Here is a 57671-nt window from a genome sequence, read left to right as displayed (position 1 = left end):
AGCGGGTACGACCTCTGGCATAGTCAGAGACGAACAGTGAAAAGGTGGAGACGCGAAAACGCCAGTGAAAACCGCGTGGCGGTAATGCAACCGGCTGGGTGGCCTGGCGTAACAGCGTGATGTGCGGATGAAACGGTTGTGGGCTTTGATAACAGCCATGCCGGGCGGCCTGGGCCCGCAGCAGGCTGGCGAGCTGTAACAGATCGCGTGGCGCGCGCTGGCAGCCGAGCCAGACCACGCCGGGGCGCGGCCAGTGCCCGGCATCATCCAGGTCGAGATCGAAACCGGGCTGGACGATACGGGAGGCCAGCGTCTGCAGGCGTTGTGAGGTTTCCGGTGCGACCTCACCCAGAAACGCCAGCGTCAGGTGCAGGTTTGCTGCGACCACTGGCTGGCCGACCTCTGCAGGAAAGGTGTCCGCCCGCCAGCGCACCAGCTGTTGCTGCATTTCGTCAGGCAGGCTGATGGCAAAAAATAAGCGTTGTGTCGCCATGGCGCTCTCCGGCAAATATCACGTGCTACAATGCGCGCCATCTTAGCACAGGCAGAAGCGGAGTTTGCTGTGAGCGATTTACCGGTCAGCGCGGTGCTGCCTGACATCCTGGCGGCGCTGCGTGACGCCTCTCAAATCCTGCTGGCCGCCCCTACCGGCGCGGGCAAATCGACCTGGCTGCCGCTGCAGTTGTTGCAGCAGGCGGCGTTGCCGGGACGCATCATTATGCTGGAGCCACGCCGGCTGGCGGCACGTAATGTGGCGCAGCGGCTGGCAGAACAGCTCGGCGAACAGCCGGGAGCCACAGTGGGATTCCGGATGCGTGGCGAAAGCTGCGTCGGGCTAGAAACCCGGCTGGAAGTGGTCACCGAAGGGATGCTCACGCGCATGCTTCAGCACGATCCGATGCTGGAGGGCGTGTCGCTGGTGATCCTCGATGAATTTCACGAGCGCAGCCTGCAGGCCGACCTGGCGCTGGCGCTGCTGCTCGATGTGCAGCAGGGGCTGCGCGACGATCTTAAAATCATGCTGATGTCGGCCACGCTGGATAATACCCGGCTGGCGGCGCTGCTGCCGGATGCGCCACTGATTATTTCAGAAGGGCGCAGCTATCCGGTTGAACGGCGTTACGCGTCGCTGAATCAGAACGTACGCTTTGAAGAGGCGGTCGCGCGTGAAGTCGCCCAGCTGCTGCGCGACGAAGACGGCTCCCTGCTGCTGTTTCTGCCGGGCGTGGCGGAAATTGAACGCGTGAAACGCGAGCTGGAATCACGCATTAGTGACGATGTGGATCTGACACCGCTCTATGGCGCACTGCCGCTGGCGGCGCAGCGACGGGCGATCCTGCCCGCCGCCGCCGGACGTCGCAAAGTGGTGCTCGCCACCAATATCGCCGAGACCAGCCTGACCATTGAAGGGATTCGTCTGGTAGTCGACAGTGCGCTGGAACGCAGCGCCCTGTTTGACGCCCGCAGCGGCGTAACGCGTCTGCAGACGCAGCGCATCAGCCAGGCATCAATGATCCAGCGCGCAGGTCGCGCCGGGCGACTGATGCCGGGGATCTGTCTGCATCTTCTGCCGCAGGAGCAGGCGTCTCGTGCGGCGGCGCAGAGCGAACCGGAAATGGTTAACAGTGACCTTTCGTCGCTGTGGCTGGACCTGTTGCAGTGGGGCTGTACCGGGCCGCAACAGCTGCAGTGGCTGGATCAGCCGCCCGCCAGAAATCTGATGGCAGCGCAACAACAGCTGACCTGTCTGGGTGCACTGGACAGCAACGGCCTGCTTAACACGCTGGGACGGCGTATGGCAAAGCTGGGTTGCGATCCGCGGCTTGCTGCTATGCTCTGTGCCGCAGGCGATGAGCCGGATGCGGTCGCCAGCGCCGCACTGCTGGTGGCGATTCTGGAAGATCCTCCGCGCAGCGGCAGTGCCGATCTGCGTGATGCGCTGCATCGGCCACAGGCCCAATGGCAGCGGCGGGCGCAGCAGTGGCAGCAGCGGCTTAAAATTCGGGGCGGACGGGTCGATGAAGATCGCTTCGCTGGCCTGCTGGCGGTAGGGTTTGGCGATCGGCTGGCGCGGCGTCGCGACCAGAGCGGTCGCTATCAGCTGGCTAACGGGCTGGGGGCCAGACTCGATGAGCAGGATGGCCTGACGCGCAACGAATGGCTGATTACACCCGCCCTGTTGCAGGGCAGTGCGACGCCGGATGCCCGGATGTTGCTGGCACTGCCGGTCGATATTGAAACGCTATGCCAGCATCAGCCAGCGCTGATTGAGCGTCGGACCGAAGTGGAGTGGGATGAAGAGAAGGGCACGCTGCGTGCGTTCAGACGTGAGCAGATTGGCGCCCTGATCCTGAAGACCCAGCCGATGGCGCGCCCGGAGCCGGACGTGCTTCACGCGGCTATGCTGCGCTGGATCGCCGAAAAAGGTCTGTCGGTATTGGGCTGGACGCCGGATGCCGGGCAGTTGCGCCTGCGCATTCAGTGTGCTGCGCAGTGGCTGCCGGAAGAGAGCTGGCCCGCCATGGATGACGAAAGCCTGCTTGAGAGCCTGCCGCAGTGGCTGTTGCCGCAGATGTCAGCAGTGCGCGATCTGCGCAGCCTGCAGGCGGTGAACCTGACCACGGCGCTCTTACATTTACTCACATGGTCACAACGTCAGCGGCTGGATACTGTGCTGCCAACTCATTACACTGTGCCGACCGGAAGCCGGCTGCCAATCCGCTACGATGCGGATAAGCCGCCCGCGCTGGCAGTCAGGATTCAGGAGATGTTTGGCGAAGCGCAGAATCCCACCGTGGCGGAAGGACGCATCCCGCTGGTGCTCGAGCTGTTATCGCCCGCCCAGCGTCCGTTGCAGATCACCCGCGATCTGGCGGCGTTCTGGCGCGGTGCCTGGCCGGAGGTCAGGAAAGAGATGAAGGGACGCTATCCGAAACACCTCTGGCCAGAGGATCCGGCCACCGCCTTGCCAACAAGGCGAACCAAAAAAATGTCCCCGCAGGGTTGAGTCCGCTGGATCGAATTCAGAGGGTTCTGCCATGCGGCACGCGAGAAAGCAGTTAGAGTAGCGGCGCTGCCGTAAGCACTGCCTGGAGAAGAAAAGTAATGTCTGGGAACGATCGCGAACCAATAGGGCGCAAAGGTAAACCGTTGCCGCCGCGCAGCAGTGCGGGCCGGGGACGACGCAGGGATATCGAACAGGATATCGATCAGGACGATTTTAATGATGACGAGGAGGAAGCGCCGGTGCCACGTAAAGGTAAAGGTGGAAAACCGCCGCGCGGCAAACGCCGTTGGCTGGGATGGTTAATTAAACTGTTCCTGGTGTTTGTGGTGGTAATGGTCGCATGGGGCATCTACCTCGACTCGGAAATTCGCAGCCGGATTGACGGTAAGGTGTGGCAACTGCCTGCCACCGTCTATGGCCGCATGGTCAGCCTGGAACCGGGCATGGCCTACAACAAAAGTGAAATGGTGGCGCTGCTGGAAGGGACTCAGTATCGCGAAGTCTCCCGTATCACCCGCCCTGGCGAGTTTTCGGTGAAGGGCAACACCATTGATCTGCTGCGTCGCCCGTTTGATTTCCCCGACAGTAAAGAGGGGCAAATCCACGCGCGCATGAGCTTTACCAAAGATGAGCTGAGCGAGATTAAAAACCTCGAAACCGGCCGTGATTTTGGCTTTTTCCGCCTCGATCCGCGTCTGATCACCATGCTGCAGTCACCCAATGGTGAACAGCGACTCTTCGTGCCGCGCACCGGTTTCCCTGATTTGCTGGTCGATACGCTGATCGCCACTGAAGATCGCCATTTCTATGAGCATGATGGCATCAGTCCGTACTCCATTGGTCGCGCCTTCCTGGCGAACATCACGGCCGGGAAAGCGGTGCAGGGTGGCAGTACGCTGACGCAGCAGCTGGTTAAGAACCTGTTCCTGACCAATGAGCGTTCGCTGTGGCGTAAAGCGCGTGAAGCCTATATGGCGGTGATCATGGATGCGCGCTACAGCAAAGATCGCATCCTGGAGCTCTACCTGAATGAGGTCTATCTCGGTCAGGCGGGCAGCGATCAGATTCGCGGCTTCCCGCTGGCGAGCCTCTACTACTTTGGCCGTCCGGTTGATGAGCTGAGTCTGGATCAGCAGGCGATGCTGGTTGGCATGGTGAAAGGGGCGTCGCTCTATAACCCGTGGCGTAACCCGAAACTGGCGCTGGAACGCCGCAACCTGGTGCTGCGCCTGTTGCAGCAGCAGAAAGTGATCGACCAGGAGCTGTACGACATGCTGTCGGCGCGTCCATTGGGCGTGCAGCCAAAGGGCGGTGTGATCACGCCACAGCCTGCCTTTATGCAGATGGTGCGTAACGAGCTTCAGGCGAAACTGGGCGACAAGATTAAAGATCTCTCCGGCGTGAAGATCTTTACCACGCTGGATCCGGTCTCGCAGGATGCGGCCGAAAAAGCGGTGGTTGACGGCATTCCGACGCTGAAAAAACAGCGTGGTCTGAAGGATCTGGAAACCGCAATGGTGGTGGTTGACCGCTTCAGCGGCGAAGTCCGTGCTATGGTCGGCGGTGCCGATCCGCAGTATGCCGGTTATAACCGTGCGTTGCAGGCGCGTCGCTCTATTGGTTCCCTGGCGAAACCGGCGACCTACCTCACCGCGCTGAGCCAGCCAAACAGCTATCGCCTGAACAGCTGGATCGCCGATGAGCCGATTGCGCTGAAGCAGCCAAATGGCACCATCTGGAAACCGATGAACGACGACCGTCGCTTCAGCGGCAAAGTGATGCTGGTGGACGCGCTGACCAACTCCATGAACGTGCCGACGGTTAACCTCGGTATGACGCTGGGGCTGGATGCGGTAGTCGATACCTGGAACAAGCTGGGCGTGCCGAAAGAGCAGCTGCATCCGGTTCCGGCGATGCTGCTGGGTGCTTTAAACCTGACGCCAGTTGAAGTGGCACAGGCGTTCCAGTCGATCGCCAGCGGCGGCAATCGCGCGTCGCTGTCAGCGGTGCGTTCGGTGATTGCAGAAGATGGCAGCGTGCTCTATCAGAGCTATCCGCAGGCGCAGCGTGTGGAACCGGCGCAGGCCGCTTATCTGACGCTCTACACCATGCAACAGGTCGCTGACCACGGTACCGCCCGTGCGCTGGGCGCGCGTTTCCCGAATGCGCATCTGGCGGGCAAAACCGGTACTACCAACGATCTGGTGGACAGCTGGTTTGCCGGTATTGATGGCAAAGAAGTGGCGATCACCTGGGTAGGACGTGATAACAACCAGCCGACCAAACTCTACGGTGCCAGCGGTGCGATGCAGCTCTATCGTCGCTACCTCGACAATCAGGCACCCATGCCACTGCAGCTGACGCCGCCGGAAGATGTATCACTGATGAATGTGGATTCGGCCGGTAACTTTGTCTGTGGCACGGGCAGCAGCACCTGGCGTTCTCTGCCGGTGTGGGCGCTGGATCCGAATGCGCTGTGTCAGCAACAGCAGCAGCAGGTTCAGCAGCAGCAACAGCTGTTTGACCAGCAACAGCAGCAACAGCCGCAACAGCAACCGGCCCAGCAACCGCAGGAGCAGGAGCAGAAAGACAGCGACGGCGTAGCAGGTTGGATAAAAGATATGTTTGGCAAATAAATCAGTCAGACAGGTTAAAAAGGGCGCTTCGGCGCCCTTTTTTTGTTTTTGATCAATACGGGGAAACGGCTCTGCAAACGGCGTCACTGCTGGGATTTCTGCTTGCAGTCGTCGCTGAAGTTCGCATATTATCTAATCCGTTATAATAATCATTATCGTTTCGATTCGCTCGCCTGAGCCTATTTTAAGAGACACCTTTTTATGAATGCGCGAACGACTTTTGCAGACAACACCAAAAAAACATTTTCCCGGCCGCTTCTGGGCGTCATGATTTCACTGAGCCTGAGCTCCTCGCTTTATGCTGCGCAGACGGAGACCATGGTGGTCTCGGCGGATGGCGGCAGCGGCGTCGAGGCGGAAAGCGCCTGGGGGCCGGCACCGACCGTGGCGGCGAAGCGCAGCGCCACGGGCACCAAAACTGACACACCGATTGAAAAAAATCCGCAGTCTGTTTCCGTGGTTACCCGCGAAGAGATGGAGATGCGCAACGTGACCAGCGTGAAAGGGGCGTTTAACTATACGCCTGGCGTGCTGACCGGTAACCGTGGCAGCTCAGATGTGATTGATGCGTTATCCATTCGCGGCTTCAGCGAAACCAATACCAATCAGTATCTGGATGGCCTGAAGCTGCAGGGAGATAATTACTCTGAGTTTGCCATCGACCCCTATTTCCTGGAGCGCGCCGAACTGCTGCGCGGTCCGGTGTCGGTGCTCTATGGCAAAAGCAATCCGGGCGGTGTGGTCTCGCTGGTGAGCAAGCGTCCAACCCAGGAAACGCTGCGCGAAGTACAGTTCCAGATGGGCAACGACAACCTTTTTTCGACCGGCTTTGATTTTGGCGGCGCGCTGGATGATAACGGCGTCTACAGCTATCGCCTGACCGGTCAGGCGCGCAGTCAGGATGCGCAGCAGTCGATGAACAAAGAGAAGCGCTACACTATCGCTCCGTCATTCAGCTGGCGTCCCGACGATCGCACCCGCATTGATCTGCTGACCTATTTCCAGAACGAGCCAGAAACTGGTTATTACGGCTGGCTGCCGCGTCAGGGCACTGTGGTGCCGATCACCCGTGCCGATGGCAGCCAGTACAAACTGCCGACCGACTTCGACGAAGGCGAGCAGAGCAATAAGATTTCACGCACTACCAAAATGGTGGGCTATAACGCCGAGCACAGCCTTAACGACACCTGGACGCTGCGCCAGAACCTGCGTTACGCCGACCTGCGCACCGATTACCGCAGTATCTATGGCAATGGTTTCCTGCCGGAGACTCAGCAAATCACGCGCGGTTCGGCAGTTTCAGAAGAGACGCTCAACCAGTTGGCGGTCGATACCCAGGCGCAGGCGAAATTCGCCACCGGCCAGGTTGATCATACGCTGCTGTTGGGCGTGGACTTCCAGCGTACCCGCAATGATATCGACGCACAGTTTGGCACTGCTTCCAGCCTGAATGCAGTTAATCCGCAATATGGCGATAACGGCGTAACGCCATTTGCCGATCCTTATCAGCATCTGAATAAGCAGCGTCAGACCGGCCTCTATGCACAGGATCAGATGGAATGGAATCGCTGGGTGCTGACACTGGGTGGCCGCTACGACTACGCCATGACCTCGGTTTACGATCGGGTGGCGAATAGCGTTGATCGCCAGAACGATCAGGCCTTTACCTGGCGTGGGGGTCTGAACTATGTGTTTGATAACGGAATCGCGCCTTACTTCAGCTACAGTGAAGCCTTTATTCCGAATGCGGGTTCAACCTATGAGGGTCAGGCATTTGATCCGTCACGCGCTAAGCAGTATGAAGCGGGCGTGAAATATGTACCGAAAGATCGTCCGGTGGTGCTCACCGCAGCGCTTTACCAGCTGACCAAAACCAAAAATCTGACTGCCGATCCCGATCCAGACAGAGCTTTTTTCAGCGTTCAGAGCGGTGAAATCCGGTCACGGGGCGTAGAGCTGGAAGCTAAAGCGGCGCTCAATGCCAACGTTAACCTGACGGCCTCCTACACCTACACCGATGCGGAATATACTGAAGACACGTCGCTTAAAGGCAAAACGCCGGTGCAGGTGCCGAAACATATGGCCTCACTGTGGAGCGACTACACCTTCCACGAGACAGCTTTGTCAGGGGTGACGATCGGCGCTGGGGTCCGTTACGTGGGTGAAAGCCAGGGGCTGTATGCTGAAACCCCAACTAATACCTCTGCTGGACTCTCGAACCAGAACTTTAAGGTAGCCGGTTACACCACGGTGGATGCGGCGCTGAAGTATGATCTGGGTCGTTTCGGTCTGCCAGGCTCGACAGTGGGTGTTAACGTTAACAATCTGTTCAACCGCGAGTATGTCGCCAGCTGCTACCGTGAATACGCCTGCTACTGGGGTGCGGAACGCCAGATTGTCGGCACCGCGACCTTCAGATTCTGATTTAACCGGGCGCTTAGGCGCCCGTTCACAGGGATAACCATGCCGCATCCGCACGCAGAAGAGGCAACCTTCAGGCTGGAGAATGCCAGTTTCGAAGTGCCCGGCCGCACTCTCCTCCAGCCCCTGTCGCTGACTTTTCCACCGGGTAAAATGACCGCGCTGATTGGCCACAATGGCTCGGGCAAATCGACGCTGTTGAAAATGCTGGGTCGCCATCATGCGGCCAGCAGTGGAGAGGTTTTGCTGAATCAGCAGCCCGTCGGGCGCTGGAACAGTAAAGCCTTTGCCCGCGAGGTGGCCTATCTGCCGCAGCAGTTACCGGCCGCCGAAGGGATGACGGTGCGTGAGCTGGTAGCGATTGGCCGCTATCCCTGGCACGGGGCGCTGGGGCGCTTTGTTCAGGAGGATCGCGATAGGGTAGAGGATGCGATTGCGCAGGTCGGGCTAAAGCCCTTTGCCGGTCGGCTGGTGGACAGTCTGTCAGGCGGTGAGCGTCAGCGCGCCTGGCTGGCGATGATGGTGGCGCAGAACAGCCGCTGTCTGCTGCTGGATGAACCGACCTCGGCGCTGGATATTGCCCATCAGGTGGAGGTGCTGGCGCTGATAAAAGACCTGAGCCAGCAGCGCGGCCTGACCGTGATTGCGGTGCTGCACGATATCAACATGGCGGCACGCTACTGCGATCATCTGGTGGCGCTGCGTCAGGGTGCGATGATTGCCGGAGGTGACGCCGGAGCAATTATGCAGCCTGAGGTACTGGGTGCAATTTATGGCATTCCAATGGGCATTTTACCGCACCCGCAGGGCGGCGCGCCGGTCAGTTTTGTCTGTTAAGGAAAGGATGATGCCCGATCTTTATCGCCGCCGACTGTTGCTGGCGCTGGCGGCCTCGCCACTGTTCTGTGCGCTTCCTCTGCGTGCTGCCACGCCGGATCCGGGTCGGATTATTGCACTGGAGTGGTTACCCACCGAACTGCTGATTGCGTTGGGCGTTACGCCCTGGGGCGTGGCCGATCTGCACAACTACAACATCTGGGTAGGTGAGCCGAAGCTGTCTGCGGACGTGATCGACGTCGGCCTGCGCACCGAACCCAATCTTGAGCTGATGGCGCAAATGCAGCCGTCGCTGATCCTCTGCTCTAATGGCTACGGCCCGCCCAAAGAGAAACTGACGCGCATCGCACCCATCATGGGCTTTGATCTTCACAGCGGCGACGGAAAACCCTTCACCGCCGCGCGCGCATCGTTGCGTCAGCTGGCAGCGCGCCTGGGATTAAGCGAGCGGGCGGAGCAGCATCTGCGCGAGGTCGATGATCAGCTGGCGGCGGCGCGTGAGCGGCTGGCACCCTATGCCGGACGCACGCTTCTGCTGATGTCGCTGCTCGACAGTCGTCACGCCATTACCTTCGGTAAAAACAGTCTGTTCCTGGAAGTGATGACCCTGCTGGGCCTGAAAAATGGCTGGCAGGGCGAAACCAATTTCTGGGGCAGCGCAGTGATCGGCATCGAACAGCTGGCGCAGGCCGGGGAGGTAGATGTTATCTGTTTCGATCATGACAATGACGTGGAGATGCAGCAGCTGATGCGCAGTCCGCTGTGGCAGGCCATGCCGTTTCTCCGCACTGGACGCTTTCAGCGCGTCCCGGCGGTCTGGTATTACGGTGCAACGCTCTCGGCGCTGCACTTTGTTCGCGTGCTGGAACGCGCGCTGGAGACGCACTGATGCGCCATGCTCTGTTTCCCGCAGGCCTCCTCAGCCTGCTGTTTCTGCTCTCACTCAGCCTGACGCTGGTTAATCTGCACCAGGCACTGCCACAGGCTGAATGGTGGCAGGCATTCTGGTCACCAGCCGTCGATAGTCTGCCGCAGATGGTGTTTCACTACAGCCTGCTGCCGCGCACGGCGCTGGCGCTGCTGGTGGGTGCCGGACTGGGTCTTGCCGGTATGCTGTTTCAGCAGATCCTGCGCAACCCACTGGCGGAGCCGACCACGCTGGGTGTCTCTTCCGGCGCGCAGCTGGGGATTACCGTGGCAACGCTGTGGCATCTGCCCGGCGGGGCCATGACCCAGCAGTTTGCCGCGCTTAGCGGTGCGCTGCTGGTGGGCGCGCTGGTGTTTGGTGTGGCCTGGGGCAAACGTCTGTCGCCGGTGACGCTGATTCTGGCCGGGCTGGTGCTGAGCCTGTACAGCGGCGCGGTGAATCAAATCTTCGCTATCTTCAATCACGATCAGCTGCAGAACATGTTTCTGTGGAGCACCGGCGCGCTGAATCAGATGAGCTGGGAAAACGTACAGCAACTCTGGCCGCGTCTGCTGCTGGCGTTTGTGCTGACACTGGCGCTGCTGCGTCCGCTGACGCTGATGGGGCTGGATGATGGTGTCGCGAAAAACCTGGGTCTGGCGCTCTCTGTGGCGCGTATTGGTGGCCTTGGACTGGCGATTCTGCTCAGCGCACAGCTGGTGAATATCGCCGGTATCATCGGCTTTATCGGGCTGTTTGCGCCGCTGCTGGCAAAGCTGCTGGGTGGACGACGACTCCTCAGCAGGATGCTGCTGGCACCGTTTACCGGCGCGCTGCTGCTGTGGCTGGCGGACAGTTGCGTCTTATGGCTCAGCACGCACTGGCGCGATATTCCGACCGGCACAGCCACGGCCCTGCTTGGCGTACCGATTCTGCTGTGGCTGCTGCCGCGACTGCGCACCGGTTCGGTGCCGCCCGCGCTGAATCAGGGTGACCATGTGCCCGCCGAACGACAGAACCTGCTGCGCTGGGCGCTGATCGGTCTCGCTGTTCTGGCGCTGCTGGGGTGGGGAGCTCTCGCGTTTGGACGTGATGCGCAGGGTTGGATCTGGTCAGCGGGCGAGATGCTGCAATCACTGCTGCCGTGGCGCGCGCCGCGCGTGCTGGCGGCGCTGGTAACCGGTCTGATGCTGGGCGTGGCGGGGAGTCTGATTCAGCGGCTGACCGGCAATCCCATGGCCAGCCCGGAAGTGCTGGGCATCAGTTCCGGAGCTGCCTGCGGCATAGTGGTCATGATGTTCTTTATGCCAGGCGATGCGATGGCCTGGCTGCTGCCCGCCGGTGCTGTGGGTGCCGCACTGACGCTGCTGGTGATTATAACGGTAGCCAGCCGTGGCGGCTTCTCGCCGGAGCGGATGCTGCTGGCGGGTATGGCGCTTAACAGCGCCTTTGTCACCCTGCTGATGCTGCTGCTGGCCAGCGGCGATCCGCGTATGGGCGGGCTGCTGAGCTGGATCTCCGGCTCGACCTATAACATCAGCGGCAGTCAGGCGATTCTGAGTGCCCTCTGTGCGCTGGTGCTGGTCTCACTGGCCCCGCTGGCCAGTCGCTGGCTGACGCTGCTGCCGCTGGGAAGTGCGACTGCACGCTCGGCGGGCATGGCGTTGACGCCCGCGCGGCTGAGTCTGCTGCTGCTGGCCGCCGCGCTGACCGCCAGCGCGACGCTGACTATCGGTCCGCTGAGTTTTGTCGGACTGATGGCACCGCATATGGCGCGGATGCTGGGGTTCCGGCGGGCCTTGCCGCAACTGCTGCTGTCGGGATTGCTGGGCGGGGGATTGATGATACTGGCTGACTGGTGCGGGCGAATGCTGGCATTCCCGGATCAAATCCCAGCCGGGCTGATGGCGACCTTTTTAGGTGCGCCTTACTTTATCTGGCTGCTGCGGCGTTCAGGTTAAAAAAAGACCAGCGCAAACCGGTCTGAGATTACTAACAAAGTCTGGCCCGATTGGCTGTGAGACTGAGCCTGCGAAGGGAACACGGTCAGATCGTAAAGACGCAAAAGCCGTCATCCCTGACACGCTCGGCCCGCGCGATTACGCACCTCATCCCTGAGGTGCGCCCGTAAACCGGCCAACGCGTTGCGTTGTTCAAAAACGCCTGGCGTTTTTGTCCCAGGCGCGGGACGCTTTCCTCCTCTGCCCGTGTTCCCTGCGCGCTGAGTTTTATGTTGCTGTGAGATCCTGGACCGGGTGCTGCTGCCGGTCTTTGCCTCTAACGCTGCCGCAATTACAGCTTCGCGAAACAACGACGCGCGGCGTCGACAGTGCGCTGAATATCCTCTTCGCTGTGCGCCAGCGACATAAAGCCTGCCTCATAAGCTGATGGCGCAAAGTAAACACCTTCCTCCAGCATCAGATGGAAGAAGGTTTTAAAGCGCTCTACATCGCAGCGGGTCACATCGGCATAACAGGTCACGCTATCAGCCTCGGTGAAGAACAGGCCGAACATCCCGCCCACATGATTAATCACCAGCGGGATATTTTGCTGTTGGGCTGCTTCGCGCAGACCCTCAGCCAGCTGGCGGGTCAGGGCATCCAGTTTGTCGTGCGTGCCAGGCTGCGCGATCTGTGTCAGGCAGGCAAAACCGGCGGCCATGGCAATGGGGTTACCGGAAAGCGTACCCGCCTGATAAACCGGACCGGTCGGGGCCAGCGCAGCCATCACGTCGCGACGGCCACCAAATGCGCCAACCGGCATCCCGCCACCGATAATCTTTCCGAGACAGGTCAGGTCAGGACGCACATTGTAGTGAGCCTGCGCGCCGCCCAGCGCCACGCGGAAACCGGTCATCACTTCATCAATAATCAGCAGTGCGCCGAACTCATCGCAGAGCGCACGCAGGCCTGGCAGGAACGCCGGCTGCGGCGGAATGCAGTTCATGTTGCCGGCGACCGGCTCAACGATGATGGCCGCGATGGCGTCAGGATATTGCTCAAAGGCGCTGCGCACCGAGTCGAGGTCGTTAAAGGTGCAGGTCAGGGTGTGTTTAGCGAAATCAGCCGGTACGCCCGGCGAGTTTGGCTGACCCAGCGTTAAGGCACCGGAACCCGCTTTCACCAGCAGATGATCGGCGTGACCGTGATAGCAGCCTTCAAACTTGATAATTTTATCGCGGCCCGTAAAGCCACGCGCCAGACGAATCGCGCTCATGGTTGCTTCGGTGCCGGAGTTGACCATCCGCACCATCTCCATAGACGTCACCAGCTCACACACCAGTTGCGCCATGGTCACTTCCATTTCGGTCGGTGCGCCAAAGCTCAGGCCGCGCTGGGCCGCTTCGATCACGGCATTACGGATCGCCGCGTTGTTATGACCCAGCACCATCGGACCCCATGAGCCAACATAGTCGATATAGACTTTTCCATCGGCGTCATAGAGATACGCGCCATCAGCATGTTCAATAAACAGCGGAACGCCGCCCACGCCGGTAAATGCGCGTACTGGCGAGTTTACCCCGCCCGGGATCAGGCGTTGTGCCTCGGCAAACAGTTGTTCGGACTTACTCATTTTCGGCTCCAGCGGTTCATAAAAATATTGCACCATTCTACGGAAGAGGGGCAGCAGACGAAAGGCGGATTCACCCGCGGCGCCCTTAACAGAGGTGAAAGCGGCACAGAGTGCGAAGGGCAGAGCTTGATTGCGCTGAGGTGCTGGCTGATAATAGCGTTATTAAGGTCGTTTTCTGACCTGGGCGTTTACCGGAGTAAAACATGAGTGATGAAGTAGTAGCACTGCCGTTGCAGTTTACCGACGCCGCAGCCACCAAGGTGAAGAACCTGATTGCCGACGAAGAGAACCCGGCGCTGAAACTTCGCGTCTATATCACCGGTGGCGGTTGCAGTGGTTTCCAGTACGGCTTCACCTTTGATGATCAACTGAATGATGGCGACATGACGATCGAAAAGCAGGGCGTCTCGCTGGTGGTTGACCCGATGAGCCTGCAATATCTGGTGGGCGGTTCGGTGGATTACACCGAAGGTCTGGAAGGCTCACGCTTTATCGTGACCAATCCAAATGCCAAAACCACCTGTGGCTGTGGCTCTTCCTTTAGTATCTGATGATGAAGGCCGTCATCGCGACGGCCTCGTTTACCACTCGATTGTGACCAGCCGGTTACTCTGTTTCACACTTCCCTGCGACTGAATCTGACTATGGGTTACGCGTGGCTGCGCGCTTGCCTGTCTGCCGCAGTTGATCTGTGGCGCGGGCTGACCGTTAGCCGTGTTGATTTCACAGCGTGAATAGATGACAAGTCTGGCGCCAATAGAGCCATTTATCGATCCTGCAAAGGCAGAACCGGCGATCGACAGCCCTATGGCCAGCAGCAGTGCTCTGGTCATATAAGGTTCCTGGTGTTTTAAAAAAGCGCCGGGGCGCTAAAAGGACGGCGAGCATACGTGGCGCGTTCGTCTCTGGTATTGATCAACGGCAAAAATCGCAGTGACTTTAATTAATTCGCCGATTTATTCATCGGGATGCAGAGCCGCACAGAGTTGCTGCGCGGCCAGCAGCAGTCGCGGGCCTGGCCGGCTAAGCCAGTCCTCATTGATGGCAATCACCGGTACATCCAGCTGCGGTCGCCAGAACACACGGATGTTTTCCGCCTGCTGCGCACTGCCACCCGTCACAACGGCCTGAGGATGGCGCATCAGTACCTGCTCACGGCTGACCTGTGGCCAGCTGACACGACTGTCGGCAAAAATATTCCTGCCACCACATAATGTAATTATCTCATTCTGCAGCGTGGCTCTGGCGGCGGTAAAGAGTGGCTGCTGTCCAAACTGCAAAAAGAGCGGAACCGCAGTCAGGTGAGTATAGCGCTGACGCAATGCGGCTTCCTGCTGCCGTAACGCCTGGGCAGCTCTGCTTGCCTGTTCCGGGCTGGGGCTCCAGCGGCCCAGATCGGCCAGCGCTGTGAACATGTCATCCAGCGTCTGCGGATCAATCCATTTAACCGGTACGCCGAGCTGCTGCAACTGGTCAATCTGTCGCTGCGGATTACCGCCTCGCCAGGCTAAGACCAGATCCGGTTTGAGCTGCAGAATGCGTTCGGCCTTGATGCCCTGCCAGTTGGCAACCTGCTCAATCTGTTTCGCCTGCGGCGGATAGTCAGACCATGCACTGACCGCAATCGGCGTAATCCCGGCAGCAAAGGCGAGTTCGGTAAGGTGGGGAGCGAGGGTGATAACACGGGGCGGGGAGGCAAGCAGGCTGCCGCTCAACAGCAGCAGCCAGCAGAAAAGCAGCGTTTTAGCCACGCGCCAGATGCGCCAGCAGGTTCTCCACCAACAGCGAAGATTGCTTTGCCGCTACGCTTAAGAACTCATCAAAGCTGAGGTGAGATTCCTTATCGGCCACGTCGGAAATCGCACGGACCACCACAAACGGTACCTGGAACTGATGACAGACGTGACCGATAGCGGTTGCTTCCATCTCAACGGCAATCGCCTGCGGGAACAGGTTGCGAATGCGTGCCAGCGGTTCGGCACCATTGATAAAGGCATCACCGCTCACCACCAGACCGCGTACGGCATTCAGGTCCAGTTGCTTAATGCAGGCTTCCGCCGCAGCAATCAGCTTGCTGTCTGCCACAAATGCGGCCGGACAACCCGCCATCTGACCCGGCTCGTAACCAAATGCGGTGACATCCGCATCGTGATAACGCACTTCGTCTGACACCACGATATCGCCGACGCTGAGCGACGGCGATAAACCGCCCGCTGAACCGGTGTTGATCACCACATCGGGTTTGCAGAGCTGCAGCAGCAGCGTGGTGCCCAGCGCCGCAGAGGTTTTACCAATGCCCGATTTCAGCAGTGCCACCTCAACGCCCTGCAGGGTGCCGGTATAGATTTCACAACCCGCCAGCGACAGCGTTTGACGGTTTTCAATTTTGTCGCGCAGCAGTGTGACTTCCTGCTCCATCGCGCCAATAATGCCTGCTTTCATAGTGAGTTCCGCTAATGTAAAGAATCAAAATTTAGGGCATAGTCTACCATGGCATTCAGGGGATTAATTCACGAAAAAGTCAGGGGTAATTCATGTCGGCGATCAATTTCAGGAAGAAGATCAGCTTCTCGCGCCCTTATACCAGTCGAAAAGATCCGGAAGGCGAATATTATATTACCCGCCATTTTGAGAGTGACCGTGGACGGATTATCAACTCCGCCGCCATCCGGCGACTGCAACAGAAAACGCAGGTTTTTCCGCTGGAGCGCAATGCCGCTGTCCGTTCCCGACTGACACACTCGCTGGAGGTGCAGCAGACCGGACGCTACATCACCAAAGAGATCCTGCAAACCCTGAAGATGCAGGGCGGGCTGGCGCAGTATGGTCTGGATGAGCTTGAAGGCGCATTTGAAAGCCTGATCGAAATGGCGTGTCTGCTGCATGACGTGGGCAATCCGCCGTTTGGTCATTTTGGCGAGGCAGCTATTAACGACTGGTTTGAAGAGAACCTCGCTGCCGAGCTGGTCGATCCGCTGGTGGCGGGCGTTGAAGGGGATGCGCAGCGTAAAGCCTTTGATGAGCTGAACGCCATGATACGCCAGGATCTCTGCCATTTTGAGGGCAACGCGCAGGCTATCCGTATGGTGCATACGCTGCTGCAACTCAATCTCAGTTATTCTCAGGTCGCCTGTATCCTCAAATATACTGCTCCTGCCTGGTGGCAGGGTGAAAAGCCCGCCGAATTTAGCGTGTTAATGAAGAAACCCGGTTTTTATCTCTCTGAGCAGGATTATATTGCCGACCTGCGTGCTGCCACCAATATGGAAGAACACCACCGATTTCCGCTCACCTATATAATGGAAGCCGCAGATGATATCTCCTATTGTATTGCCGATTTGGACGACGCTGTAGAAAAAGATATTTTTAATGTTGAGAGTTTGTTTGAATTTCTCAGTAAAGCCTGGGGGCCGGTGAAAAATAATGACGCCTTTAGCCGGACTATTGGCGAAGCCTGGCGGGAAGCCTGCAGTAAAAAACGCCGCAGCCGCAGCGATCAATTTTTTATGTCATTACGCGTAAATGTTCAGAGCGTGCTGGTCAGTTACGCGGTGAAACGTTTTGTTGATAATCTGCCTGCAATATTCGAGGGAAGTTTTAACCATGCACTGCTGGAGGATGAGGGTGAAGAAGGGCGTTTACTGCAACTGTTTAAGACCGTTGCGCGCCAGCAGGTGTTTAATCACTCCGAAGTTGAGCAGCTGGAACTGCAGGGTTACCGCGTGATTAAAGGGCTGCTGGAGATCTATCAGCCGCTGATGCGCCTTAATTATGAAGCCTTTACCACGCTGATGAATGAAGACTTCCTGCGCCAGCACCCGATTGAAACGCGGCTTTTCCATAAGCTCTCCGGGAAACACCGTAAAGCCTATTTGCACAAGATGCGTAATCTGGTTGTGGAGCATAAATATCAGCGGCTGTTGTGGGAGCGTTATTATCGCTTCCGGCTTATTCAGGATTATATTAGCGGTATGACCGATCTCTATGCCTGGGATGAGTACCGGCGGCTGATGGCAGTAGAATAAGCCGCCGATTGTAAAGAGCGCGAATAAATTTTTACCTTTGGCTTAAACTTTTAAAGGAACTTCGCGCTAAAACATTTATCTCACCTTTCGACCACAGCAATGGTCTGAACAGTAATCTTATTGAGAAACGAAAAATGAAAAAAAAGACTTTAGTGTTAAGTGCGCTGGCATTGAGCCTGAGCATGGCGCTCGCCCCTGTTACTGTTTCTGCTGCGCAAACGGCCTCTTCCGAAAGCCAGCAACTGCCAAGCCTGGCTCCCATGCTGGAAAAAGTGATGCCGTCTGTGGTCAGTATCAGCGTTGAGGGCACTACCACAGTAAAAACGCCACGCATGCCACAGCAGTTTCAGCAATTTTTTGGCGACAATTCGCCGTTCTGTCAGGACGGTTCACCGTTCCAGGGTTCACCCCTGTGCCAGAACGGTGACGGTGCAGGCGGTAACGGTAGCGGACTTGCCCCTGATACCCAGCAGGAAAAATTCCGTGCGCTGGGATCGGGCGTGATCATCAATGCCGAAAAAGGCTATGTGGTGACCAATAACCACGTCGTAAATAATGCCACCAAAATTCAGGTGCAGCTCAGCGACGGCCGTCGCTATGATGCAAAAGTCATCGGTAAAGATCCCAGCTCTGACATTGCACTGGTTCAGCTACAGGAAGCCAAAAATCTGACCGCCGTGAAAATTGCTGACTCCGACAATCTGCGCGTCGGTGACTACACCGTGGCAATCGGTAACCCGTATGGACTGGGTGAAACCGTGACCTCCGGTATCGTTTCGGCACTGGGACGCAGCGGCCTGAATGTAGAAAATTACGAAAACTTTATCCAGACGGATGCGGCGATTAATCGGGGCAACTCCGGTGGTGCGCTGGTTAACCTCAACGGTGAACTGATTGGGATTAACACCGCTATTCTGGCACCGGATGGCGGCAATATCGGTATCGGCTTTGCAATTCCGAGCAACATGGTGAAAAACCTGACGGCGCAGATGGTTGAGTTTGGACAGGTGAAACGCGGCGAGCTGGGTGTGCAGGGCACGGAACTGAACTCCGAACTGGCAAAAGCGATGAAAGTCGACGCACAGCGTGGTGCGTTTGTCAGCCAGGTACTGCCAGACTCTGCAGCTGCGAAAGCGGGCATCAAAGCGGGTGACGTGATTGTCTCCATGAATGGCAAACCGCTGAGCAGCTTTGCTTCACTGCGTGCAGAAGTCGGTTCACTGCCGGTTGGCACCACCCTGAAACTGGGCCTGCTGCGTGACGGCAAACCGGTCGATGTTTCTGTTCAGTTGCAGCAGAGCAGCCAGGCGAAAGTGCAGTCTGCCACCATCTACAACGGCATTGAAGGGGCTGACCTCAGCAATGTTGAAACCGGCGATAAAGGCGTTCGCGTTGATAATGTGAAAGCCGGCAGTGCCGCAGCGCGTATCGGCCTGAAGAAGGGTGATGTGATTCAGGGCGTTAACCAGCAGCCGGTAACCAACCTCGGCGAGCTGCGCAAAGTTCTCGATACCAAACCAGCTGTTCTGGCACTGAATGTGAAGCGCGGCGACAGCAGTATCTACCTGCTGATGCAGTAACGGAACGACCACTGATGAAGAGGCGGACCAGGGTCCGCCTTTTTTATGCCCGGCATTTGCCCTGGCAGAGTGTGATGCTCACCGCAAATTCGGCAAATGACCGCCTGGCTCTGTGCAAATGCACAATGTTCTGCCTGCTTTCCATGCGTATTCTGTTTCTCCCCCTCTTTTTCAGGAGTAATGGATGGCTACCTATCACCTTGATGCCCGGCTGGCACAGGATATCGTGGCGCGCACCATGAAAATTATTGACAGCAATGTCAATGTGATGGATGCGCGGGGCCGCATTATCGGCAGCGGTGACCGGGAACGCATTGGGGAGTTGCACGAAGGTGCGCTACTGGTGCTTTCGCAGGGCCGCGTAGTCGACATCGATGAAGCCGTGGCTAAACACCTTCATGGCGTACGGCCCGGCATTAACCTGCCGCTGCGCATTGATGGTGACATTGTCGGGGTGATTGGCCTGACCGGCGAGCCGCTGGCATTGCGGCATTATGGCGAGCTGGTCTGCATGACCGCAGAGATGATGCTGGAGCAGGCACGGCTTCTGCATATGCTGGCACAGGACAGCCGTCTGCGTGAAGAGCTGGTGCTGAATCTCATCCGCAGCGATACCCTGTCGCCACAGCTGACCGAATGGGCTCAGCGGCTTGGCATCGATCTCAATCAACCGCGTGTGGTGGCCGTTCTGGAGGTGGATAGCGGTCAGCTTGGCGTCGACAGCGCGATGTCAGAGCTACAGCAGTTGCAAACGCTGCTGACCACACCGGAGCGCGATAATCTGATCGCTATTGTGTCACTGACCGAAATGGTGGTGCTGAAACCGGCCCTGAACGGGCATGGACGTTACGATCAGGATGATCATCGCCGCCGCGTCGAGCAGCTGCTGCAGCGGATGAAAGAGAGTGGCCATCTTCGGATGCGTATCGCGCTGGGTAACTTCTTTACCGGGCCGGGCAGCATTGCACGTTCTTATCGGACGGCGCGCACCACCATGATGGTGGGCAAGCAGCGTATGCCTGAAGTACGCAGCTATTTTTATCAGGATCTGGTGCTGCCGGTGCTGCTCGACAGCCTGCGCGGCGGCTGGCAGGCCAATGAGCTGGCCCGGCCGCTGGCGAAGCTCAAGAGCATGGATAACAACGGTTTGCTGCGCCGCACGTTAATCGCCTGGTTCACCCATAACGTCCAGCCGAGCGCTACCGCACGTGCGCTGTTCATTCATCGTAATACGCTGGAGTACCGCCTGAACCGGATTTCTGAGCTGACCGGACTGAATCTGGGTCATTTTGACGACAGGCTACTGCTCTATGTGGCTTTGCAACTGGATGAGCAGGGGTAGGGAGAAGATTTGCGGCATAAAAAAGGCCAGCAAAGCTGGCCTCTCTTGTCAGACAGGACATTAACGGCTGTTACGGGTTAATTTTTCGAGGTCCGATTCAATTTCTGAGATCTTGTGGGCGACCACGCTTTCCAGATGACGCAGGTCATCCAGAATTTTGCGTTTCAGATCCACTTCAACCTGATCGCGCTGGCAAATCTGGTCCAGTTCATCGATGACATAACGCAGATTCGGGCTGATTTCCTGAACTTCTTTGTAGCCCTGAGTCGCGTGATCGGCAACGACAGTTTTGCGCTGGCGCGGATATTTGAATTTAACGCTCTTCGCGAAAAACTCGCCTTTATCTTTACGGAAGTAGATCTTCAGAATGTCGTTATTGGCTTCCTGACGCAGGCTGTAGCGGTCAATGTCGTCCGGGTTACTGATACCTAAGCTTTTCAGATTGTCATACATAGCGTTGTTTCCATCAAAAGTGAGAAGCGCGCAGACTTGTTCATGACGTCCGTCAACTGTAGACATAAATAAGCGGGATGAACATTGCGCGACAGGATTTAACTGGCGCGGATTATGACCTGGATAAAAACTAAACGCACCAGTTAATTCGCGGCGCGAAGCATGTTATTGGGTAATGAGTGTAAAGAAAAGATGACGGGCTGGTTTCCAGCCCGTCAGTTCAATCAGTCGATGGTGCGCAGCAGTTCGTTGATACCGGTTTTTCCCAGCGTTTTCGCATCCACTTTCTTCACGATCACAGCACAGTAGAGGCTGTAGCTGCCATCTTTGGACGGCAGGTTACCTGAAACTACGACGGAACCAGCAGGCACACGACCATAATGTACTTTGCCTGTTTCGCGGTCATAAATTTTAGTACTCTGACCGATGTAAACGCCCATTGAGATCACTGAGCCTTCTTCAACAATCACGCCTTCAACGATTTCAGAGCGTGCGCCAATGAAGCAGTTGTCTTCGATAATGGTCGGGTTGGCCTGCAGCGGTTCCAGCACGCCACCGATACCCACGCCGCCAGAAAGGTGAACGTTTTTACCAATTTGTGCACAGGAGCCAACAGTCGCCCAGGTGTCTACCATGGTGCCTTCATCCACGAAGGCGCCAATGTTGACGTAAGAAGGCATCAGCACCGTGTTGCGGGCGATATAGGCACCCTGACGCACAGCCGCAGGCGGCACGACGCGGAAGCCTGCGGCTTTGAAACGCGTTTCATCCCAGCCGGCAAACTTCATCGGCACTTTGTCGTAAAAGCGGGTTTCTGCACCTTCCATTACCTGATTGTCAATGATGCGGAAAGAGAGCAGCACTGCTTTCTTCAGCCACTGATGCGTTACCCACTCGCCGTCGATCTTCTCAGCAACGCGCAGCTCACCGCTGTCCAGCAGAGAGATCACCTGGTTGATGGCATCACGGGTTTCGCTGTCAACGCTGGCAGGTGTGATGTCAGCGCGACGTTCGAAGGCGGATTCAATAACGCTCTGTAACTGTTGCATATTTTTTTCCTGATCTGTCATGTGCGATGCCGGGCAATAACCCGACACAAGTAAAGAGATTAATGTTTACAAATCGAGTCTGGTCACACTTTATCGTTTGGATTAAGGGCCTCTGTCAACCGTTGTTGCAACGCTTTACGCATTTCTTCATCCAGCGCCTGACGTTCACTGTTGGCCAGAATAAACAAATCTTCGACCCGCTCGCCGATGGTGCTGATGCGTGCGCCGTGCAGCGACACACCGAGATCGGCAAAGACTTCACCGACCCGCGCCAGCAGACCAGGCTGATCCAGCGCCACCAGCTCCAGGTAGCTGCGACGATCGGTATGCGTCGGCAGGAAATTGACCTCTGTATCCACGCTGAAATGCCGGAGTTTGGCTGACGGACGGCGGGTACGCGGCGGCACCCAGTCAGACTGGGTGATCGCCTGCTCCAGCGCCTGAATGATCATCGGATGGCGATCCGGCGACAGTGGGCTGCCATCCGGTTCCAGCACAATAAAGGTGTCCATGGCCATGCCGTCGCGGCTGGTAAAGATCTGCGCGTCGTGGACGCTGAGGTTGCGGCGGTCGAGTTCTCCAGCTACGGCGGCAAACAGGTGCGGACGATCGGGGCTCCAGATGAAAATTTCGGTTCCGCCGCGCGTGGCCTGCGGGCTGACCAGCACCAGCGGTTTCTTCAGATCGTGAACCAGTAAGTGGCGGGCATGCCATGCAATCTGATTAGGCGTGTGGCGCAGGAAATAATCTGCGCGGCAGCGATTCCAGATCTGGTGCAGGCGCTCTTCATCGATATTGTCCATCCGTAGCAGCGCCAGTGCCTGCAGACGATGGTGACGCACCCGCTCACGCAGGTCCGGACTGTTTTCCATGCCGCGTCGCAACTGCTTCTCGGTGGCGAAAAACAGCTCGCGCAGCAGGCTCTGCTTCCAGCTGTTCCACAGGCTTTCGTTGGTGGCGCAGATATCGGCGACGGTCAGGCAAACCAGATAGCGCAGCCGGTTCTCATTCTGCATCATCTCAGCGAACTGCTGGATCACCGTCGGGTCCTGAATATCGCGCCGTTGCGCCGTCACCGACATCAGCAGATGATGGCGAACCAGCCAGGCCACCAACTGCGTTTCACGCGAGTTCAGGCCATGCATTTCAGCGAAATCGAGCGCATCCTGTGCGCCGAGAATAGAGTGATCGCCGCCGCGCCCTTTGGCAATGTCGTGCAGCAGTGCTGCCATCAGCAACAGCTCCTGCTGCGGCAGACGCGGCCATAACTCTACGCACAGCGGATGCTGCGGACGCGTGGTTTCATTGGCAAAGCTTTCCAGCTTCTGCAGCACGCGGATAGTGTGCTCATCCACGGTGTAGGCGTGGAACAGATCGAACTGCATCTGCCCGACGATATGGCCCCACAGCGGCGTGTAAGCCCATAACACGCTGTGACGGTGCATCGGCACCAGCGCCCGGCTGACCGCGCCGGGATGGCGCAGAATCGACATAAAGGTGCGTCGCGCTTCCGGAATCTGACACAGCGGTTGTTTAAGATGACGACGCGCATGGCGCAGATGACGCAGGGTAGTGGAGTAGATCCCTTTGATGCTGTCGTTACGCACCATGACATAGAACATGCGCAGAATTGCCTGCGGTTCGCGGGTGAACAGCGTTTCGTCACGCAGGTCGATCAAATCGCCACGCAGCTGGAAATCGTCATCGACAGGCCTCGGTTTTTCGCTGGTAGAGAGCGCCAGAATCGCCTCATCAAACAGCTGCAGCAGCATCTGATTCAGTTCGCCGATGCGCCGCGTGACGCGATAGAAATCTTTCATCATCCGCTCGACCGGCTCATTGCCTTCACCCTGGTAATTCAGGCGCTGCGCCACGCTGAGCTGGCGATCAAACAGCAGGCGGTTATCATAGCGTGGCAGGGAGAGGTGCAGGGCAAAGCGGATGCGCCAGAGAAATTCCTGGCATTCGTTGAGTTCGCTGCGCTCCGCGTCGGTGAGGAAACCAAAGCCAACCATCTCATCCAGCGTTGTGGCACCAAAATGGCGTCGGGCGACCCACTGCAGCGTATGGATATCGCGCAGACCACCCGGACTACTCTTGATGTCCGGCTCTAGGTTATAGCTGGTACCGTGGTAACGCGTGTGGCGTTCCTGCTGTTCTTCAATTTTGGCGGCAAAGAAGGTGGATGAGGGCCAGAAGCCGTCACTGAAGATGTTTTTCTGCAGCTCCAGAAACAGCGCCACGTCTCCGGTCAGCATCCGCGACTCAATCAGGTTAGTGGCAACGGTAAGGTCTGACAGTCCTTCCAGCAGACACTCTTCCAGCGTGCGGACGCTATGGCCTACTTCCAGCCTGAGGTCCCACATCAGCGTCAGCAGATCGCTGGTGCGCTGTGCGGCCTGTTCGTCCAGCGGCTGTCGACTAAGGATTAGCACATCAATATCAGAGAGCGGATGCAGTTCGGCACGGCCATAGCCGCCCACGGCGACCAGCGCGATAGAGGGCATCGCATCAAAGCCAAAGAAGCGCCACAGGCGACGTAGTAGCCGGTCAATAAACAGGGTACGCGCATCAATCAGCGGCTCAACGGCTTCACCGGTATCAAATGCGGCAGCCAGATGCTGCTGAAACTGCTCCAGCCGCGGCTTCAGAATGTCGCGGGTCAGCTGGTCGTCACCCCATTCGGCCGGCGAATCGACCAGACCGTTTTTTACCTCTTCTGACAGACTCACACTCATGCAGCTCTTCTCTTTTTTAGCCAAAAAAAAGCCGGCTCATCGCCGGCTTGATCTGTGTGAGGAAAATTACCCTTCAGCAACGAGCACGGCAGGGATCGTGTCATCTTTACGCAGGGTTAAAATCTCACAGCCGTTTTCCGTCACCACAATAGTATGCTCATACTGTGCGGACAAGCTGCGATCTTTGGTTTTTACCGTCCAGCCATCTTTCATTGTGCGGATGCGGTAATCACCGGCATTGACCATCGGTTCTACCGTAAAGGTCATGCCCGCCTGCAGTACCACGCCGCTATCATCGGCATCGTAATGCAGCACCTGCGGCTCTTCGTGGAAGCCTTTGCCGATGCCATGACCGCAATATTCACGCACGACAGAGAAGTCGTTCGCTTCCACATACTTCTGGATAGCCCGGCCCAGCTCGCGCAGACGAATGCCAGGCTTAATCAGACGCAGGGAAAGATAGAGGCTCTCCTGCGTGACGCGGCACAGGCGTTCACCCTGAATGGTCGGCTTGCCGACGATAAACATCTTTGAGGTGTCGCCGTGGTACTCATCTTTAATCACGGTGACATCAATATTGACGATATCGCCATCTTTTAACGGGCGATCATCGCTGGGAATGCCGTGGCACACCACTTCGTTAACGGAGATGCAGACCGACTTTGGAAAGCCGTGATAGCCGAGGCAGGCAGAGATTGCCTGTTGCTTTTGGGTAATATGCTCGTGGCAGATGCGGTCCAGCTCACCGGTGGTCACACCCGGTTTCACGTAAGGTTCGATCATCTCCAGCACTTCAGCGGCCATTCGGCCCGCGACGCGCATTTTTTCGATTTCTTCAGGGGTTTTAATTGAAATTGCCATTAAATTAATCCGCAGTTGTCGAAGTTTTCGACAATAATAAGTTCTGTGCTGCCATGTTAGCAGCCAGCAAATGGGCTGCCAAATAGAGAACGCGCTGGCCTCTGTCAGCGATCATTTATTGGCGTCACTGGGCTGGTTGTGGTATAAAGCGCGCCGACGATTCTCTGTATGGCCGTTTCGGTCAGCAGGAAACGCATAACTCTCATTATGTGTACTAAAACACACATGTATCGACACATACGCCGGGGTGCCTTGAAAGAGGTCGGTCGTATGGGATACATGGAGGCCCAACCCCAATCAAACTTTAGAGGTTTTATCATGGCAACTGTTTCCATGCGCGACATGCTCCAGGCTGGTGTTCACTTCGGTCACCAGACCCGTTACTGGAACCCAAAAATGAAGCCATTCATCTTTGGTGCTCGTAACAAGGTTCACATCATCAACCTGGAAAAAACGGTTCCTATGTTCAACGAAGCTCTGGCTGAACTGAACAAGATCGCTTCCCGTAAAGGTAAGATCCTAATCGTAGGTACTAAGCGCGCTGCTGCTGAAGCGGTAAAAGAGTCTGCACTGAGCTGCGACCAGTTCTTCGTAAACCACCGCTGGTTAGGTGGCATGCTGACTAACTGGAAAACCGTGCGTCAGTCAATCAAACGTCTGAAAGATCTGGAGACTCAGTCTCAGGATGGTACTTTCGACAAACTGACCAAAAAAGAAGCGCTGATGCGTGCGCGTGAGCTGGCCAAGCTGGAAAACAGCCTGGGCGGTATCAAAGACATGGGCGGTCTGCCAGACGCGCTGTTTGTTGTTGATGCTGACCACGAACATATCGCAATCAAAGAAGCAAACAACCTGGGTATCCCGGTATTTGCTATCGTTGATACCAACTCAGATCCAGATGGCGTTGATTTCGTTATCCCAGGTAACGACGATGCGATCCGTGCTGTAAACCTGTACCTGACTGCCGTTGCGACCACCGTTCGCGAAGGCCGCTCTCAGGACCTGGCTGAGCAAGCTGAAGAAGCGTCTTTAGAAAACGCTTAATTAAGGTTTGCTCTGCATAAGAGCCCTTAGCATTCAGATGTGATCTGTAAGGGGCCTATAGTGGCCCCTTTATTTATCTCAGTCTGTTACGCCCCCAACCGGACGGCGGGACAGAGTAAATTTTCCGCAAATAAGTGTCTGCAGGTACCTATGTACACAGGCACGAACCGAGGATTCTGGAATGGCTGACATTACCGCTGCATTGGTAAAAGAACTGCGCGAGCGTACTGGCGCTGGCATGATGGATTGCAAAAAAGCGCTGACTGAAGCGAACGGCGACATTGAGCTGGCGATTGAGAACATGCGTAAGTCTGGCGCAATCAAAGCAGCGAAAAAAGCAGGCAACGTTGCTGCTGATGGCGTAATCAAAACCAAAATCGTTGGAGACTATGGCGTGATTCTGGAAGTGAACTGCCAGACTGACTTCGTAGCAAAAGATGGCGGTTTCCAGGCGTTCGCAGACAAAGTTCTGGATGCGGCTGCCGCTGATCGCGTCACTGACGTTGAAGTCCTGAAAGCGCAGTTCGAAGAAGAGCGCGTTGCACTGGTTGCGAAAATCGGTGAGAACATCAACATCCGTCGCGTTGCAATCCTGGAAGGCGCAGAACTGGGCAGCTACCTGCACGGCGCGCGTATCGGCGTTCTGGTTTCAGCGAAAGGCGCTAACGAAGATCTGATCAAACAGATCGCGATGCACGTTGCAGCGAGCAAGCCTGAATTCGTTAAGCCAGAAGACGTTTCTGCTGACGTGGTTGATAAAGAGTACCAGGTTCAGCTGGACATCGCGATGCAGTCTGGCAAGCCAAAAGAGATCGCAGAGAAGATGGTTGAAGGCCGTATGAAGAAATTCACCGGTGAAGTCTCTCTGACGGGTCAGGCTTTCGTTATCGACCCAAGCAAAACCGTTGGCCAGGCTCTGAAAGAGCAGGGCGCTGACGTCATCAACTTCATCCGCTTCGAAGTGGGCGAAGGCATCGAGAAAGTTGAGTCTGACTTCGCTGCAGAAGTTGCAGCAATGTCCAAACAGTCTTAATGCTCTGAAAGAACCGCCAGATGGCGGTTCTTTTTTGTCTGTGAATCGCAACAGACACGTTTTCAGTTTCATCCCAATAGCATTTTCTTTGCGGTAAGCGGATGATCGATCAGAATTTACTTCTCCTTTACACCCAATCTTCCAGGAAGAACTGACCATGGCGACCAACGCAAAACCTGTTTATCAACGTATCCTGCTTAAACTCAGCGGCGAAGCTCTGCAAGGCGCTGAAGGTTTTGGTATCGACGCGAGTGTGCTTGACCGCATGGCACAAGAGGTAAAAGAGCTGGTTGAGCTGGGCATCCAGGTTGGCGTGGTAATTGGCGGAGGGAACCTGTTCCGCGGCGCGAGCCTGCAGCAGGCAGGGATGAACCGTGTCGTAGGTGACCACATGGGTATGCTGGCGACCGTGATGAACGGCCTGGCGATGCGTGATGCACTGCACCGCGCCTATGTGAATGCACGCCTGATGTCAGCGATTCCACTGAATGGCGTCTGTGACAACTACAGCTGGGCAGAAGCGATCAGCCTGCTGCGTAACAACCGCGTAGTCATCTTCTCCGCCGGTACCGGCAACCCGTTCTTTACCACCGACTCTGCGGCGTGTCTGCGCGGCATTGAGATTGAAGCGGACGTGGTACTGAAGGCGACCAAAGTTGACGGCGTCTACTCTGCCGATCCGGTGAAAAGCCCGGATGCGACACTGTATGATCAACTGACCTATGCCGAAGTCCTGGATAAAGAGCTGAAAGTGATGGATCTGGCGGCCTTTACCCTGGCGCGTGACCACAAATTACCTATCCGTGTTTTCAACATGAATAAACCTGGCGCACTGCGTCGCGTAGTGATGGGTGAAAAAGAAGGTACCCTGATTACGCATTAATACCCGAGGCGAGATAAAATAAGGTATATTCTGTCAGCGCGATGAGAATGCATCGCGCACCAGTCAGGATTATCGATGATTATCGATCCCGCTTCCGGTTATGCCGGAACTGGCCAGGTCAAACCGAATCCAAGGGTTTCAACGTGATTAACGACATCAAAAAAGATGCTGACACGCGCATGGAAAAATGCGTTGAAGCATTCAAAACGACCATCAGCAAAGTGCGCACCGGTCGTGCGTCACCTACGCTGCTCGACGGCATCGTCGTCGAATATTACGGCACGCCGACGCCACTGCGTCAGCTGGCTTCTGTCACTGTGGAAGATTCACGCACGCTGAAAATCAACGTGTTCGATCGTTCACTGAGTCCGGCAGTCGAAAAAGCGATCATGAAGTCTGATCTCGGTCTGAACCCAAGTTCAGCCGGTACTGACATCCGTGTTCCGCTGCCAGCGCTGACAGAAGAGCGTCGTAAAGATCTGATTAAAATCGTGCGCGGCGAAGCCGAGCAGGGCCGTGTGTCGGTACGTAACGTCCGTCGCGATGCCAACGATAAAATCAAAGCGCTGCTGAAAGATAAAGAAATCAGTGAAGACGACGAACGTCGTGCGCAGGACGAAGTGCAAAAAATGACCGATGCGTATATCAAGAAAGTTGATGCTGCACTGTCAGAAAAAGAGACGGAGTTGATGGATTTCTGATTCCATCACTGCCGGACAAAACGCCGTACAGAGAGGTATTCATATGAATGCGACATCTGGCGGCGTTTTACATTGTGCCTGCGGGCACGCTGACTTCACACGGATAGCCTCATGAAGCGATTAACTCTGCTGGGATCCACCGGCTCGATCGGCACCAGTACGCTGGCGGTGGTTCGCGCCAACCCAGAGCTTTATCAGATTACGGCGCTGGTTGCCGGCCATAACGTGGCGCTGATGGCCGAACAGTGTGCGGCCTTTACGCCACGCTACGCCTGCATGGCAGACGAGGCTTCTGCCGCTGCGCTACGTGAGCGACTGAGAGCAATCAGGGTCAATACTGAAGTGCTCTCCGGCGTTCAGGCAGCCTGTGAGCTGGCTGCGCTGGATGAGGTGGATCAGGTGATGGCGGCCATTGTCGGTGCATCAGGTTTACTGCCAACGCTGGCCGCCATTCGCGCCGGTAAAACGGTGCTGCTGGCCAACAAAGAATCGCTTGTCACCTGCGGCCGTTTGTTTATGGAGGCGGTGCGTCATCATAACGCGCAGTTACTACCGGTCGACAGCGAGCATAACGCCATTTTTCAGAGTTTACCGGCTACCATCCAGCATCAGTTAGGTTACGCTGACCTGCGGGATAATGGCATTGAGTCAATTATCCTTACGGGATCGGGTGGTCCTTTTCGTGACACAGATTTAGCAGATCTCAGCGCCATGTCGCCAGATCAGGCCTGTGCACATCCGAACTGGTCGATGGGGAGAAAAATCTCCGTCGATTCGGCCACCATGATGAATAAAGGTCTTGAGTACATTGAAGCCCGTTGGTTGTTTAATGCCAGCGCAGCGCAGATGGAAGTAATCCTTCACCCACAGTCGGTGATTCACTCCATGGTGCGATACTGCGATGGCAGCGTGCTGGCTCAGTTAGGTTCTCCCGATATGCGTACGCCCATTGCCCATAGCATGGCGTGGCCTTCGCGCATCAAAGCAGGCGTGACGCCGCTGGATTTTACCCGCATGTCGGCGCTGAGCTTTGCAGAACCTGATTTTAGTCGCTATCCCTGCCTGAAGCTGGCCATTGATGCCTGTGAGGCAGGGCAGGCGGCGACCACCACGCTGAATGCAGCCAACGAGGTTGCCGTCGCGGCTTTCCTGAATCACCAGATCCGCTTCACCGACATCGCGGCGCTTAATAGCGCGGTGATGGCGGCACAAGTGTGTCCGGAGCCGGATTCGGTGGACGCTGTCCTTGAAATTGATCGCTCCTCGCGCGCGCTGGCGGCAGAAATGTTGCCGCGCTTCACGTCGTGAAGCCGATCGTTATGAGGCCATTTGTTCGCTTCAGGTGAAAATGGTATAGTCGCTGGCTCGCGTTTCACGGTCTGTCACCGAATTCGGTGTGGCCCGGCACCAAAAGCGTGTCGGGATTTGAACCGGGCGCAATGTATTCAGAAACCACAGCATTTCTGATGAAAGGAATTGGTTAAGCGTTATGTCGTCTAACAATCACAACAACACTGATGACCAGCAGGGAAACGGTCCGCGCCATGTCGCTATCATCATGGATGGCAACGGTCGCTGGGCCAAAAATCAGGGAAAATTGCGCATTTCAGGCCACAAAGCGGGCGTTAAATCGGTGCGCCGTGCCGTCAGCTTTGCGGTCAGCAACAATCTTGAAGCCCTGACGCTTTACGCCTTCAGCAGTGAAAACTGGAGCCGTCCGGCACAGGAAGTCACCGCGTTAATGGAACTGTTTGTCTGGGCGCTCGACAGCGAAGTTAAAAGCCTGCACAAACACAATGTTCGCTTACGCGTCATTGGCGATACCAGCCGTTTCAGCCCGCGTATTCAGGAACGTATTCGCCGTTCTGAGACGCTGACCGCAAATAATAGTGGCCTGACGCTCAACATTGCTGCCAACTATGGCGGCCGTTGGGATATTATCGAAGGCGTGAAAAAACTGGCTGAGCAGGTGCAGGAAGGATTACTGCGTCCTGACCAGATTACCGAAGAGAGCCTGACGTCGCAGCTCTGTATGCAGGAGCTGGCGCCAGTGGATTTAGTGATAAGGACCGGGGGAGAGCATCGGATTAGCAACTTCCTGCTGTGGCAGATTGCCTATGCTGAATTCTATTTTACCGATGTGCTCTGGCCGGATTTCGATGAACACGTTTTTGAAGGTGCACTGAATGCATTCTCTCTGCGGGAGCGTCGTTTTGGCGGCGCTGCACCAGGCGGCGCCTGAGCAATCTGGGGGTAACCTTTGCTGAAGTCTCGTCTGATTACCGCGTTGATATTAATTCCGCTGGTAATCGCTGCACTGTTCTGGTTACCACCTGTGGGCTTTGCTCTCACTACCATCGTTATCTGTATGCTGGCCGCCTGGGAATGGGGTCAGTTTGCAGGCATGGCATCACGGCAACAGCGCGTCTGGCTGGCTGTACTTTGTGGTCTGCTGCTGGCGCTGATGCAGTTTACGCTGCCACCTTATCAACATACGGTGCATCTGCCACAGATCGCGACATCGCTTTGGGCGTCGCTGGTGTGGTGGGGCGCTGCACTGCTGCTGGTGCTCTCCTATCCCGCTTCTGCGGCCTTCTGGCGCCATTCGCGTCCCCTTCGCTTACTGTTTGGCGTATTAACGCTGGTCCCGTTTTTCTGGGGCATGGTGGCGCTGCGCCAGTATCACTATGACACCGACCACTTCGCCGGTGCCTGGTGGCTGCTGTTTGTGTTGCTGCTGGTGTGGGGAGCGGATTCAGGTGCCTATATGTTTGGCAAGATGTTCGGCAAGCACAAGCTGGCGCCAAAGGTCTCACCAGGCAAAACCTGGGAAGGCTTCCTGGGCGGTCTGGTCACCTCGGCGCTGATTGCAGTGCTGTTTGCGACGCTGGCGCCACTGACGGTTTCCACCGGTACGCTGGTGATTTGCGCGATTATCGCGACGCTGGCTTCCGTGCTGGGCGACCTCACTGAGAGCATGTTTAAACGTGAAGCGGGCATCAAAGACAGTGGTAATCTGATTCCTGGTCACGGCGGCATTCTTGATCGTATTGATAGTCTGACTGCGGCGGTGCCGGTGTTTGCCTGTTTATTGCTGCTGGTGTTCCGCACCCTTTAAGGACAGGCAAAGATGTTGAGCATAATCTGGAGTTTCTTCGCCTTTATCGTTGCGCTGGGCGTGTTGATTACCGTTCATGAGTTTGGCCATTTCTGGGTCGCTCGTCGCTGTGGCGTCAAAGTTGAGCGCTTTTCCATTGGGTTTGGTAAGTCGCTCTGGCAGCGCCGTGATCGCCACGGCACGGAATTTGTCATCGCGCTGATTCCCCTTGGTGGCTACGTTAAAATGCTCGACGAACGTGTCGAAAGCGTACCAGCCGAGCTGCGTCATCAGGCTTTTAATAATAAAGCTGTCTGGCAACGCGCCTCCATCATCGCGGCAGGTCCTGTCGCTAACTTCCTCTTTGCCATCTTTGCTTACTGGGTTGTGTTTATTCACGGCGTGCCGGGTGTGCGCCCGGTGATCGGTGAAATTTTAAACGGTTCGGTGGCTGCGGAAGCGCAAATTGCGCCCGGCATGGAACTTAAGGCCGTTGACGGTATCGAAACGCCTGACTGGGATGCTGTGCGTATGGCGCTGGTGGGTAAAATCGGCGACAGCAGCACCACGTTAACGGTGGCACGATTTGGCGAGGATGCGACTCAGCAGAAGCAGCTGGATTTGCGTAACTGGCAGTTTGAGCCTGATAAGCAGGATCCGGTCGTCGCATTAGGCATTCAGCCTCGCGGTCCGCAAATTGAGACCACACTGGCAGAAGTACAGGCGAATTCGCCAGCCAGTGAAGCCGGTTTGCAAGCAGGCGACAGGATCGTTAAAGTCGATGGTCAGCCATTATCGCAGTGGCAGACATTTGTGACCCAGGTCCGGGACAATCCCGGCAAAAGCATGACGCTTGAGGTGGATCGCGGCGGTGAGTCAATTGCGCTGACGATGACGCCAGAAGCGAAAGCTGGCACGACAGCGGGCTTTGCGGGTGTGATTCCGCGCATTGTTCCGCTGCCCGAAGAGTACAAGACGGTAAGGCAGTATGGCGCGTTTGCGGCTATCGGTGAGGCCAGTGTAAAAACCTGGCAGCTGATGAAGCTCACCGTTTCCATGCTGGGCAAGTTAATAACCGGTGATGTGAAGCTGAACAATCTGAGCGGGCCAATCTCGATTGCGCAGGGTGCAGGGTTGTCAGCAGAATATGGGTTGATTTATTACCTGATGTTCCTGGCGTTGATTAGCGTCAACCTGGGCATTATCAACCTGTTCCCTTTGCCGGTTTTAGATGGTGGGCACCTGCTGTTCCTGGCGATCGAAAAGATCAAAGGTGGACCGGTGTCCGAGCGAGTTCAGGACTTTAGTTATCGCATCGGCTCAATTTTGCTGGTGCTGTTAATGGGGCTTGCACTTTTCAATGATTTCTCACGTTTGTAACCGCTGGAACGCGAACATTCGAGGGATGTGTTAGGAAAACGCATAACAACGATGGCGATGAAAAAGTTGCTCATAGCGTCGCTGCTGTTTAGCAGCGCCACCGTTTACGGTGCAGACGATTTCGTGGTGAAGGATATTCATTTCGAAGGGCTGCAGCGAGTCGCCGTCGGCGCGGCTCTGCTGAGCATGCCAGTACGGGTTGGCGATACGGTGAATGACGATGATGTCAGAAATACCATTCGCTCGCTGTTCGCTACTGGCAACTTTGAGGATGTTCAGGTCCTGCGAGACGGTACAACGCTGATTGTCCAGGTCAAAGAACGTCCTACCATTGCCAGCATTACCTTCACCGGTAACAAAGCGGTGAAAGAGGATCAGCTCAAACAAAATCTGGAAGCTTCAGGCGTCCGTGTCGGCGAAGCGCTGGACCGTACTACTATCTCTTCTATCGAGAAGGGACTTGAAGACTTCTATTACAGCGTCGGTAAATATACCGCTAACGTGAAAGCCGTGGTCACGCCACTGCCGCGTAACCGCGTTGATCTGAAGCTGGTCTTTACGGAAGGTGTCTCTGCGAAAATTCAGCAGATCAACATCGTCGGTAATAAAGCCTTCAGCTCAGATGAACTGATCTCCCGCTTCCAGCTGCGCGATGAAGTGCCATGGTGGAACGTGGTGGGCGATCGTAAATACCAGAAGCAGAAACTGGCGGGCGACCTCGAAACCCTGCGCAGCTTCTATCTGGATCGCGGTTATGCACGTTTCAACATCGATTCGACCCAGGTCAGCCTGACGCCAGATAAAAAAGGCATCTACATCACGGTGAATATCACCGAGGGCGATCAGTACAAAATCGCTGGTGTAATCGTCAATGGCAGCATGGCGGGCCATTCAGCAGAAATTGAACATCTGACCAAAATTCCGGCAGGCGAGCTTTATAACGGTGCCAAAGTCACGAAAATGGAAGATGACATCAAGAAACTGCTGGGCCGCTATGGCTATGCCTATCCGCGCGTAGCCACACAGCCTGAAATCAATGACACCGATAAAACCGTCAAACTGCATATCAATGTGGATGCGGGCAATCGTTACTACGTGCGTAACGTCCGTTTCGAAGGCAATGACACGTCAAAAGACTCGGTGTTACGTCGCGAAATGCGTCAGATGGAAGGTGCATGGCTGGGCAGCGATCTGGTTGAACAGGGTAAAGAGCGTTTGAACCGTACCGGTTACTTTGAAACCGTGGATGTGGATACGCAGCGTGTACCAGGTGCGCCGGACCAGGTTGATGTGGTCTACAAGGTTAAAGAGCGCAACACCGGCACCTTCAACTTCGGCGTCGGTTATGGCACTGAAAGTGGTGTGAGCTTCCAGGTCGGGGTAACGCAGGATAACTGGCTGGGCACCGGTAATACCGTGGGCATCAGCGGGACCAAAAATGATTATCAGACCTATGCTGAATTCTCGCTTACTGACCCTTACTTCACCGTTGATGGTGTGAGTCTGGGTGGTCGTCTGTTCTACAACGACTTCAAAGCGGACAATGCGGACCTTTCTGACTATACCAACAAAAGTTATGGTCTGGATGGCACGCTTGGCTTCCCGGTTAACGAAAACAACACCTTGCGTGTCGGTCTTGGCTATGTCCACAACGACCTGTCAAACATGCAGCCGCAGGTTGCGATGTGGCGTTATCTGGATTCAGTCGACAAGCCGCAACAGCTTAATGATAAAGGCGAATTCTCAGCCGATGACTTCACCTTTAACTACGGCTGGACTTACAACACGCTGGACCGCGGCTTCTTCCCGACATCCGGTAACCGTACCAACCTGAATGGTAAGGTAACGATTCCAGGCTCAGATAACAGCTTCTATAAGGCCACGCTGGACACTCAGCAGTATGTGCCGATTAACCAGGATCGTACCTGGGTGCTGCTGGGCCGTGGTCGTGTCGGTTATGGCGATGGACTCGACGGCAAAGAGATGCCGTTCTATGAGAACTTCTACGCCGGTGGTTCGAGCACCGTGCGTGGCTTCCAGTCCAACACCATTGGACCGAAAGCGGCTTACTACAATAACAACTCGTCGAACTGCCGAATTGCCGATCCGAATGGCGTCTGTAAGTCTGACGATGCGGTGGGCGGTAACGCCATGGCGATTGCCAGTCTTGAGCTGATTACGCCAACGCCGTTCCTGAGCGAAAAGTATGCTAACTCGGTGCGTACCTCGGTGTTTGTCGATGCCGGTACCGCGTGGGATACCCATTGGGAAAATACGGATCAAACGCGCGCAGCGGACATTCCCGACTACAGCGATCCTAACAATATCCGCGTATCAAGCGGTGTGGCGCTGCAGTGGATGTCACCGCTCGGTCCGCTGGTGTTCTCGTACGCCCAGCCGATTAAGAAAGTCGATGGAGACAAGTCAGAGCAGTTCCAGTTTAACATTGGTAAAACCTGGTAATGTTCTGAGCATGGATGCATAGCTGAAGTCTTGCTGCCGGGCAGCACCTGTTGCTGTTCCGGAGCAAACACTGTGTCGCTGACACAAACGTTGATGGTAAGGAGTTTATAGTGAAAAAGTTGTTGTGTGCCGCAGGTCTGGGTCTTGCTTTAGCGGTCTCCGCTGGTGTTCAGGCTGCCGACAAAATTGCAGTGGTAAACGTGTCCAGCATTTTCCAACAGTTACCGCAACGTGCGACTGTTGCTAAACAGCTGGAAAACGAGTTCAAAGGCCGTGCAACTGAGTTGCAGAGCCAGGAGCGCGATCTGCAGACCAAAATGCAGCGTCTGCAGCGTGACGGTTCTACCATGAAGGCCAGCGAACGCAGCCGTATGGAAAAAGATGTCATGTCTCAGCGTGAAGCCTTCTCTTCAAAAGCGCAGGCTTTTGAGCAGGATAATCGCCGTCGTCAGATGGAAGAGCGTAACAAGCTGCTGAGCCGTATTCAGGATGCCGTTAAGAAAGTCGCTGACAGCGATGGTTATGACGTCGTGATCGACGCTAACGCGGTGGCTTATGCATCAAACGCAAAAGACATCACTGCTGACGTGCTGAAACAGGTTAAATAATTCATGTCATCTATTCGACTGGCTGATTTAGCCCAGCAGTTGGATGCAGAATTGCACGGAGATGGCGATATCGTCATCTCCGGCATTGCTTCTATGCAATCCGCCACAACTGGCCAAATCACTTTTCTTGCAAACAGCCGTTACCGCGAGCAACTCGCCCTGATAAAGGCCTCAGCCGTGGTGCTGACGGAAGCGGATCTGGAGTGGTGCAAAACCGCAGCCCTGGTAGTCAAAAACCCCTACCTGACCTATGCGCGTATGGCACAGATACTCGATACCACCCCACAGCCAGCGCAGAATATCGCCCCAAGCGCGGTAATCGATCCCTCAGCCCGACTTGGCAATAACGTTGCCATTGGTGCCAATGCGGTGATCGAAGCGGACGTTGAGCTGGGTGATAACGTGGTCATTGGTGCGGGATGCTTTGTTGGCAAAAAAACCCGTATCGGCAGCGGAACCCGCCTCTGGGCCAACGTCTCGGTTTATCACGAGATCGAAATCGGCCAGGATTGTCTGATTCAGTCAGGTACCGTCATCGGTTCTGATGGTTTTGGCTACGCCAATGATCGCGGTAACTGGGTGAAAATCCCGCAGTTAGGCGCGGTAATTATCGGTGATCGCGTCGAAATAGGTGCCTGCACTACCATCGATCGCGGTGCGCTTGATAACACTCTGATCGGCAATGGTGTTATCATAGACAACCAGTGCCAGATCGCTCACAACGTAGTTATTGGCGACAATACTGCGGTTGCAGGCGGTGTGATCATGGCGGGTAGTCTGAAGATTGGACGTTACTGTATGATTGGCGGTGCCAGCGTCATTAACGGCCATATGGAAATCTGTGACAAAGTAACGGTGACCGGTATGGGTATGGTCATGCGTCCTATCACAGAGCCTGGTGTCTATTCGTCAGGCATTCCGCTGCAACCCAACAAAACCTGGCGCAAAACTGCAGCGCTGGTGATGAACATCGATGATATGAGCAAACGCTTAAAAGCCATCGAGCGCAAGGTCGGCAAAGACGACTAACCGCCATCCCAAAACTGACCGGCTTTCATAATAAAAATGTTAAGCAGGGAAGCCCGGCGCCACAGAACCTATTTGCGGCCTGCGGAAGATCATTTTGATCTGTGCAGGCCGTGTTATTGACGTCATCAGATTTTTAGGACAGGAAGAGTATTTTGACTACTGAAACTCATACTCTGAAAATTGAAGAGATTTTAGAGCTGCTGCCGCACCGCTATCCGTTTCTATTGGTAGACCGCGTGCTGGAATTTGAAGAGCACAAATACCTGCGTGCAGTGAAGAACGTTTCTGTTAATGAACCGTTTTTCCAGGGGCACTTCCCTGGTAAACCGATTTTTCCTGGCGTTCTGATACTGGAAGCGATGGCGCAGGCCACCGGTATTCTGGCGTTTAAAAGCGTAGGTAAACTGGAACCAGGTGAACTCTATTACTTTGCCGGTATCGACAGTGCCCGTTTCAAGCGCCCTGTGGTACCAGGCGATCAGATGATCATGGAAGTCACTTTCGAGAAAACCCGCCGTGGTCTGACCCGCTTTAAAGGCGTGGCGACTGTCGATGGTAAAATCGTTTGTGAAGCGACCATGATGTGTGCCCGTAGCCGGGAGGCATAATTCGTGATTGATCCAACCGCCACTATCCATCCCAGTTCAGTCATCGAAGAGGGCGCTGTTATTGGCGCCCGCGTTCACATTGGCCCTTTTTGCTTTATTGGCGCGAATGTGGAGATCGGTGAAGGAACGGTACTGAAGTCACACGTTGTGGTTAATGGCCACACGCGCATCGGTAAAGATAATCAGATCTATCAGTTCGCCTCGATTGGTGAAGTGAATCAGGATCTGAAATATGCCGGTGAGCCAACGCGGGTTGAGATCGGCGATCGCAACCGCATCCGTGAAAGCGTGACGATTCATCGCGGCACCACGCAGGGGGGCCATGTCACCACCGTGGGCAGCGATAATCTGCTGATGGTAAATGTCCATATTGCGCATGACTGCGTGATTGGCAACCGCTGTATCTTCGCTAACAACGCCACCCTGGGTGGTCACGTGACGGTCGATGATTTCGCCATTATTGGCGGCATGACAGCGGTACATCAGTGGTGCATCATCGGTGCTCACGTGATGGTAGGTGGCTGTTCCGGCGTGGCGCAGGATGTGCCGCCTTACGTTATTGCGCAGGGCAACCACGCGACGCCGTTCGGAATCAATATTGAAGGTCTTAAGCGCCGTGGCTTCAGCAAAGAGTCGTTGCACGCCATTCGCAACGCCTACAAGCTGCTCTACCGCAGCGGCAGAACGCTGGAAGAAGTGAAGCCGGAGATTGAAGCCATCGCGCAGCAGCACAGCGAAGTGCAGCCTTTCTACGACTTCTTCACCCGTTCAACCCGTGGATTAATTCGTTAATCCATGTCAGCGCGTCCTTTAACGATTGCCCTGGTCGCCGGAGAAACCTCCGGCGATATTCTTGGTGCGGGTCTCATTCGTGCCCTGAAAGCCCGTCATCCTGATGCACGCTTTGTCGGCGTGGCGGGCCCACTGATGCAGGCTGAAGGGTGCGAAGCCTGGTATGAGATGGAAGAGCTGGCGGTGATGGGCATTGTCGAGGTGCTGGGTCGCCTGCGACGTCTGCTGACAATCCGCCGCGATCTCACCCGGCGCTTTACCGGACTCAGACCCGATGTCTTTGTCGGCATTGATGCGCCCGATTTCAATATCACGCTGGAAGGCAATCTCAAACGCACGGGCATTCGCACGATCCACTATGTCAGCCCTTCGGTGTGGGCATGGCGGCAAAAGCGCGTGTTTAAGATTGGTCGTAATACCGATCTGGTACTGGCCTTCCTGCCGTTTGAAAAAGCTTTCTACGATCGCTATAACGTTCCCTGTCGCTTTATCGGCCACACCATGGCGGATGCCATGCCGCTGCAACCCGACAAACTGGCTGCGCGCCGTCATCTCGGTATTGCCGATGATGCACTGTGTCTGGCCCTGCTGCCCGGCAGCCGTGGTGCGGAAGTGGAAATGCTCAGCGCTGATTTCCTGAAAACAGCTCAACTGTTGCGTCGTCACTATCCGGCGCTGGAAATCGTGGTGCCGCTGGTTAATGCCCGTCGTCGCGAACAGTTTGAGAAAATCAAAGCCGACGTCGCTCCCGAACTGCCGATGCATCTGCTGGATGGTCAGGGACGTGAAGCGATGATTGCGAGTGATGCCGCACTCCTGGCGTCAGGTACTGCCGCACTGGAGTGCATGCTGGCAAAATGCCCTATGGTCGTCGGTTATCGAATGAAGCCGGCCACGTTCTGGCTGGCGAAACGGCTGGTAAAAACGCCTTACGTCTCGCTGCCAAATTTGCTGGCCGGGCGTGAGCTGGTCAAAGAGTTACTGCAGGATGAGTGTCAGCCAGAAGCCCTGGCCGCGGCATTAGATCCGCTGCTGCATGCCGGGCCTGAGCGCGAAACCCTGCTGCAGACGTTCCATGAATTACATCAACAGATCCGCTGGCACGCCGATGAGCAGGCAGCGGATGCGGTACTGGAGCTGGTGAATGCCTGATTTTATCTATCCTGTCGCCAGGCTGATTGCCGGTGTGGACGAAGTGGGGCGCGGTCCGCTGGTCGGCGCGGTCGTCACTGCTGCAGTCATCCTCGACCCGGCTAATCCGATTACCGGCCTGGCTGATTCCAAAAAACTGTCGGAAAAGCGCCGCCTGTCGTTGTATGACGAAATCAAAGAGAAGGCGCTGGCATGGAGTCTGGGACGTGCAGAACCTGAAGAGATCGACCAGCTCAACATCCTGCATGCCACCATGCTGGCGATGCAGCGCGCGGTCGCTGGCCTGAGTATCCAGCCCGACTATGTACTGATTGATGGTAATCGTTGCCCGGCGCTGCCCATGCCTTCACAGGCTGTCGTCAAAGGGGATAGCCTGGTGGCCGAAATCAGTGCAGCCTCCATCATCGCCAAAGTATCGCGCGATCGCGAGATGGCCGAGCTGGATCTGCTTTTCCCGCAGTATGGCTTTGCGCAGCACAAAGGTTATCCGACGGCGCTGCATATGGAAAAACTGACGCAGTATGGCGCCACGCCGCACCACCGTCGCAGTTTTGCGCCTGTACGCAACGCGCTGCTCGACGCTGAAGTACTGGCTGCCCGCCAGACCCTTACGCTTTAATAGCCTGACGCTGTTTTAACCGGAAACTGATATGGCTGAACCCCGTTTTATACATCTGCGTGTCCACAGTGACTATTCGATGGTTGATGGCCTGGCGAAAACCGGGCCATTGATCAAGAAGGCAGCTGCCCTTGGCATGCCTGCTATCGCAATTACCGACTTCACTAACCTTTGTGGTCTGGTGAAATTTTACGGTGGCGCACACAGCGCAGGGATAAAGCCGGTCATTGGTGCCGATTTCAACGTTGCCAGCGAGTTGATGGGGGATGAGCTGACCCAACTTACCGTGCTGGCTTCAAGTAATACCGGCTATCAGAATCTGACGCTGCTGATCTCCCGCGCCTATCAGCGTGGTTATGGCGTGGATGGACCGATCATCGATCGCGACTGGCTGATTGAGTTGCAGGAAGGGTTAATCCTGCTGTCGGGCGGACGGCGTGGCGATGTGGGCCGCAGCCTGCTGCGTGGCAATAACGCCCTGGTGTCGCAGTGTCTGTCGTTTTACCAGCAGCATTTCCCCGATCGCTACTATCTGGAGCTGATCCGCACCGGTCGTCAGGACGAAGAGAGCTATCTGCATGCCGCCGTTGAGCTGGCCATTGCCGAGGGCATCCCGGTCGTCGCCACCAATGAAGTCTGCTTTATCAACGCAGAAGATTTCGACGCGCACGAAATTCGCGTTGCGATTCACGACGGCTATACGCTGGATGATCCCAAGCGTCCGCGCAACTACAGTCCTCAGCAATATATGCGCAGCGAAGAAGAGATGTGCGAGCTGTTCTCGGACATCCCGGAAGCGCTGGAAAACAGCGTAGAGATTGCTAAGCGTTGTAACGTCACGGTCCGGCTCGGCGAGTACTTCCTGCCGCAGTTCCCGACCGGCGACATGACCACTGAAGATTATCTGGTGGTGAAATCCCGTGAGGGACTGGAAGAGCGTCTGGTGTTCCTGTTCCCGGACGAGGCTGAGCGCGCGGAAAAACGCCCGGAATATGATGAGCGTCTGGAAATTGAACTCAACGTTATCAACCAGATGGGATTCCCGGGCTACTTCCTGATCGTAATGGAGTTCATCCAGTGGTCCAAGGATAACGGTGTGCCGGTCGGACCGGGGCGTGGTTCGGGTGCGGGTTCGCTGGTGGCCTATGCGTTGAAAATCACCGATATCGATCCGCTGGAATTTGACCTGCTGTTCGAACGCTTCCTGAACCCTGAACGTGTCTCAATGCCCGACTTCGACGTCGACTTCTGCATGGAGAAGCGCGATCAGGTGATCGAACATGTCGCCGATATGTACGGACGTGAAGCGGTTTCACAGATCATTACCTTCGGCACCATGGCAGCGAAAGCGGTTATCCGCGATGTGGGCCGCGTGCTGGGTCATCCTTACGGCTTCGTTGACCGTATTTCAAAACTGATCCCGCCCGATCCCGGCATGACGCTGGAAAAAGCGTTTATTGCTGAACCACAACTTCCTGCGATGTATGACGCAGATGAAGAGGTGAAAGCGCTCATCGACATGGCGCGCAAGCTGGAAGGGGTGACGCGTAACGCCGGTAAGCATGCGGGTGGCGTGGTCATTGCGCCAACGAAGATCACCGATTTTGCGCCGCTCTATTGCGATGAGCACGGCCAGTTCCCGGTCACCCAGTTCGATAAAAATGATGTGGAATATGCCGGACTGGTGAAGTTCGACTTCCTGGGGCTGCGTACGCTGACCATCATCGACTGGGCGCTGAAGATGATCAATCCGCGCCGGGAAAAAGAGGGACTGGAGCCGATCGATATCGCCGCGATCCCACTGGATGATAAGAAAAGCTTCGATATGCTGCAGCGCTCGGAAACCACCGCAGTGTTCCAGCTTGAATCGCGCGGCATGAAAGATCTGATTAAGCGTCTTAAGCCCGACTGCTTCGAAGATATGATCGCACTGGTGGCGCTGTTCCGTCCTGGTCCTCTGCAGTCCGGCATGGTAGACAACTTCATTGACCGTAAGCATGGCCGGGAAGCGATCTCCTATCCCGACATCCAGTGGCAGCATGAAAGCCTGAAGCCAGTACTGGAGCCAACGTACGGCATCATCCTCTATCAGGAACAGGTGATGCAGATCGCCCAGGTCCTGTCCGGTTACACACTGGGCGGTGCAGATATGCTGCGTCGCGCCATGGGTAAAAAGAAACCTGAGGAGATGGCCAAACAGCGTTCAGTCTTCCGCGACGGTGCCGAAAGCATGGGCATCGACGGCGAACTGTCGATGAAGATCTTCGATCTGGTGGAAAAATTTGCAGGGTATGGCTTTAACAAGTCACACTCTGCGGCCTACGCACTGGTCTCCTATCAGACGCTGTGGCTGAAAGCGCACTATCCGGCTGAGTTTATGGCGGCGGTTATGACCGCCGATATGGATAACACCGAGAAAGTAGTCGGCCTGGTCGATGAGTGCTGGCGGATGGGGTTGAAAGTCCTGCCGCCCGATATTAACTCCGGTCTCTATCCGTTCCATGTTAACGAAGCGGGCGAGATCGTGTACGGCATAGGCGCGATCAAAGGCGTGGGCGAAGGTCCGATCGAAGCGATCATCGACGCCCGTAACGAAGGCGGCTATTTCCGCGAGCTGTTTGATCTCTGCGCCCGTACCGATACCAAAAAGATCAACCGTCGGGTGATGGAGAAACTGATTATGTCCGGGGCCTTTGATCGCCTCGGACCGCATCGCGCGGCGCTGATGAGTGCACTCAGCGACGCGCTGAAAGCGGCCGATCAACACGCGAAAGCGGAAGCGATTGGTCAGGCAGATATGTTTGGCGTACTGGCAGAAGAGCCGGAGCAGGTTGAGAAATCGTACGCCAGCGTCACACCCTGGCCTGAGCAGGTGCAGCTGGATGGTGAACGGGAAACGCTGGGCTTGTACCTGACCGGCCACCCGATTAATCAGTATCTGAAAGAAATTGAGCGTTACGTTGGCGGGGTGCGGCTGAAAGATATGCATCCTACCGATCGGGGTAAAATTACCGTGGCGGCCGGTCTGGTGATCGCCGCGCGGGTAATGGTGACCAAACGCGGCAACCGAATTGGTATCTGTACTCTGGACGATCGCTCCGGTCGTCTTGAGGTGATGTTATTTACCGATGCGTTAGATAAATACCAGCAGTTGCTGGAGAAAGACCGAATCCTGATCGTCAGCGGACAGGTCAGCTTTGATGACTTCAGTGGTGGGCTTAAAATGACCGCGCGTGAAGTCATGGACATCGACGAAGCTCGCGAAAAATACGCGCGCGGACTTGCTATCTCGCTGACGGACAGGCAAATTGATGACCAGCTATTAAACCGACTCCGTCAGTCCCTGGAACCCCATCGATCAGGGACTATTCCGGTGCATCTCTACTATCAGAGAGCCGACGCGCGAGCGAAGCTGCGCTTTGGTGCAGCGTGGCGAATTTCGCCCAGCGATCGTTTACTTAACGATCTGCGCTCGTTGATTGGATCGGAGCAGGTGGAACTGGAGTTTGACTAGAACAGGAACATTATGAGTCTTAATTACCTGGATTTTGAACAGCCAATTGCAGAACTGGAAGCGAAGATTGATTCGCTGACCTCGATTGGTCGTCAGGATGATAAACACGTTAATCTGGATGAAGAAGTTCAGCGTCTGCGTGAGAAAAGCGTTGAGCTGACCCGTAAAATCTTCGCCGATTTGGGCGCATGGCAAATTGCCCAACTGGCACGCCATCCTTTACGTCCTTACACCTTTGACTACGTTCGCAACGCCTTCGACGATTTCGATGAGCTGGCGGGCGACCGTGCTTATGCGGACGACAAAGCGATTGTCGGCGGGATTGCGCGTCTTGATGGACGTCCGGTGATGATCATCGGGCACCAGAAAGGCCGTGAAACCAAAGAGAAGATTCGCCGTAACTTCGGCATGCCCGCACCGGAAGGCTACCGCAAAGCGCTGCGCCTGATGGAGATGGCTGAACGTTTCAAAATGCCAATCATCACCTTCATCGACACACCGGGTGCTTATCCGGGCGTGGGCGCGGAAGAGCGTGGGCAGTCTGAAGCGATTGCCCGCAACCTGCGTGAAATGTCTGGTCTGAAAGTACCCGTGATCTGTACGGTCATCGGTGAAGGCGGTTCAGGTGGCGCGCTGGCAATTGGCGTGGGCGATAAAGTGAATATGCTGCAGTACAGCACTTATTCAGTGATCTCGCCGGAAGGCTGTGCTTCCATTCTGTGGAAAAGCGCTGACAAAGCACCGCTTGCCGCCGAAGCGATGGGCATTACTGCGCACCGTCTGAAAGAGCTGAGGCTGATTGACTCCGTCATCCCTGAACCGCTGGGTGGCGCGCATCGTCGTCCGGTGGATATGGCGCAGTCACTCAAGCAGCAGCTGCTGGCTGACCTGGCCGACCTCGATGGATTAACCACCGAGGAGCTGCTGGATCGTCGTTATCAGCGTCTGATGAGCTATGGCTACGCCTGATTTTAGCCCATCAATAAAAGCGGACTTCGGTCCGCTTTTTTTATGCCGCCAGTTCAGCCCCCGCACGCGGTCTGACGCCTTTCAGCCTCATCTGATCGTCCCCTTGCTACACCTTCCCAGAGTTAGCGGTTATGCTTGTCCGGTTCCACAACAATCAGGGAGAGGGGCATTGAATATTCTGGCGATCATGGGCGCGCACGGCGTGTTTTATAAAGATGAACCGTTACGCGAACTCGACGCGGCGTTAAATCTGCAAGGCTTCCAGCTGCTTTACCCGAAAAACAGTGATGATCTGCTGAAGCTGATTGAACACAATCCGCGTATCAGCGGCGTCATCTTCGACTGGGATGCACACAACAGTCCTGAACTGTGTGGTGAGATTAATCAGCTCAACGAATACCTGCCGCTGTACGCCTTTATTAATACCCACTCACAGATGGACATCAGCATCAATGAGATGCGCATGCCGCTGCACTTTTTTGAATATGCGCTGAATGCCGCCGACGATATCGCGCTGCATATCCGGCAGTATACCGATGACTATCTCGACCACATTACGCCGCCGCTGACCAAAGCATTGTTCACCTATGTGAAAGAGGGCAAGTACACCTTCTGCACACCGGGCCATATGGCGGGCACCGCATTTCAGAAGAGCCCGGTAGGCTGCCTGTTCTACGATTTCTTCGGGGCCAATACGCTGAAGTCGGACATCTCCATTTCAGTGACCGAGCTGGGTTCGCTGCTGGATCACACCGGCCCGCACCTTGAAGCGGAAGAGTACATCGCACGCACGTTTGGCGCCGAGCAGAGTTATATGGTGACCAATGGCACCTCAACGTCGAACAAAATTGTCGGCATGTATGCGGCCCCGGCGGGCAGCACCGTATTGATCGATCGCAACTGCCACAAGTCTCTGACTCATCTGCTGATGATGAGCGATCTGGTCCCGATCTGGCTGAAGCCGACCCGCAATGCGCTGGGGATTCTCGGCGGTATCCCGAAGCACGAGTTCACCCGTGAGAGCATTACGCAGAAGGTCGCGACCACCGATCGCGCTACCTGGCCGGTGCATGCGGTGATCACCAACTCCACTTACGATGGGCTGCTCTACAATACCCAGTTCATTAAAGAGACGCTGGATGTGCCGTCAATTCATTTCGATTCAGCCTGGGTGCCTTACACCAATTTCCATCCGATTTATGCCGGTAAAAGCGGCATGAGTGGCGATCGTATTCCGGGCAAGGTGATATACGAGACGCAATCGACCCACAAACTGCTGGCGGCGTTCTCGCAGGCCTCCATGATTCACATTAAAGGCGACTACGACGAACAGACGTTTAACGAAGCCTACATGATGCACACCACCACCTCGCCCAATTACGCTATTGTCTCCTCAATTGAAACTGCCGCCGCCATGCTGCGCGGTAACCCCGGTAAGCGGTTAATCAATCGCTCGGTGGAACGCGCGCTGCACTTCCGTCGGGAAATCCAGCGCCTGCGCGAAGAGTCTGACAGCTGGTTCTTCGATATCTGGCAGCCGGAACAGATTGATGAAGCGCAATGCTGGGCGATCCAGCCCGGCGACGAAGAGTGGCACGGATTTACGCAGGCCGATCGTGACCACATGTACCTCGATCCGATCAAGGTCACCATTCTGACGCCAGGTATGAGCGAGCTGGGTGAGATGGCGGAAGAGGGGATCCCGGCCGCGCTGGTAGCGAAGTTTCTCGATGAGCGCGGCATTGTAGTGGAGAAGACCGGCCCCTATAACCTGCTGTTCCTGTTCAGTATCGGCATCGACAAAACCAAAGCGATGAGCGTGCTGCGCGGTCTGACCGAGTTTAAACGCGCCTACGATCTCAATCTGCGGGTGAAAAATATGCTGCCGGATCTCTACGCTGAAGATCCCGACTTTTATCGAAATATGCGTATCCAGACGCTGGCGCAGGGGATCCATCAGCTGATCCGCCATCACGATCTGCCGCGTCTGATGCTGCAGGCATTTGATGTGCTGCCCGAAATGAAGATGACGCCGCATCAGGCGTTTCAGCAGCAGGTGAAGGGCAATATCGAAACGGTGGATCTCAGTGAACTGGTCGGGCGGGTGTCGGCCAACATGATTCTGCCTTATCCGCCAGGCGTTCCACTGGTGATGCCGGGCGAGATGATTACGGAGAAGAGCCGTGCTGTGCTCGACTTCCTGCTAATGCTGTGCAGCATTGGCCGGCATTATCCGGGCTTCGAAACCGATATTCACGGTACCAGCCTGACGGAAGAGGGCGAGTACCGCGTTCGCGTGCTAAAAAACGATCCCGCGTAAACCCTTAAACCACTCACAGCGGCAGGCGGTCTGCGGGCAGCCTGCCTGAATCAGGACATTCACTATGTTGCAGTTAACCGCTATTCACCACATCGCCATCATCGCGTCCGACTATCAGCGCAGCAAAGCGTTCTATTGTGACGTGCTGGGCTTTCGCCTGATGGGCGAAGTTTACCGCGAGGCGCGCGACTCCTGGAAAGGCGACCTGGCCTTACAGGATCGCTATACCATTGAGCTGTTCTCTTTCCCTGAGCCGCCGGCGCGGGTCAGTCATCCCGAAGCATGTGGCCTGCGCCACCTGGCCTTTACCGTGCCGGATGTGGTCGCTGCTGTCGCCACGCTGGCCGATAAAGGTGTTATCTGCGAGCCGATTCGCATTGATGAACTGACCGGTAAACAGTGTACGTTCTTTACGGATCCGGATGGTTTGCCGCTGGAGCTTTATCAGGCGTAAAATAGCGCGTTCAGCGGGCGACATTCAGTGGCCCGATTTTTCGGATGCCGCTATGTCTTTGCCCGCTTTTGACGCTCTGTTGCAACCTGATGCCGCGCTGGTAGTCGCATTCAGCGGCGGACTCGATTCAACGGTGCTGCTGCATCAGCTTCACGGCTGGCAGCAGCAGCATCCTCAGTCGCGCCTGCGGGCGTTGCATGTGCATCACGGTCTTAGCCCGAATGCCGATGCATGGGCCGCCCATTGCCAGACGATATGCGAACAGTTGCAGCTGACATGTGACGTGCTGCGCGTGACGGTGGATGACAGGGAAACCGGGATTGAAGCAGCCGCCCGCACCGCCCGTTATCAGGCGCTGAGCGCCGCGCTCAAGCCGGGCGAGATATTACTTACCGCGCAGCACCTCGACGATCAGTGTGAAACCTTTCTGCTGGCGCTGAAGCGCGGCAGTGGTCCCGCCGGGCTGGCTGCGATGCCATCATCGCGCATGCTGGGTTCCCATCAGCTGGTGCGTCCGCTGCTGAATCAGTCGCGAAAGTCGCTGGAAGCTTACGCCGACGTACATCAGCTGGTGTGGATAGATGATGAAAGCAATCAGGATCTTCGCTACGATCGTAACTTCTTACGCCAGCGGCTGCTGCCTGAGCTTTATCAGCGCTGGCCCCATTTTGCCGAGGCAACGGCCCGAAGTGCGGCATTGTGCAGTGAACAGGAGCAGTTGCTGGATGAACTGCTCGCCGGGCAACTGGCCGAGCTGATCCAGCCTGACGGCAGCCTCTACTTTCCACCTTTAATGAACATGAGCGCGCTGCGTGCTAACGCGTTATTGCGCCGCTGGATCGCCGGACAGGGTGGGGCGATGCCATCCCGTGATGCGCTGAAGCGTATTTGCGATGAAGTGATGGCAAGCCGGGAAGATGCACAGCCCCGGCTACGCTTCGGTCAGGCTGAATTGCGTCGGTACCGTCAGCAACTCTACTGGCTGCCGTTATTCCCGTCACTGCGAGACACTGAGCTGGCATGGCCCGATATTCGCCAGCCGCTGGATTTACCACAGAATCTCGGCACGCTGCGAGCCAGCCAGTCACAAAGCCTGTTACGCTATCCTCAGCCGGATGAGCAGATCAGCGTGCGGTTCCATGCGCAGGGTCACGTTCATGTGGTGGGTCGCAATGGCGGAAGAGAAATGAAAAAGCTTTGGCAGGAGTTACAGATACCGCCGTGGCAGCGAGAACGGCTGCCGTTAATTTTTTACAACCAGGCGCTGGTCTGTCTACCGAATCTCTTTGTCACCCATGCTGGCGCGGCCAGTGATCAGCAGGGCTGGCAGATAGTCTGGGACATGACACCTGCGCAGGAGAGCAATAACAATGAAGCAATGGCTTATCGCCTGTTTAGTGGCCGCCGTGTTACCGGCATGGGCGGCGGGTGATGCGCACCGCGGCGCAGAAAAAGCGGCCAGTTGCATGGCGTGTCATGGCGCAGCGGGCAAAGCGGCGGTGCCGCTCTACCCAAACCTGGCCGGACAACACGCCCCTTATCTGGAGCATGCGCTGCAGGCCTACAAAAAGGGTGAGCGCAGCGGGGGTCAGGCTGAGGTCATGAAGGCGTTTGTGGCGGGATTAAGCGATAGCGATATGGCGGATCTGGCGGCGTACTACAGTTCGTTACAGCCCTGATGTTTAAACGGGCGGGAAGGTCCCGCCCGGAATGCGTGGATTACTCTGCGCTGACCACGACCGTACCCAGTTCGGGATGGGTAAAGCTGGCGATATGATCGAGACGTAATTCGCGATGCTCACCGGAAAGATCGATAGCCAGATATTCCACATTCTTGCGTGAAAAGATCTCTTTAGCCTTTGCCTTGAGCTGCTCGCCATCTTTCATTTCCAGCGACAGCATCCAGTGGTTCTGGCAGGCGAGCTCCAGATTATCGTAATCATCGCAATTGATAGGTTGGTACGCTTCATTTATCAACATAGTCGCTCACCAATAAGTTAGCAGCGGCGTAAGCCGCCTGTTCCCTGACAGAAGAGTTTAGCTCAGTATTTGCGGCAATATCATTAAGTGCCTTTAATGCGCAGCCAATCGCATCCGGTATGTAACCTAAATCCCCGCTGCCGATTTCGGCATATTTCCGGCGAACTAACTCACAATAATTTTGCACGTGGCCCTCCTCAGCAGAGCGTAAATACTCTGGTTAACTGGCGACTATATCATAGCCATTTGGAGGAAATCAGCCTGTGTAAAGCAGGATCAGTGCGCGAATCACTGCTAAAGTGACAGATTCCGCTGTCTCAGGCGGACTGAATCAGAGCACAAAAGGTTAAATTGATGAACAGGTTATCGGAGGTCAACGTGATTAAGGTATGGGGAGAGCGCTAATGATTATGCTATCCCGTTCGGTTGAGATTCCGGAGAGTGAGATCGAGCTGACGGCGATTCGTGCCCAGGGTGCAGGCGGACAACATGTCAACAAAGCCAGCACCGCCATTCATCTGCGTTTCGATATTGCGGCCTCTTCACTGCCTGCGTTTTATAAAGAGCGACTGCTCACCGCCAGCCATCATCTGATTACCGGTGATGGCGTCGTGGTGATTAAGGCGCAGGAGTATCGTAGTCAGGAGATGAATCGTGAAGCGGCGCTGCAACGTCTGGTCAATCTGATCCAGGAGCTGAGCACCGTCGAAAAAGCCCGGCGCGCCACGCGCCCGACACGCGCCTCGAAAGAACGTCGTCTGGAAGGAAAAGCGCGACGCAGTTCGACTAAATCGATGCGCGGCAAGGTGCAATAAAAAACGCCCCGCAGGCGGGGCGTTTGAGTACTTATAACTTCAGGGGCGAGCCTTGAAGAGATTCCGAGCTTTCTCAGTGAACCGGGTCAGACCGGAAAGTCGCTAAAGCCATCCATGGCCGCTTTCCTCTTCTGACCCGGTTCCTTTCACGTTGAACTCATCAGTTGCGGCCAGATTCAGCCCGCTTTGACTAACGCTAAGAACTTACTTATTCAGAGCCTTCAGCAGGAAATCAACGATTTCATCCTGCTTAATCATTTGCTTCTCACCGGCACGACGTGATTTATATTCAATCTCCTGATTGTCGAGATTGCGGTCGCCGATGACGATGGTGTGCGGCACACCGATCAGTTCCATATCTGCGAACATCACGCCCGGACGCTCTTTACGGTCATCCAGAATAACCTCAACGCCCCTGGCTCGCAGGGTGGCATACAGCTCTTCCGCCAGCTCTTTAACGCGGAACGATTTCTGCATATTCATCGGCAGAATTGCCACTTCGAACGGTGCCAGTGCGGCTGGCCAGATGATGCCGCGATCGTCATGGTTCTGCTCAATGGCTGCGGCAACCACGCGAGTGATGCCGATGCCATAGCAGCCCATGCTCATCACCTGATTACGGCCATCTTCACCCTGAACGGAGGCTTTCAGCGCGTCAGAATACTTGGTGCCGAGCTGGAAGATGTGACCCACTTCGATGCCGCGTTTGATCTGCAGCGTACCTTTGCCATCCGGGCTTAAATCGCCTTCGACCACGTTACGGATATCTGCAACGCTGGCCAGCGGCAGATCGCGCTCCCAGTTAATGCCGAAGTAGTGTTTACCATCGACGTTGGCACCGGCGCTGAAGTCGCTCATCTTCGCCACGGTACGGTCAGCAATGATCGGCATCTGCAGACCAACCGGGCCGATTGAACCCGGTCCGGCACCCACTGCGGCGCGAATCTCTTCTTCGGTCGCGAACACCAGCGGTGACGCAACGATCTCTGACTTCTCCGCTTTGATCTCATTAAGCTGATGATCGCCGCGTACCAGCAGGGCAACCAGCGCGTGGCCGCTCTCTTCGGCACCTTTAACAATCAGCGTTTTCACTGTTTTTTCAACAGGCACACTGAATTGCTCAACCAGCTCCACGATGGTTTTTGCGTCTGGCGTCTCAACCAGCTGCATCTCCTGCGATGGCGCGGCACGTTCACCCGCGGGGGCAACGGCTTCGGCCAGCTCAATGTTGGCGGCGTAATCAGAATCGGTAGAGAAGATCACATCATCTTCACCGCTCTGCGCCAGTACCTGGAACTCATGTGATGCGCTGCCGCCGATAGAGCCAGTGTCGGCCTGCACGGCACGGAAATCCAGGCCCATACGGCTGAAAATCTGGCTATAAGCGCGGTACATCGCGTCATAGGTTTCCTGCAGCGATTCCTGCGACGTATGGAATGAGTAAGCATCTTTCATGATGAACTCGCGTGAACGCATCACGCCAAAGCGCGGACGGACTTCATCACGGAATTTGGTCTGAATCTGATAGAGGTTGAGTGGCAGTTGCTTATAAGAGCTCAGCTCATTGCGGATCAGGTCAGTGACCACCTCTTCATGCGTCGGACCCAGCACGAACGGACGTTCGTGGCGATCGGCAATACGTAACAGTTCCGGGCCATACTCCTCCCAGCGACCGCTCTCCTGCCACAGGTCGGCGGGCTGCACAACCGGCATTAAAATCTCAACCGCGCCCGCGTTGTTCATCTCTTCACGCACGATGTTTTCGACTTTCTTCAGCACGCGAACCCCGGTCGGTAACCAGGTGTACAAGCCAGAAGCCAGTTTGCGGATCATACCGGCGCGCAGCATCAGCTGGTGGCTGATCACTTCAGCGTCGGAAGGCGTCTCTTTCTGAGTAGAGAGCAGATATTGAGTAGTACGCATTGATTACGGTTCCAGTTGATCGGAAAGTCACAGACAGAATTTTGCTGGCGGCTAGTGTACCAGTGAGATCACCGGCTCAAAAGCGGGTTTTAACGCGGGTCGATCGCGATTACTTCAGTACCGGCATCATCAATGCGCCAGCGTACATTAAAATCCATCAGCCAGGCCGCATATTCCCGCGCCTGCGTTTCGCTCTGTCGGTAAGCGGGACGAGGATCCTGTGCCAGCACTTCGCTGATAAAACGTGCCAGATTGGGGTAGCGCGACTGCTGCTGAAGCTGCTGCTGGGCCAAAGCGGAGAAGCGAACCGGCATATCAGCGGCAGGTGCCGCCTGAGCAAAACCTGCCTGTGCATGAGGCAGCGCTTCGGCAAAGGGCAGATAAGGTTTGATATCGACCACCGGCGTGCCATCGACCAGATCCAGACTGCCAAGCTGCAGGATCACCTGCTGTTTTTCAATCCTGATACCTTTTAGCTCAACCAGCGACATGCCAATGGGATTGGGACGGAACGTTGAACGTGTCGCAAATACACCCATGCGCGCATTGCCGCCCAGTCGGGGAGGGCGAACCGTAGGACGCCAGCCGCCGGCCATCGTCTGATGGAAGACAAACAGCAACCAGAGATGGCTGAACGCTTCCAGCCCACGCACCGCTTCCGGCTGATTGTAAGGTGGCTGCAGGTGCAGTTCGCCGCCGCCATCCTGCACCAGCCCTGGCTGGCGCGGCACGGCAAACTTCTCCTTCCACGGTGAGCGGATTACCCCAATTTGCGCAAAGGCGAATTCACTCATTGATTGCTGACTTTCAGCGCTGAACCCTGGCAGACGGCCTGACGATAGCAGCCCGGCGTGCCGGTGACGATTTCACACTGATGCAGCAGCACCGCATTGGCTTTCATCTGTGATGCTTTAATCTGCAGACGTTTTCGTGCTGTGGCGATGTTGGCCGGGGAGTTCTGATTACTGATCTGGCAATCTTCAGCGGAGACTTCACCCAGATCGCGGAACGGTTTACTGACCAGATCGGCGGCATCGGTATAGAGCTTAACCGGCGCCGGTCGTACCACAGGTTTGCGGGTCGGTTGGCTGGATTGCTGCGGCCGGGACGGTGCGCTGCTTATCGGGTGATACTCATGAACACACCCTGTCAGCATCAATGCTAACAAGCAGAGCGGTAAAAAACGCATGGCAACATCCTCAGGTTTCAAAAAGTGGCGTTATTGAAACAAGGACAAGAATAAATAACAAGTCGGGCAGGGCACCCAATAACAGAAAGGGCGGCATAGCGCCGCCCTTAAAGAGATGAACAGCTGAATTACCAGCCTTTAACCGCGCCGCCATTAAAGACTTTGTTAGCTTCTGCGTAAACTTCGTCAGACTGGTAAGCCTTGACGAATTTCTTCACGTTTTCCGCATCTTTATTATCTTCGCGCGCGACAATCAGGTTCACGTAAGGTGAGTCTTTATCTTCGACGAAAATGCCATCTTTGGCTGGTGTCAGGCCAATCTGGCTGGCGTAAGTGGTGTTGATAACCGCGAGCGCGATCTGCTGATCGTCCAGTGAGCGTGGCAGCTGCGGCGCTTCCAGCTCAACAATTTTCAGATGCTTAGGATTCTCAGTGATATCCAGCGAGGTTGGCAGCAAGCCCACGCCATCTTTCAGTTTAATCAGCCCCACTTTCTGCAGCAGCAGCAGTGTACGGCCCAGGTTCGTCGGGTCATTCGGAATGGCAACCTGCGCGCCATCCTGCAGCTCATCCAGTGACTTGATCTTCTTCGAATAGCCTGCAATCGGGTAGACGAAGGAGTTACCTACGGAAACCAGCTTGTAACCACGATCTTTGATCTGCTGATCCAGATACGGTTTGTGCTGGAAAGCATTGACGTCGATATCGCCTTTGCTCAGCGCTTCATTCGGCAGCACGTAGTCGTTAAATGTGACCAGCTCAACATCCAGACCATACTTATCTTTAGCCACTTTCTGTGCGGCTTCAGCAACCTGCTGCTCAGCACCAACAATGACGCCCACTTTGATGTGGTTAGCGTCTTTCTCTTTTTGATCGCATCCTGCCAGCGCAATCGCGCCAATCAGTGCACCCACAGCGGCAATTTTTTTGAATCTGAAAGACATATCCTTTCCTTCTTAATAATGTGAGATTGCTGGCTTACTTATGGGACACTGCACGCACGATGCGGTCGCCACAGAATTGAATGAGATACACCAAAACCACTAACAACACCAATACCGTATTCATCACCGTGGCGTTGTATCCGATATAACCATACTGATAACCGATCTGACCCAGACCACCGGCACCCACTGCGCCACCCATGGCGGAGTAACCGACCAGCGTAATCAGGGTAATGGTTGCCGCATTCACCAGGCCTGGCATCGCTTCCGGCAACAGGACCTTACGGATGATCTGCATTGGCGTTGCACCCATGGCACGCGAGGCTTCGATCAGGCCGGTAGGCAGTTCCAGCAAGGCGTTTTCAACCATACGCGCAATAAACGGTGCAGCGCCGACGGTCAGCGGAACGATAGCTGCCTGCAGTCCAATGGAGGTGCCGACGATAACGCGGGTAAAAGGAATCATCCAGACCAGTAAGATAATGAAAGGTATGGAGCGGAAGATATTCACCAGCGCGGAGAGCACGCGGTACAGCCCCTGATTCTGCAGAATCTGGCCCGGACGGGTGACATAAAGTAAAACGCCGACCGGCAGGCCCAGTACAAAACCGAAAAAGCCAGAGACGAAGGTCATCATCAGCGTTTCCCATACGCCTCGTCCCAGCAACCACATCATCGCTTCAGACATAACCTAACACCTCTACTTTCACATGATTCTCTTTCAGCCAGGCTATCGCCTCGCGCGTATCGCTCTCTGCGCCATGCATTTCGGCCAGCATAATGCCGAACTTCACACCACCGGCGTAATCCATCTGGGCACTGATAATGTTGTTATTCACGTTGTAACGGCGGGCCGCTTCGGAAAGCAGTGGCGCATCAACCGATTTACCAGTGAATTCCAGCCGCAGCAGCGGCACGGTGCCTTCAGTGGCAGTGGCTGAAAGACGCTGCTGGTAATCATCCGGGATATCCAGATGCAGGGTAGACTGAATAAACTGCTGCGCCAGAGGCGTCTTAGGGTGTGAGAACACCTCACTGACGCTGTCTTTCTCGATTAACTCACCGTGACTGATGACCGCAACCTGATCGCAGATGCGTTTCACCACATCCATCTCATGAGTGATCAGGAGAATCGTCAGCCCAAGGCGGCGGTTGATATCTTTCAGCAACTCCAGAATAGAGCGGGTTGTAGCGGGATCCAGTGCGCTGGTGGCTTCATCACACAGCAGAACCTTGGGATTACTGGCCAGCGCACGGGCAATCGCGACACGCTGCTTCTGACCGCCTGAGAGATTTGCAGGCCAGGCATCATGCTTATCAGACAATCCCACCAGTTCCAGCAGCTCAGTGACACGAGCGTTGATCTGGGCGCGGGAGAGATTACCGAGTTCCAGTGGCAGAGAAACGTTGCCCGCAACGGTGCGTGAGTTCATCAGGTTAAAGTGCTGGAATATCATGCCAATCTGGCGGCGCGCCTGGGTTAACTGACGTTCATTAAGTGCAGTCAGATCGGCTCCGTCAACCAGTACGCGACCCGAAGTAGGCCGCTCCAGCAGATTCACGCAACGAATCAATGTACTTTTACCGGCACCGGAAGCGCCGATAACGCCATAAATCTGTCCGGCAGGCACGTGCAGACTGACATCCGTTAATGCCGGAATAGTCCGCGAGCCCTGCTGAAACACTTTAGTAATATTTTCTAGTTTAATCATTATGTTATTAATTATCGTGTTGCGTTGTCCGTGGTGTGGGAAGCCTCGTCACTTTTAGTCGCTATAAAAGCTGGATGGATGTTAAGGCATCCAGACGTCTAAATCAATGGAAGTGATTCAATCTGACATTCTCCCTTTTATAGCAATCATGCGATACTGATCGGCAATTTTTACAGCAGGAGTTTCTACGTGGCGAATAAAGTCCCCGCTATTTTTCTTGATCGTGATGGCACCCTTAATGTCGATAGTGGCTATGTCCATGAGATTGATGACTTCCAGTTTATTGACGGCACAATTGAAGCGCTGCAAAAACTGAAGGCAATGGGATATGCACTGGTGGTCGTGACCAATCAATCTGGCATAGCGCGCGGTATGTTTACCGAAGATACCTTTATGCGTCTGACAGAGTGGATGGACTGGTCGCTGGCCGATCGCGACGTCGATCTTGATGGCATTTATTTCTGTCCTCACCATCCTGAAGCAAAAGTAGAAGAATTCCGTCAGGAATGTGATTGCCGTAAGCCACAGCCAGGCATGCTGCTGACTGCACAGGAAGAGCTGCATATTGATATGGCTGCTTCTTATATGGTGGGTGACAAGCTGGAAGATATGCTGGCAGGAAAGGCTGCGGGCGTTGGCACCAAAGTGCTGGTGCGTAGTGGTAAACCCGTCACGGCCGAAGGCGAAGCTGCAGCAGACTGGGTGATTAATAGCCTGGCAGAGCTGCCAGCACGCATTAAACAGGGCTAAAACGGCGCTTTTGTGCAAATTTCAGACGAACAGCAAAAAAGTCTCAATTTGCACTTGCGCTATCTGAGCCGTTCCCTATAATACGCCTCCACTGACACGGCAAACCGGCAACGGGAAACGGGTTGAGAGGCACAGGAGACTGCGCCGCCGGAGAAAAACTTCTGAAATAGAGGTTGACTCTGCAGGAGGAAAGCGTAATATACGCCACCTCGCGACAGGACGCTAACGCACTGTTCGCACTGCTCTTTAACAATTTATCAGAC

Annotated in this window: 50 protein-coding genes (1 of these 50 running past the window's edge); 33 read left to right on the top strand and 17 right to left on the bottom strand. The window is 55.7% G+C overall.

The window, feature by feature from the left end:
• A protein-coding gene (gene thpR / locus ACTJKZ_RS16375; RefSeq protein WP_440829847.1) for an RNA 2',3'-cyclic phosphodiesterase crosses the window boundary here: on the bottom strand, window positions 1-493 show its 5' portion. It extends 65 nt beyond the left edge of the window; 493 of the gene's 558 nt are visible here — the first part of the coding sequence; the start codon lies at window positions 491-493; the stop codon falls past the left edge of the window.
• A gap of 30 nt (window positions 494-523) precedes the next feature.
• On the opposite strand from thpR, the gene hrpB reads away from it, so the two are divergent.
• The 6 genes from hrpB (at window position 524) to fhuB (ending at window position 11769) form a co-directional block, all read left to right on the top strand.
• Window positions 524-3007: an ATP-dependent helicase HrpB gene (gene hrpB / locus ACTJKZ_RS16370; RefSeq protein ID WP_440829846.1), complete on the top strand. Its 2484-nt coding sequence runs from the start codon at window positions 524-526 to the stop codon at window positions 3005-3007.
• A 98-nt stretch (window positions 3008-3105) separates the two neighbouring features.
• Entirely contained in the window at window positions 3106-5643 is a 2538-nt protein-coding gene (mrcB, locus tag ACTJKZ_RS16365) for a bifunctional glycosyl transferase/transpeptidase (protein WP_253421118.1), read from the top strand.
• 201 nt (window positions 5644-5844) lie between these two features.
• On the top strand, window positions 5845-8067 hold the full coding sequence (fhuA, locus tag ACTJKZ_RS16360; protein ID WP_161731525.1) for a ferrichrome porin FhuA: 2223 nt from the start codon (window positions 5845-5847) through the stop codon (window positions 8065-8067).
• A gap of 39 nt (window positions 8068-8106) precedes the next feature.
• Window positions 8107-8901, top strand: a complete 795-nt coding sequence (gene fhuC, locus ACTJKZ_RS16355) for a Fe3+-hydroxamate ABC transporter ATP-binding protein FhuC (protein WP_161731523.1) — start codon at window positions 8107-8109, stop codon at window positions 8899-8901.
• A 10-nt stretch (window positions 8902-8911) separates the two neighbouring features.
• Window positions 8912-9790, top strand: coding sequence for a Fe(3+)-hydroxamate ABC transporter substrate-binding protein FhuD (gene fhuD, locus ACTJKZ_RS16350; RefSeq protein ID WP_440829872.1), 879 nt, complete (start codon window positions 8912-8914; stop codon window positions 9788-9790).
• Window positions 9790-11769 carry a Fe(3+)-hydroxamate ABC transporter permease FhuB gene (fhuB, locus tag ACTJKZ_RS16345; protein WP_440829845.1) on the top strand — a complete coding sequence of 660 codons (1980 nt, stop codon included), beginning with the start codon at window positions 9790-9792 and terminating at the stop codon, window positions 11767-11769. Before fhuD ends, fhuB begins: the two co-directional genes overlap by 1 nt.
• 331 nt (window positions 11770-12100) lie before the next feature.
• On the opposite strand, the gene hemL is transcribed toward fhuB, so the two are convergent.
• On the bottom strand, window positions 12101-13381 hold the full coding sequence (hemL, locus tag ACTJKZ_RS16340; RefSeq protein ID WP_161735470.1) for a glutamate-1-semialdehyde 2,1-aminomutase: 1281 nt from the start codon (window positions 13379-13381) through the stop codon (window positions 12101-12103).
• Window positions 13382-13584: 203 nt separating this feature from the next.
• Between hemL and erpA the strand changes: the two genes are divergently transcribed.
• Window positions 13585-13932: an iron-sulfur cluster insertion protein ErpA gene (gene erpA, locus ACTJKZ_RS16335; protein ID WP_008925625.1), complete on the top strand. Its 348-nt coding sequence runs from the start codon at window positions 13585-13587 to the stop codon at window positions 13930-13932.
• Between the two features lie 30 nt (window positions 13933-13962).
• Here erpA and ACTJKZ_RS16330 read toward each other — a convergent pair whose 3' ends face one another.
• From ACTJKZ_RS16330 to mtnN, 3 genes are all read right to left on the bottom strand, one after another.
• Window positions 13963-14214, bottom strand: coding sequence for a hypothetical protein (locus tag ACTJKZ_RS16330; protein ID WP_161735472.1), 252 nt, complete (start codon window positions 14212-14214; stop codon window positions 13963-13965).
• A 123-nt stretch (window positions 14215-14337) separates the two neighbouring features.
• Window positions 14338-15132: a vitamin B12 ABC transporter substrate-binding protein BtuF gene (gene btuF / locus ACTJKZ_RS16325; protein ID WP_260059228.1), complete on the bottom strand. Its 795-nt coding sequence runs from the start codon at window positions 15130-15132 to the stop codon at window positions 14338-14340.
• Complete coding sequence (gene mtnN, locus ACTJKZ_RS16320; protein ID WP_161735476.1) at window positions 15125-15823, bottom strand: 5'-methylthioadenosine/S-adenosylhomocysteine nucleosidase; 699 nt, start codon at window positions 15821-15823, stop codon at window positions 15125-15127. The genes btuF and mtnN overlap by 8 nt, the downstream gene beginning before the upstream one ends.
• Before the next feature lie 92 nt (window positions 15824-15915).
• On the opposite strand from mtnN, the gene dgt reads away from it, so the two are divergent.
• The 3 genes from dgt (at window position 15916) to ACTJKZ_RS16305 (ending at window position 20328) form a co-directional block, all read left to right on the top strand.
• Window positions 15916-17406 carry a dGTPase gene (gene dgt, locus ACTJKZ_RS16315; protein WP_161735478.1) on the top strand — a complete coding sequence of 497 codons (1491 nt, stop codon included), beginning with the start codon at window positions 15916-15918 and terminating at the stop codon, window positions 17404-17406.
• A gap of 134 nt (window positions 17407-17540) precedes the next feature.
• On the top strand, window positions 17541-18986 hold the full coding sequence (degP, locus tag ACTJKZ_RS16310) for a serine endoprotease DegP (protein WP_161735480.1): 1446 nt from the start codon (window positions 17541-17543) through the stop codon (window positions 18984-18986).
• A 184-nt stretch (window positions 18987-19170) separates the two neighbouring features.
• Complete coding sequence (locus ACTJKZ_RS16305; RefSeq protein ID WP_013356833.1) at window positions 19171-20328, top strand: CdaR family transcriptional regulator; 1158 nt, start codon at window positions 19171-19173, stop codon at window positions 20326-20328.
• 60 nt (window positions 20329-20388) lie between these two features.
• Here ACTJKZ_RS16305 and ACTJKZ_RS16300 read toward each other — a convergent pair whose 3' ends face one another.
• From ACTJKZ_RS16300 to map, 4 genes are all read right to left on the bottom strand, one after another.
• Complete coding sequence (locus ACTJKZ_RS16300; protein ID WP_033731626.1) at window positions 20389-20781, bottom strand: DUF3461 family protein; 393 nt, start codon at window positions 20779-20781, stop codon at window positions 20389-20391.
• Window positions 20782-21005: 224 nt separating this feature from the next.
• The gene (dapD, locus tag ACTJKZ_RS16295; RefSeq protein ID WP_440829844.1) at window positions 21006-21830 is read right to left on the bottom strand and encodes a 2,3,4,5-tetrahydropyridine-2,6-dicarboxylate N-succinyltransferase; all 825 of its coding nucleotides are present in this window, start codon (window positions 21828-21830) and stop codon (window positions 21006-21008) included.
• Between the two features lie 83 nt (window positions 21831-21913).
• On the bottom strand, window positions 21914-24568 hold the full coding sequence (gene glnD / locus ACTJKZ_RS16290) for a bifunctional uridylyltransferase/uridylyl-removing protein GlnD (protein ID WP_440829843.1): 2655 nt from the start codon (window positions 24566-24568) through the stop codon (window positions 21914-21916).
• 66 nt (window positions 24569-24634) lie between these two features.
• A complete protein-coding gene (gene map / locus ACTJKZ_RS16285; RefSeq protein WP_161735485.1) occupies window positions 24635-25429 on the bottom strand; it encodes a type I methionyl aminopeptidase in 795 nt (264 codons plus the stop codon).
• A gap of 318 nt (window positions 25430-25747) precedes the next feature.
• Between map and rpsB the strand changes: the two genes are divergently transcribed.
• The 21 genes from rpsB to ACTJKZ_RS16180 all read left to right on the top strand — a co-directional run bounded on the left by rpsB (window position 25748) and on the right by ACTJKZ_RS16180 (window position 49774).
• The gene (gene rpsB, locus ACTJKZ_RS16280) at window positions 25748-26473 is read left to right on the top strand and encodes a 30S ribosomal protein S2 (RefSeq protein ID WP_031375276.1); all 726 of its coding nucleotides are present in this window, start codon (window positions 25748-25750) and stop codon (window positions 26471-26473) included.
• A 181-nt stretch (window positions 26474-26654) separates the two neighbouring features.
• Window positions 26655-27506, top strand: a complete 852-nt coding sequence (tsf, locus tag ACTJKZ_RS16275; RefSeq protein ID WP_013356839.1) for a translation elongation factor Ts — start codon at window positions 26655-26657, stop codon at window positions 27504-27506.
• A gap of 157 nt (window positions 27507-27663) precedes the next feature.
• Window positions 27664-28389: a UMP kinase gene (gene pyrH / locus ACTJKZ_RS16270; protein WP_013356840.1), complete on the top strand. Its 726-nt coding sequence runs from the start codon at window positions 27664-27666 to the stop codon at window positions 28387-28389.
• A 143-nt stretch (window positions 28390-28532) separates the two neighbouring features.
• Window positions 28533-29090 (top strand): ribosome recycling factor, encoded by a 558-nt coding sequence (gene frr / locus ACTJKZ_RS16265; RefSeq protein WP_161735487.1) that lies wholly within the window; start codon window positions 28533-28535, stop codon window positions 29088-29090.
• 111 nt (window positions 29091-29201) lie between these two features.
• Window positions 29202-30398 (top strand): 1-deoxy-D-xylulose-5-phosphate reductoisomerase, encoded by a 1197-nt coding sequence (ispC, locus tag ACTJKZ_RS16260; RefSeq protein WP_161735489.1) that lies wholly within the window; start codon window positions 29202-29204, stop codon window positions 30396-30398.
• A gap of 181 nt (window positions 30399-30579) precedes the next feature.
• Window positions 30580-31332 (top strand): (2E,6E)-farnesyl-diphosphate-specific ditrans,polycis-undecaprenyl-diphosphate synthase, encoded by a 753-nt coding sequence (ispU, locus tag ACTJKZ_RS16255; protein WP_009091989.1) that lies wholly within the window; start codon window positions 30580-30582, stop codon window positions 31330-31332.
• A gap of 18 nt (window positions 31333-31350) precedes the next feature.
• Complete coding sequence (gene cdsA, locus ACTJKZ_RS16250; protein WP_161735491.1) at window positions 31351-32208, top strand: phosphatidate cytidylyltransferase; 858 nt, start codon at window positions 31351-31353, stop codon at window positions 32206-32208.
• A 12-nt stretch (window positions 32209-32220) separates the two neighbouring features.
• Window positions 32221-33567, top strand: a complete 1347-nt coding sequence (gene rseP, locus ACTJKZ_RS16245) for a sigma E protease regulator RseP (RefSeq protein ID WP_161735492.1) — start codon at window positions 32221-32223, stop codon at window positions 33565-33567.
• A gap of 51 nt (window positions 33568-33618) precedes the next feature.
• Window positions 33619-36030, top strand: coding sequence for an outer membrane protein assembly factor BamA (gene bamA, locus ACTJKZ_RS16240; protein ID WP_222924509.1), 2412 nt, complete (start codon window positions 33619-33621; stop codon window positions 36028-36030).
• A 110-nt stretch (window positions 36031-36140) separates the two neighbouring features.
• Window positions 36141-36638 (top strand): molecular chaperone Skp, encoded by a 498-nt coding sequence (gene skp, locus ACTJKZ_RS16235; protein ID WP_003852644.1) that lies wholly within the window; start codon window positions 36141-36143, stop codon window positions 36636-36638.
• A 3-nt stretch (window positions 36639-36641) separates the two neighbouring features.
• The gene (gene lpxD, locus ACTJKZ_RS16230) at window positions 36642-37667 is read left to right on the top strand and encodes a UDP-3-O-(3-hydroxymyristoyl)glucosamine N-acyltransferase (protein WP_013356846.1); all 1026 of its coding nucleotides are present in this window, start codon (window positions 36642-36644) and stop codon (window positions 37665-37667) included.
• Between the two features lie 152 nt (window positions 37668-37819).
• Complete coding sequence (gene fabZ / locus ACTJKZ_RS16225; protein ID WP_003852639.1) at window positions 37820-38275, top strand: 3-hydroxyacyl-ACP dehydratase FabZ; 456 nt, start codon at window positions 37820-37822, stop codon at window positions 38273-38275.
• Between the two features lie 3 nt (window positions 38276-38278).
• Window positions 38279-39067 carry an acyl-ACP--UDP-N-acetylglucosamine O-acyltransferase gene (gene lpxA / locus ACTJKZ_RS16220; protein WP_013356847.1) on the top strand — a complete coding sequence of 263 codons (789 nt, stop codon included), beginning with the start codon at window positions 38279-38281 and terminating at the stop codon, window positions 39065-39067.
• Between the two features lie 3 nt (window positions 39068-39070).
• Window positions 39071-40219, top strand: a complete 1149-nt coding sequence (gene lpxB, locus ACTJKZ_RS16215; RefSeq protein ID WP_161735496.1) for a lipid-A-disaccharide synthase — start codon at window positions 39071-39073, stop codon at window positions 40217-40219.
• The gene (gene rnhB / locus ACTJKZ_RS16210; RefSeq protein ID WP_161735498.1) at window positions 40212-40838 is read left to right on the top strand and encodes a ribonuclease HII; all 627 of its coding nucleotides are present in this window, start codon (window positions 40212-40214) and stop codon (window positions 40836-40838) included. The genes lpxB and rnhB overlap by 8 nt, the downstream gene beginning before the upstream one ends.
• A gap of 31 nt (window positions 40839-40869) precedes the next feature.
• A complete protein-coding gene (gene dnaE / locus ACTJKZ_RS16205) occupies window positions 40870-44352 on the top strand; it encodes a DNA polymerase III subunit alpha (RefSeq protein ID WP_161735500.1) in 3483 nt (1160 codons plus the stop codon).
• A gap of 12 nt (window positions 44353-44364) precedes the next feature.
• A complete protein-coding gene (gene accA, locus ACTJKZ_RS16200) occupies window positions 44365-45321 on the top strand; it encodes an acetyl-CoA carboxylase carboxyl transferase subunit alpha (RefSeq protein WP_440829842.1) in 957 nt (318 codons plus the stop codon).
• Window positions 45322-45490: 169 nt separating this feature from the next.
• On the top strand, window positions 45491-47641 hold the full coding sequence (locus ACTJKZ_RS16195) for a lysine decarboxylase LdcC (protein ID WP_440829841.1): 2151 nt from the start codon (window positions 45491-45493) through the stop codon (window positions 47639-47641).
• Window positions 47642-47705: 64 nt separating this feature from the next.
• Window positions 47706-48095 carry a VOC family protein gene (locus tag ACTJKZ_RS16190; protein ID WP_161735504.1) on the top strand — a complete coding sequence of 130 codons (390 nt, stop codon included), beginning with the start codon at window positions 47706-47708 and terminating at the stop codon, window positions 48093-48095.
• A 52-nt stretch (window positions 48096-48147) separates the two neighbouring features.
• Window positions 48148-49527 (top strand): tRNA lysidine(34) synthetase TilS, encoded by a 1380-nt coding sequence (gene tilS, locus ACTJKZ_RS16185; protein ID WP_285086391.1) that lies wholly within the window; start codon window positions 48148-48150, stop codon window positions 49525-49527.
• On the top strand, window positions 49466-49774 hold the full coding sequence (locus tag ACTJKZ_RS16180) for a c-type cytochrome (protein ID WP_161735506.1): 309 nt from the start codon (window positions 49466-49468) through the stop codon (window positions 49772-49774). The genes tilS and ACTJKZ_RS16180 overlap by 62 nt, the downstream gene beginning before the upstream one ends.
• Window positions 49775-49814: 40 nt before the next feature.
• Here the strand turns inward: ACTJKZ_RS16180 and rof are convergent, their stop codons facing one another.
• Both rof and ACTJKZ_RS16170 read right to left on the bottom strand, forming a co-directional pair.
• Window positions 49815-50075, bottom strand: coding sequence for a Rho-binding antiterminator (rof, locus tag ACTJKZ_RS16175; RefSeq protein WP_150010675.1), 261 nt, complete (start codon window positions 50073-50075; stop codon window positions 49815-49817).
• Window positions 50062-50262 carry a YaeP family protein gene (locus tag ACTJKZ_RS16170; RefSeq protein ID WP_003852623.1) on the bottom strand — a complete coding sequence of 67 codons (201 nt, stop codon included), beginning with the start codon at window positions 50260-50262 and terminating at the stop codon, window positions 50062-50064. The genes rof and ACTJKZ_RS16170 overlap by 14 nt, the downstream gene beginning before the upstream one ends.
• Window positions 50263-50479: 217 nt before the next feature.
• Here ACTJKZ_RS16170 and arfB point away from each other — a divergent pair, with 217 nt between their 5' ends.
• Entirely contained in the window at window positions 50480-50890 is a 411-nt protein-coding gene (arfB, locus tag ACTJKZ_RS16165; protein WP_003852622.1) for an alternative ribosome rescue aminoacyl-tRNA hydrolase ArfB, read from the top strand.
• A 204-nt stretch (window positions 50891-51094) separates the two neighbouring features.
• Here the strand turns inward: arfB and proS are convergent, their stop codons facing one another.
• The 6 genes from proS to metN form a co-directional block, all read right to left on the bottom strand.
• Entirely contained in the window at window positions 51095-52813 is a 1719-nt protein-coding gene (proS, locus tag ACTJKZ_RS16160; RefSeq protein ID WP_161735508.1) for a proline--tRNA ligase, read from the bottom strand.
• An 89-nt stretch (window positions 52814-52902) separates the two neighbouring features.
• Window positions 52903-53607: a tRNA (N6-threonylcarbamoyladenosine(37)-N6)-methyltransferase TrmO gene (gene tsaA / locus ACTJKZ_RS16155; protein ID WP_161735510.1), complete on the bottom strand. Its 705-nt coding sequence runs from the start codon at window positions 53605-53607 to the stop codon at window positions 52903-52905.
• On the bottom strand, window positions 53604-54002 hold the full coding sequence (gene rcsF, locus ACTJKZ_RS16150; protein ID WP_013356860.1) for an Rcs stress response system protein RcsF: 399 nt from the start codon (window positions 54000-54002) through the stop codon (window positions 53604-53606). Before rcsF ends, tsaA begins: the two co-directional genes overlap by 4 nt.
• Window positions 54003-54130: 128 nt before the next feature.
• Entirely contained in the window at window positions 54131-54946 is an 816-nt protein-coding gene (locus ACTJKZ_RS16145) for a MetQ/NlpA family lipoprotein (RefSeq protein WP_161735512.1), read from the bottom strand.
• 34 nt (window positions 54947-54980) lie between these two features.
• Window positions 54981-55634, bottom strand: coding sequence for a methionine ABC transporter permease MetI (locus ACTJKZ_RS16140; RefSeq protein ID WP_031375299.1), 654 nt, complete (start codon window positions 55632-55634; stop codon window positions 54981-54983).
• The gene (gene metN, locus ACTJKZ_RS16135; RefSeq protein WP_150010669.1) at window positions 55627-56658 is read right to left on the bottom strand and encodes a methionine ABC transporter ATP-binding protein MetN; all 1032 of its coding nucleotides are present in this window, start codon (window positions 56656-56658) and stop codon (window positions 55627-55629) included. The genes ACTJKZ_RS16140 and metN overlap by 8 nt, the downstream gene beginning before the upstream one ends.
• Window positions 56659-56847: 189 nt before the next feature.
• Between metN and gmhB the strand changes: the two genes are divergently transcribed.
• The gene (gene gmhB, locus ACTJKZ_RS16130; protein ID WP_260059237.1) at window positions 56848-57408 is read left to right on the top strand and encodes a D-glycero-beta-D-manno-heptose 1,7-bisphosphate 7-phosphatase; all 561 of its coding nucleotides are present in this window, start codon (window positions 56848-56850) and stop codon (window positions 57406-57408) included.
• Window positions 57409-57671: the final 263 nt, after the last annotated feature.

The organism is Pantoea sp. 22096 (assembly GCF_052045955.1).
Taxonomy (GTDB): domain Bacteria; phylum Pseudomonadota; class Gammaproteobacteria; order Enterobacterales; family Enterobacteriaceae; genus Pantoea; species Pantoea alfalfae.
This window is presented reverse-complemented; position numbering and strand designations above follow the sequence as displayed.

Excerpts from the sequence above, each read along its gene's own strand:
- ACTJKZ_RS16305 (WP_013356833.1), top strand. The coding sequence starts at position 19,171 with ATGGCTACCTATCACCTTGATGCCCGGCTGGCACAGGATATCGTGGCG.
- rseP (WP_161735492.1), top strand. The coding sequence starts at position 32,221 with ATGTTGAGCATAATCTGGAGTTTCTTCGCCTTTATCGTTGCGCTGGGC.
- mrcB (WP_253421118.1), top strand. The coding sequence starts at position 3,106 with ATGTCTGGGAACGATCGCGAACCAATAGGGCGCAAAGGTAAACCGTTG.
- ACTJKZ_RS16190 (WP_161735504.1), top strand. The coding sequence starts at position 47,706 with ATGTTGCAGTTAACCGCTATTCACCACATCGCCATCATCGCGTCCGAC.
- fhuD (WP_440829872.1), top strand. The coding sequence starts at position 8,912 with ATGCCCGATCTTTATCGCCGCCGACTGTTGCTGGCGCTGGCGGCCTCG.
- rnhB (WP_161735498.1), top strand. The coding sequence starts at position 40,212 with ATGCCTGATTTTATCTATCCTGTCGCCAGGCTGATTGCCGGTGTGGAC.
- metN (WP_150010669.1), bottom strand. The coding sequence starts at position 56,658 with ATGATTAAACTAGAAAATATTACTAAAGTGTTTCAGCAGGGCTCGCGG.
- ACTJKZ_RS16300 (WP_033731626.1), bottom strand. The coding sequence starts at position 20,781 with ATGTATGACAATCTGAAAAGCTTAGGTATCAGTAACCCGGACGACATT.
- tsf (WP_013356839.1), top strand. The coding sequence starts at position 26,655 with ATGGCTGACATTACCGCTGCATTGGTAAAAGAACTGCGCGAGCGTACT.
- dnaE (WP_161735500.1), top strand. The coding sequence starts at position 40,870 with ATGGCTGAACCCCGTTTTATACATCTGCGTGTCCACAGTGACTATTCG.
- hrpB (WP_440829846.1), top strand. The coding sequence starts at position 524 with ATGCGCGCCATCTTAGCACAGGCAGAAGCGGAGTTTGCTGTGAGCGAT.
- fhuC (WP_161731523.1), top strand. The coding sequence starts at position 8,107 with ATGCCGCATCCGCACGCAGAAGAGGCAACCTTCAGGCTGGAGAATGCC.
- lpxB (WP_161735496.1), top strand. The coding sequence starts at position 39,071 with ATGTCAGCGCGTCCTTTAACGATTGCCCTGGTCGCCGGAGAAACCTCC.
- dapD (WP_440829844.1), bottom strand. The coding sequence starts at position 21,830 with ATGCAACAGTTACAGAGCGTTATTGAATCCGCCTTCGAACGTCGCGCT.
- rof (WP_150010675.1), bottom strand. The coding sequence starts at position 50,075 with ATGTTGATAAATGAAGCGTACCAACCTATCAATTGCGATGATTACGAT.
- fhuB (WP_440829845.1), top strand. The coding sequence starts at position 9,790 with ATGCGCCATGCTCTGTTTCCCGCAGGCCTCCTCAGCCTGCTGTTTCTG.
- tsaA (WP_161735510.1), bottom strand. The coding sequence starts at position 53,607 with ATGAGTGAATTCGCCTTTGCGCAAATTGGGGTAATCCGCTCACCGTGG.
- ispC (WP_161735489.1), top strand. The coding sequence starts at position 29,202 with ATGAAGCGATTAACTCTGCTGGGATCCACCGGCTCGATCGGCACCAGT.
- ACTJKZ_RS16180 (WP_161735506.1), top strand. The coding sequence starts at position 49,466 with ATGAAGCAATGGCTTATCGCCTGTTTAGTGGCCGCCGTGTTACCGGCA.
- mtnN (WP_161735476.1), bottom strand. The coding sequence starts at position 15,823 with ATGAAAGCAGGCATTATTGGCGCGATGGAGCAGGAAGTCACACTGCTG.
- fhuA (WP_161731525.1), top strand. The coding sequence starts at position 5,845 with ATGAATGCGCGAACGACTTTTGCAGACAACACCAAAAAAACATTTTCC.
- map (WP_161735485.1), bottom strand. The coding sequence starts at position 25,429 with ATGGCAATTTCAATTAAAACCCCTGAAGAAATCGAAAAAATGCGCGTC.
- dgt (WP_161735478.1), top strand. The coding sequence starts at position 15,916 with ATGTCGGCGATCAATTTCAGGAAGAAGATCAGCTTCTCGCGCCCTTAT.
- ACTJKZ_RS16140 (WP_031375299.1), bottom strand. The coding sequence starts at position 55,634 with ATGTCTGAAGCGATGATGTGGTTGCTGGGACGAGGCGTATGGGAAACG.
- ACTJKZ_RS16330 (WP_161735472.1), bottom strand. The coding sequence starts at position 14,214 with ATGACCAGAGCACTGCTGCTGGCCATAGGGCTGTCGATCGCCGGTTCT.
- bamA (WP_222924509.1), top strand. The coding sequence starts at position 33,619 with ATGGCGATGAAAAAGTTGCTCATAGCGTCGCTGCTGTTTAGCAGCGCC.
- degP (WP_161735480.1), top strand. The coding sequence starts at position 17,541 with ATGAAAAAAAAGACTTTAGTGTTAAGTGCGCTGGCATTGAGCCTGAGC.
- erpA (WP_008925625.1), top strand. The coding sequence starts at position 13,585 with ATGAGTGATGAAGTAGTAGCACTGCCGTTGCAGTTTACCGACGCCGCA.
- ispU (WP_009091989.1), top strand. The coding sequence starts at position 30,580 with ATGTCGTCTAACAATCACAACAACACTGATGACCAGCAGGGAAACGGT.
- glnD (WP_440829843.1), bottom strand. The coding sequence starts at position 24,568 with ATGAGTGTGAGTCTGTCAGAAGAGGTAAAAAACGGTCTGGTCGATTCG.
- proS (WP_161735508.1), bottom strand. The coding sequence starts at position 52,813 with ATGCGTACTACTCAATATCTGCTCTCTACTCAGAAAGAGACGCCTTCC.
- arfB (WP_003852622.1), top strand. The coding sequence starts at position 50,480 with ATGATTATGCTATCCCGTTCGGTTGAGATTCCGGAGAGTGAGATCGAG.
- rpsB (WP_031375276.1), top strand. The coding sequence starts at position 25,748 with ATGGCAACTGTTTCCATGCGCGACATGCTCCAGGCTGGTGTTCACTTC.
- lpxD (WP_013356846.1), top strand. The coding sequence starts at position 36,642 with ATGTCATCTATTCGACTGGCTGATTTAGCCCAGCAGTTGGATGCAGAA.
- pyrH (WP_013356840.1), top strand. The coding sequence starts at position 27,664 with ATGGCGACCAACGCAAAACCTGTTTATCAACGTATCCTGCTTAAACTC.
- hemL (WP_161735470.1), bottom strand. The coding sequence starts at position 13,381 with ATGAGTAAGTCCGAACAACTGTTTGCCGAGGCACAACGCCTGATCCCG.
- ACTJKZ_RS16145 (WP_161735512.1), bottom strand. The coding sequence starts at position 54,946 with ATGTCTTTCAGATTCAAAAAAATTGCCGCTGTGGGTGCACTGATTGGC.
- rcsF (WP_013356860.1), bottom strand. The coding sequence starts at position 54,002 with ATGCGTTTTTTACCGCTCTGCTTGTTAGCATTGATGCTGACAGGGTGT.
- tilS (WP_285086391.1), top strand. The coding sequence starts at position 48,148 with ATGTCTTTGCCCGCTTTTGACGCTCTGTTGCAACCTGATGCCGCGCTG.
- accA (WP_440829842.1), top strand. The coding sequence starts at position 44,365 with ATGAGTCTTAATTACCTGGATTTTGAACAGCCAATTGCAGAACTGGAA.